This window comes from Nitrincola alkalisediminis (assembly GCF_009821115.1).
Lineage (GTDB): Bacteria > Pseudomonadota > Gammaproteobacteria > Pseudomonadales > Balneatricaceae > Nitrincola > Nitrincola alkalisediminis.
In genome coordinates, this window is record NZ_VYTY01000018.1 from 1 (window position 1) to 50088 (window position 50088).

The 50088-nt window shown below is 46.2% G+C and carries 42 protein-coding genes, 2 tRNA genes and 1 rRNA gene; 25 read left to right on the forward strand and 20 right to left on the reverse strand.

Going from position 1 to position 50088, the window contains the following annotated elements; all coding sequences use genetic code 11:
• The 4 genes from rrf to greA all read left to right on the forward strand — a co-directional run.
• Positions 1-71 (forward strand): 5S ribosomal RNA (gene rrf / locus F5971_RS18860); the annotation flags it as partial.
• A gap of 284 nt (positions 72-355) precedes the next feature.
• Entirely contained in the window at positions 356-1495 is a 1140-nt protein-coding gene (gene carA, locus F5971_RS17790; protein ID WP_193496455.1) for a glutamine-hydrolyzing carbamoyl-phosphate synthase small subunit, read from the forward strand.
• A gap of 29 nt (positions 1496-1524) precedes the next feature.
• Complete coding sequence (gene carB, locus F5971_RS17795) at positions 1525-4746, forward strand: carbamoyl-phosphate synthase large subunit (protein WP_193496457.1); 3222 nt, start codon at positions 1525-1527, stop codon at positions 4744-4746.
• The gene (gene greA / locus F5971_RS17800; protein ID WP_193496459.1) at positions 4743-5222 is read left to right on the forward strand and encodes a transcription elongation factor GreA; all 480 of its coding nucleotides are present in this window, start codon (positions 4743-4745) and stop codon (positions 5220-5222) included. The genes carB and greA overlap by 4 nt, the downstream gene beginning before the upstream one ends.
• Before the next feature lie 60 nt (positions 5223-5282).
• On the opposite strand, the gene F5971_RS17805 is transcribed toward greA, so the two are convergent.
• Positions 5283-5591, reverse strand: coding sequence for a YhbY family RNA-binding protein (locus tag F5971_RS17805; protein ID WP_193496494.1), 309 nt, complete (start codon positions 5589-5591; stop codon positions 5283-5285).
• 572 nt (positions 5592-6163) lie between these two features.
• Here F5971_RS17805 and ftsH point away from each other — a divergent pair.
• The 14 genes from ftsH (at position 6164) to pnp (ending at position 20912) form a co-directional block, all read left to right on the forward strand.
• Positions 6164-8191, forward strand: a complete 2028-nt coding sequence (ftsH, locus tag F5971_RS17810) for an ATP-dependent zinc metalloprotease FtsH (RefSeq protein ID WP_193496461.1) — start codon at positions 6164-6166, stop codon at positions 8189-8191.
• A 106-nt stretch (positions 8192-8297) separates the two neighbouring features.
• The gene (gene folP / locus F5971_RS17815) at positions 8298-9155 is read left to right on the forward strand and encodes a dihydropteroate synthase (protein WP_036514231.1); all 858 of its coding nucleotides are present in this window, start codon (positions 8298-8300) and stop codon (positions 9153-9155) included.
• Between the two features lies 1 nt (position 9156).
• A complete protein-coding gene (glmM, locus tag F5971_RS17820) occupies positions 9157-10506 on the forward strand; it encodes a phosphoglucosamine mutase (RefSeq protein WP_036514234.1) in 1350 nt (449 codons plus the stop codon).
• A gap of 47 nt (positions 10507-10553) precedes the next feature.
• The gene (tpiA, locus tag F5971_RS17825) at positions 10554-11336 is read left to right on the forward strand and encodes a triose-phosphate isomerase (RefSeq protein ID WP_036514237.1); all 783 of its coding nucleotides are present in this window, start codon (positions 10554-10556) and stop codon (positions 11334-11336) included.
• Positions 11337-11340: 4 nt separating this feature from the next.
• On the forward strand, positions 11341-11706 hold the full coding sequence (gene secG / locus F5971_RS17830; protein ID WP_223116361.1) for a preprotein translocase subunit SecG: 366 nt from the start codon (positions 11341-11343) through the stop codon (positions 11704-11706).
• A 13-nt stretch (positions 11707-11719) separates the two neighbouring features.
• Positions 11720-11805: transfer RNA gene (locus F5971_RS17835), tRNA-Leu, on the forward strand.
• A gap of 15 nt (positions 11806-11820) precedes the next feature.
• A tRNA-Met gene (locus tag F5971_RS17840) sits at positions 11821-11897 on the forward strand.
• 339 nt (positions 11898-12236) lie between these two features.
• A complete protein-coding gene (rimP, locus tag F5971_RS17845; protein WP_036514242.1) occupies positions 12237-12692 on the forward strand; it encodes a ribosome maturation factor RimP in 456 nt (151 codons plus the stop codon).
• Between the two features lie 38 nt (positions 12693-12730).
• Positions 12731-14221: a transcription termination factor NusA gene (gene nusA, locus F5971_RS17850; protein ID WP_036514245.1), complete on the forward strand. Its 1491-nt coding sequence runs from the start codon at positions 12731-12733 to the stop codon at positions 14219-14221.
• 27 nt (positions 14222-14248) lie between these two features.
• Positions 14249-16846: a translation initiation factor IF-2 gene (gene infB, locus F5971_RS17855; RefSeq protein ID WP_036514247.1), complete on the forward strand. Its 2598-nt coding sequence runs from the start codon at positions 14249-14251 to the stop codon at positions 16844-16846.
• A gap of 9 nt (positions 16847-16855) precedes the next feature.
• Positions 16856-17269, forward strand: a complete 414-nt coding sequence (rbfA, locus tag F5971_RS17860; protein WP_193496463.1) for a 30S ribosome-binding factor RbfA — start codon at positions 16856-16858, stop codon at positions 17267-17269.
• 3 nt (positions 17270-17272) lie between these two features.
• A complete protein-coding gene (gene truB / locus F5971_RS17865) occupies positions 17273-18229 on the forward strand; it encodes a tRNA pseudouridine(55) synthase TruB (protein WP_036514250.1) in 957 nt (318 codons plus the stop codon).
• A 119-nt stretch (positions 18230-18348) separates the two neighbouring features.
• Complete coding sequence (gene rpsO / locus F5971_RS17870; protein ID WP_036514252.1) at positions 18349-18618, forward strand: 30S ribosomal protein S15; 270 nt, start codon at positions 18349-18351, stop codon at positions 18616-18618.
• 185 nt (positions 18619-18803) lie between these two features.
• Positions 18804-20912 carry a polyribonucleotide nucleotidyltransferase gene (gene pnp, locus F5971_RS17875; RefSeq protein ID WP_193496465.1) on the forward strand — a complete coding sequence of 703 codons (2109 nt, stop codon included), beginning with the start codon at positions 18804-18806 and terminating at the stop codon, positions 20910-20912.
• A 74-nt stretch (positions 20913-20986) separates the two neighbouring features.
• Here the strand turns inward: pnp and F5971_RS17880 are convergent, their stop codons facing one another.
• The 3 genes from F5971_RS17880 to rsuA are packed head-to-tail and all read right to left on the reverse strand — an operon-like array spanning position 20987 to position 23428.
• Entirely contained in the window at positions 20987-21643 is a 657-nt protein-coding gene (locus F5971_RS17880; RefSeq protein WP_193496467.1) for a YciC family protein, read from the reverse strand.
• Positions 21640-22716: a class I SAM-dependent methyltransferase gene (locus tag F5971_RS17885; protein WP_193496470.1), complete on the reverse strand. Its 1077-nt coding sequence runs from the start codon at positions 22714-22716 to the stop codon at positions 21640-21642. Before F5971_RS17885 ends, F5971_RS17880 begins: the two co-directional genes overlap by 4 nt.
• Positions 22703-23428, reverse strand: coding sequence for a 16S rRNA pseudouridine(516) synthase RsuA (gene rsuA, locus F5971_RS17890; RefSeq protein WP_036514261.1), 726 nt, complete (start codon positions 23426-23428; stop codon positions 22703-22705). The genes F5971_RS17885 and rsuA overlap by 14 nt, the downstream gene beginning before the upstream one ends.
• Before the next feature lie 135 nt (positions 23429-23563).
• Between rsuA and F5971_RS17895 the strand changes: the two genes are divergently transcribed.
• Complete coding sequence (locus tag F5971_RS17895; protein WP_193496472.1) at positions 23564-24403, forward strand: 6-carboxytetrahydropterin synthase; 840 nt, start codon at positions 23564-23566, stop codon at positions 24401-24403.
• Positions 24404-24464: 61 nt separating this feature from the next.
• On the opposite strand, the gene F5971_RS17900 is transcribed toward F5971_RS17895, so the two are convergent.
• The 10 genes from F5971_RS17900 to dksA form a co-directional block, all read right to left on the reverse strand.
• On the reverse strand, positions 24465-25646 hold the full coding sequence (locus tag F5971_RS17900) for an acetyl-CoA C-acetyltransferase (RefSeq protein ID WP_036514266.1): 1182 nt from the start codon (positions 25644-25646) through the stop codon (positions 24465-24467).
• A gap of 223 nt (positions 25647-25869) precedes the next feature.
• Positions 25870-26718 carry a pantoate--beta-alanine ligase gene (gene panC / locus F5971_RS17905; RefSeq protein ID WP_036514267.1) on the reverse strand — a complete coding sequence of 283 codons (849 nt, stop codon included), beginning with the start codon at positions 26716-26718 and terminating at the stop codon, positions 25870-25872.
• Between the two features lie 3 nt (positions 26719-26721).
• Positions 26722-27513 carry a 3-methyl-2-oxobutanoate hydroxymethyltransferase gene (gene panB / locus F5971_RS17910; RefSeq protein WP_193496474.1) on the reverse strand — a complete coding sequence of 264 codons (792 nt, stop codon included), beginning with the start codon at positions 27511-27513 and terminating at the stop codon, positions 26722-26724.
• A gap of 42 nt (positions 27514-27555) precedes the next feature.
• Positions 27556-28050 (reverse strand): 2-amino-4-hydroxy-6-hydroxymethyldihydropteridine diphosphokinase, encoded by a 495-nt coding sequence (folK, locus tag F5971_RS17915; RefSeq protein ID WP_193496476.1) that lies wholly within the window; start codon positions 28048-28050, stop codon positions 27556-27558.
• Entirely contained in the window at positions 28047-29504 is a 1458-nt protein-coding gene (pcnB, locus tag F5971_RS17920) for a polynucleotide adenylyltransferase PcnB (protein WP_246187843.1), read from the reverse strand. Before pcnB ends, folK begins: the two co-directional genes overlap by 4 nt.
• Before the next feature lie 501 nt (positions 29505-30005).
• Positions 30006-31361 (reverse strand): sigma-54-dependent transcriptional regulator, encoded by a 1356-nt coding sequence (locus F5971_RS17925; RefSeq protein WP_193496479.1) that lies wholly within the window; start codon positions 31359-31361, stop codon positions 30006-30008.
• A 14-nt stretch (positions 31362-31375) separates the two neighbouring features.
• Positions 31376-34300 (reverse strand): ATP-binding protein, encoded by a 2925-nt coding sequence (locus tag F5971_RS17930; protein ID WP_193496481.1) that lies wholly within the window; start codon positions 34298-34300, stop codon positions 31376-31378.
• A gap of 4 nt (positions 34301-34304) precedes the next feature.
• Entirely contained in the window at positions 34305-34472 is a 168-nt protein-coding gene (locus F5971_RS17935) for a hypothetical protein (RefSeq protein WP_157682421.1), read from the reverse strand.
• Positions 34473-35357: a tRNA glutamyl-Q(34) synthetase GluQRS gene (gene gluQRS / locus F5971_RS17940; protein ID WP_193496483.1), complete on the reverse strand. Its 885-nt coding sequence runs from the start codon at positions 35355-35357 to the stop codon at positions 34473-34475.
• Positions 35358-35415: 58 nt separating this feature from the next.
• Positions 35416-35847 carry an RNA polymerase-binding protein DksA gene (dksA, locus tag F5971_RS17945; protein WP_036514275.1) on the reverse strand — a complete coding sequence of 144 codons (432 nt, stop codon included), beginning with the start codon at positions 35845-35847 and terminating at the stop codon, positions 35416-35418.
• A 252-nt stretch (positions 35848-36099) separates the two neighbouring features.
• Here dksA and F5971_RS17950 point away from each other — a divergent pair, with 252 nt between their 5' ends.
• The gene (locus tag F5971_RS17950) at positions 36100-37272 is read left to right on the forward strand and encodes a pyridoxal phosphate-dependent aminotransferase (protein WP_193496486.1); all 1173 of its coding nucleotides are present in this window, start codon (positions 36100-36102) and stop codon (positions 37270-37272) included.
• Here the strand turns inward: F5971_RS17950 and F5971_RS17955 are convergent.
• Positions 37267-37587: a Rieske (2Fe-2S) protein gene (locus F5971_RS17955; RefSeq protein ID WP_193496488.1), complete on the reverse strand. Its 321-nt coding sequence runs from the start codon at positions 37585-37587 to the stop codon at positions 37267-37269. The two genes, F5971_RS17950 and F5971_RS17955, sit on opposite strands and share 6 nt — an antisense overlap.
• Before the next feature lie 2 nt (positions 37588-37589).
• Positions 37590-39131, reverse strand: a complete 1542-nt coding sequence (locus F5971_RS17960; RefSeq protein WP_036514283.1) for a bifunctional aminoglycoside phosphotransferase/ATP-binding protein — start codon at positions 39129-39131, stop codon at positions 37590-37592.
• 45 nt (positions 39132-39176) lie between these two features.
• Between F5971_RS17960 and mrcB the strand changes: the two genes are divergently transcribed.
• Together mrcB and F5971_RS17970 are read left to right on the forward strand one after the other, a co-directional pair.
• On the forward strand, positions 39177-41537 hold the full coding sequence (gene mrcB, locus F5971_RS17965; RefSeq protein WP_193496490.1) for a penicillin-binding protein 1B: 2361 nt from the start codon (positions 39177-39179) through the stop codon (positions 41535-41537).
• Positions 41538-41547: 10 nt separating this feature from the next.
• A complete protein-coding gene (locus F5971_RS17970; RefSeq protein WP_036514288.1) occupies positions 41548-42192 on the forward strand; it encodes a tetratricopeptide repeat protein in 645 nt (214 codons plus the stop codon).
• On the opposite strand, the gene F5971_RS17975 is transcribed toward F5971_RS17970, so the two are convergent.
• Together F5971_RS17975 and hemL are read right to left on the reverse strand one after the other, a co-directional pair.
• Positions 42182-42787 carry a hypothetical protein gene (locus tag F5971_RS17975; RefSeq protein WP_193496492.1) on the reverse strand — a complete coding sequence of 202 codons (606 nt, stop codon included), beginning with the start codon at positions 42785-42787 and terminating at the stop codon, positions 42182-42184. The genes F5971_RS17970 and F5971_RS17975 overlap by 11 nt on opposite strands.
• Before the next feature lie 14 nt (positions 42788-42801).
• Entirely contained in the window at positions 42802-44097 is a 1296-nt protein-coding gene (hemL, locus tag F5971_RS17980) for a glutamate-1-semialdehyde 2,1-aminomutase (protein WP_036514291.1), read from the reverse strand.
• A gap of 168 nt (positions 44098-44265) precedes the next feature.
• On the opposite strand from hemL, the gene argC reads away from it, so the two are divergent.
• Entirely contained in the window at positions 44266-45300 is a 1035-nt protein-coding gene (argC, locus tag F5971_RS17985) for an N-acetyl-gamma-glutamyl-phosphate reductase (RefSeq protein ID WP_036514294.1), read from the forward strand.
• 64 nt (positions 45301-45364) lie between these two features.
• Positions 45365-45712, forward strand: coding sequence for an iron-sulfur cluster insertion protein ErpA (gene erpA / locus F5971_RS17990; protein ID WP_036514297.1), 348 nt, complete (start codon positions 45365-45367; stop codon positions 45710-45712).
• A 94-nt stretch (positions 45713-45806) separates the two neighbouring features.
• Here erpA and F5971_RS17995 read toward each other — a convergent pair whose 3' ends face one another.
• Together F5971_RS17995 and F5971_RS18000 are read right to left on the reverse strand one after the other, a co-directional pair.
• Positions 45807-46910, reverse strand: coding sequence for an anhydro-N-acetylmuramic acid kinase (locus F5971_RS17995; RefSeq protein ID WP_036514300.1), 1104 nt, complete (start codon positions 46908-46910; stop codon positions 45807-45809).
• Complete coding sequence (locus F5971_RS18000) at positions 46907-48223, reverse strand: M23 family metallopeptidase (protein WP_051514652.1); 1317 nt, start codon at positions 48221-48223, stop codon at positions 46907-46909. The genes F5971_RS17995 and F5971_RS18000 overlap by 4 nt, the downstream gene beginning before the upstream one ends.
• Positions 48224-48383: 160 nt before the next feature.
• Between F5971_RS18000 and tyrS the strand changes: the two genes are divergently transcribed.
• Positions 48384-49676 (forward strand): tyrosine--tRNA ligase, encoded by a 1293-nt coding sequence (gene tyrS / locus F5971_RS18005; protein ID WP_036514303.1) that lies wholly within the window; start codon positions 48384-48386, stop codon positions 49674-49676.
• Positions 49677-50088: the final 412 nt, after the last annotated feature.

Below are 50088 nucleotides of genomic sequence, written 5' to 3' on the forward strand. Positions count from 1 at the left end.
TCAGAAGTGAAACGCGTCATCGCCGATGGTAGTGTGGGGTTTCCCCATGTGAGAGTAGGTCATCGCCAGGCATTTATTTAGAGAAGCCCCTGATTCCATGAGTCAGGGGCTTTTTGCTTTTTTAAAACACTTAAATAAATGAATTTTAATGGTGATTTCAACCTGCTGAAAGCAATAGCTAAAAGAGCGTTGGACTATTTTAGCTATCTCGACTAGAATACAGCCGGTTTGCCAACAGGTTTTGGCAAAATACAAAATTCTAAATAGCGAGGCGGGCCTCTGGTTTTGTCTCGCTTTTTTACAGCTATACTTCACACTTTGATTATTTTTTCAGCGCACATGCGGGGAGGTTCCATTGACGCGACCAGCCATTCTTGCTCTTGAGGACGGAAGTATTTTCAGGGGGATCGCGATTGGCGCCAACGGGGAGACGACCGGGGAGGTTGTGTTTAATACCTCGATGACGGGTTATCAAGAAATATTGACTGACCCTTCATATTGCCGTCAAATTGTGACGCTCACCTATCCTCATATTGGTAATACGGGTATCAACTCTGAAGATCGGGAGTCCAATCATATTTGGGCATCAGGTCTTGTCATCCGGGACTTGCCTTTAATGGCAAGTAACTTTCGCAGTGAAATGGCGTTGGATACGTACCTTTCTGAAAAAGGTGTTATCGCTATTGCCGATATCGATACACGTCGTTTGACTCGCTTACTACGTGAAAAAGGCTCATTAAATGGCTGTATTATGGCTGGAGACATTGTCGACGAGTCCATAGCTGTCGAAAAAGCTAAGGCATTTCCGGGTTTAAAGGGAATGGACTTGGCAAAAGAAGTGACAGTGGATCATTCCTATGAATGGACCTCTGGTGAGTGGAAGCTTGGTGTTGGTCATGTATCGCATGATGATCGAGAGCATGAGTTTCATGTAGTTGCCTACGACTACGGCGTTAAGCATAATATTTTAAGAATGTTGGCGAGCCGCGGGTGTAAATTGACGGTTGTTCCTGCCCAAACGCCTGCAAAAGATGTTTTGGCCCTTAATCCTGACGGTGTATTTCTGTCAAATGGTCCTGGTGATCCAGCACCCTGTACCTATGCAATTGAAGCCATAGCTCAAATTCTTGAAACAAAACGCCCTGTATTTGGCATATGCTTAGGTCATCAGCTTTTAGCGTTGGCGTCAGGCGCAAAAACAGAGAAAATGAAGTTTGGCCACCATGGTGCAAATCATCCTGTTCAAGATATGTCGACGAACAAAGTCATGATCACCAGTCAAAACCATGGCTTTGCTGTGTCAGAAAGCGATCTGCCGAGCACACTTGTAGCAACACACAAGTCGCTTTTCGATGGCTCATTGCAAGGTATTGCCCGTACCGACTGTCCAGCTTTCAGTTTTCAAGGGCACCCAGAGGCGAGCCCAGGGCCACGCGATGTTGCACCCTTATTTGATCATTTTATTGATCTTATGCGTGCGCATAAACAAGCCTAAACAGAATCTAAGACAACTGGTTACTACAGATGCCAAAACGTACAGATATACAGAGTATTCTTATCCTTGGAGCAGGCCCTATTGTTATAGGTCAGGCATGTGAGTTTGACTATTCCGGTGCCCAGGCTTGTAAAGCGCTGAGAGAAGAGGGTTATCGCGTTATTCTTGTGAACTCTAACCCTGCAACCATCATGACTGATCCGGCAATGGCTGATGCGACATACATCGAGCCCATCAATTGGAAAACAGTTGCTAAGATCATAGAGAAAGAACGTCCTGATGCCTTGCTTCCGACAATGGGCGGGCAAACAGCCCTTAACTGCGCGCTTGATTTAGATCGTGAAGGGGTTTTGGCTCAGTACGGCGTCGAAATGATTGGTGCTACGCAGGACGCTATAGATAAAGCCGAAGATCGGGAGCGTTTTGATAAAGCCATGCGCAGTATTGGTTTGGAGTGTCCTCGCTCGGCCATCGCACATAGTATGGAAGAAGCACTGCAAGTTCTTGATTCTATCGGTTTTCCAGCCATTATTCGTCCTTCATTCACAATGGGTGGATCAGGTGGTGGTATCGCCTATAATCGTGAAGAATTTATCGAGATCTGTGAGCGTGGCCTTGATTTGTCGCCGACCTCAGAGTTGCTAATCGATGAGTCATTGATTGGTTGGAAAGAGTATGAAATGGAAGTCGTTCGTGACAAGAATGACAACTGTATTATTATCTGTTCAATTGAAAACTTTGACGCTATGGGTGTTCACACAGGTGATAGTATCACCGTTGCACCGGCTCAAACATTGACTGACAAAGAGTATCAATTGATGCGTGATGCATCGGTTGCCGTTTTACGTGAAATTGGCGTCGAAACGGGTGGTTCTAACGTTCAGTTTGGTATTTGTCCAACCACTGGTCGGATGGTGATCATCGAGATGAACCCTAGGGTTTCTCGTTCTTCAGCGCTGGCCTCAAAAGCAACGGGCTTCCCGATTGCCAAGGTTGCGGCAAAACTAGCTGTAGGCTATACGCTGGATGAGTTGCAAAATGAAATCACGGGTGGACGTACCCCAGCTTCATTCGAGCCCTCAATTGACTATGTGGTTACTAAGATACCGCGTTTTACGTTTGAAAAGTTCCCACAAGCCAATGACCGCTTAACCACGCAAATGAAATCTGTTGGCGAAGTAATGGCGATAGGTCGAAACCAGCAAGAGTCTCTGCAAAAAGCGCTGCGTGGGTTGGAAGTAGGCGCAACAGGTTTTGATCCTATTATTGATTTGAATGCAGAGGATGCTAAAAGCGATCTTGTTAGAGAGTTGCAGCAGCCCGGCAGTGAGCGAATTTGGTATATAGGTGATGCGTTCCGTTTAGGCATGAGTGTTGATGAAATCTATAAGCTCTCAGGTGTGGATCCTTGGTTCTTGGTTCAAATTGAGGATCTCATTAAGGATGAAGCAAAGGTCGCTCAAAGCACCTTAACAGACCTAAGCAAAGATGATATTTATCGACTTAAACGTAAAGGTTTTTCAGATGCGCGTTTAGCGAAGCTCTTAGGGGTTACTGAAAAGCAATTTAGAAAACAGCGTCATTCGTTCAATATCCGTCCAGTCTTTAAGCGAGTGGATACCTGTGCAGCTGAGTTTGCAACCGATACGGCCTACATGTATTCAACCTATGATGAAGAGTGCGAAGCCGCTCCTTCTGATCGTGAAAAAATTATGGTCATTGGTGGTGGTCCTAACCGTATAGGTCAAGGTATTGAGTTTGATTATTGCTGTGTTCATGCTGCATTAGCTGCGCGTGAAGACGGTTATGAAACAATTATGGTCAACTGTAATCCAGAGACGGTTTCAACGGATTACGATACATCTGATCGTTTGTACTTCGAGCCAATTACATTAGAAGATGTACTTGAAATTGTTGCAGTTGAAAAACCGAAAGGCGTTATCGTTCAGTACGGTGGTCAAACACCTTTGAAGCTGGCAGTTGCCCTCGAACAGGCGGGAGTGCCCATTATTGGAACACCGCCAGAGGCAATTGATCGCGCAGAAGATCGTGAACTGTTCCAGCAAATGCTAAAGCGTTTGGGCTTAAAACAGCCTGAAAATGCGACCGTACGCAGTTTAGAACAGGCCGTGATCGAGGCTGAGAAAATAGGGTATCCGTTAGTTGTTCGTCCATCGTATGTGCTAGGTGGTAGAGCAATGGAAATTGTCTATAAAGAGTCTGAGCTGCGCCAGTATATGCAAAATGCAGTTAAAGTCTCAAACGATGCGCCTGTGCTGCTTGATCACTTCTTAAATGCAGCGGTTGAAGTTGACATAGATGCCGTTTGTGATGGTAGTACCGTCGTTATTGGTGCGATTATGCAGCATATCGAGCAAGCAGGTGTTCACTCAGGTGATTCTGCTTGCTCATTGCCGCCGTACAGCTTAGCAGCAGGTGTGCAGGATGCCATGAGAGATATGGTCCGTAAAATGGCCTTAGAACTCGGTGTTATTGGCTTAATGAACGTGCAGTTGGCTTATCAAAATGGTGAAATTTACGTCATTGAGGTGAACCCACGTGCATCAAGAACAGTTCCTTTTGTGTCCAAGTGTATAGGTGTTTCACTTGCGAAAGTGGCGGCATTGGTAATGACGGGTAAAACCTTACCTGAGCTTGGTTTTACTGAGGAAATTGTTCCTAAATTCTTCAGTGTTAAAGAAGCTGTTTTCCCGTTCAACAAATTTCCAGGCGTTGACCCTATCTTAGGCCCGGAGATGAAGTCCACGGGTGAAGTTATGGGGGTGGGTGCTAGCTTCGGTGAAGCCTTCATGAAGGCTCAAATAGGTGCAGGTGAGAAAATGCCTGTTAAGGGCAAAGCCTTTATCTCCGTTCGTGATGTAGATAAAGAAGCTGTTGTTCCTGTAGCACAAGATCTGGTTGGATTAGGTTTCAAGTTGATCGCGACGTCGGGGACTGCCACTTTGCTTGAAAAGGCAGGTTTACAGGTTGAGCGTGTTAACAAAGTCATGGAAGGTCGTCCAAATATCGTTGATTTAATGAAAAATGGTGATATCGCCTATGTCATTAATACAACAGAAGGTCGTAAGGCAATCGCGGATTCAGCGGCTATCCGTCGTGCAGCGATTCAGCACAAAGTGCCTTATACAACGACTCTTGCGGGAGCGGCTGCTGTAACTGAAGGCTTGAAGTTTGGTGAGGAAAAGGTTGTTCGTCGCTTACAAGATTTGCATGCAGGAGTGTTTTCATGAGTCGTGTTCCGATGACGGTGGCCGGAGAGGCTGCATTGAGAGCAGAGCTTGAGCAGCTTAAAACCAAAGATCGTCCAAAAGTAATTGCGGATATTGCTGAAGCGCGTGCACATGGTGACCTGAAGGAAAATGCTGAGTATCATGCCGCTCGTGAGCAGCAAGGTTTCATCGAAGGGCGTATAAGGGAGTTAGAATATAAGCTCTCTTTGGCGCAGGTTATTGATGTTTCTAAAATACCTCACACTGGAAAAGTGATCTTTGGTGTAACAGTGAGCCTTGTTAACCTCGATACTGATGAAGAAGTGTCTTATCAGATTGTTGGAGATGATGAAGCGGATATTAAGAAACAGAAAATATCCGTGAACTCACCCATTGCAAGAGCCTTAATTGGGAAAGAGGAAGGCGATGTGACAGCTGTCAACACCCCAGCGGGAATGACAGAGTATGAAATTACCCATGTGACACACGCAGTCTAAATCGTTTATTGCCACCCCGCGTTTATTTGGGGGTGGCTCTGATTTATCAGTACTGCAAACTTATACAGAGCGCATTAAATTCGACAGTTTAGGATTAGGTGCGCTTGATTTTCTGTACAACAAGGCTAAGTTGCCAATCTCTTGCACTAATGTCGCTTCGACAATCTCGCAAAGCTCTTGAATAAGCTGCTTTTTAAGTTGGCGATCTCCAACTGAGAAGCGCACTTTAATGAGTTCGTGATCCTCTAAAGCTCGATCAACTTCTAATTGGATGTTTTCGGACAAGCCATTGCCCGCGACCATGACAATCGGATTAAGTTGATGTCCAATCGTGCGAAAATGTTTTTTTTGCTCAGGCGTTAAGCTCATACTAAAATGTTTATCTCGTGATTCGGGTTGAGGCATTCTATGCCTAATAATAGCCAAGATAGCATTCTACAATACTCACTGATGAGTGAGTAGTCGTGAAGCTTTAAAGTTAGCCCTTTCCGCGCCATAGGTTCTGCAGATTTGACCTGTAGGGCTGGAACATTTGTGGGGTATGAGTATCTAAGTACTGATTGTAAACGTATTCAATCAGCGTATCCCGAGTATAGATGACTTTGCTGAGTCCTTTTGTAAGGGGGGGTTGTAATTCAAAATTAATCCCTCATATAGTTAGGCTGGCAGGTGTGCGTTGGTAGTGGATGCGTGGCAGCGTGTGTGGGGTAAGAGGTATCCTGCTTGTGTTGCTCTGATCCTACTCTGTACTATTTTCGTAAAGGAATCTGTTAATAGCGATAATGTACAAGAGTTAAGGCAGGCGCAGCGCTCAATTAGATTAATTTATCAACTCGATTGATCAATTAGTCATAGGAAAATATCAGGTAGATCGAATGACCTGTGTTATGATGACTTTATGGTCATTAAAAAGATAAACTGAGGGTGGACCTTTGAACGATATGGCAAAAAACTTAGTGCTGTGGCTCGTCATAGCAGCGGTTCTTCTGACCGTCTTTAATAATTTCAGTACAGAGCCTGATGCCCGGACGCTGAGTTACTCAGAGTTTGTAACTGAGGTTCAGTCAGGAAGAGTCTCTAAAGTCGTGATTGATGGTTTTACAATCACTGGGCAAAGGCCAACGGGTGAAAGCTTTGTCACCATTAGACCAGCCGTGCAGGATCCAAAGCTTATTGACGACCTGTTAGCCAATAATGTTGCTATTGAAGGTAAACAGCCTGAGGGTCAAAGTATTTGGTCTCAGCTCTTGGTAGCGGCCTTCCCGATCCTGATTATTATTGCAATTTTTATGTTCTTCATGCGTCAAATGCAAGGCGGCGGCGGTGGCCGAGGCGGTCCAATGTCGTTCGGCAAATCCAAAGCTAGAATGATGAGTGAAGACCAAATTAAAACAACCTTTGATGATGTCGCAGGTGTTGAAGAGGCAAAAGAAGAAGTTGCTGAACTTGTTGACTATCTTCGAGATCCTGGGAAGTTTCAGCGTTTAGGTGGACATATTCCACGAGGTGTTTTGATGTCCGGTTCTCCTGGTACCGGTAAAACCTTGTTGGCAAAAGCGATAGCTGGAGAAGCAAAGGTTCCTTTCTTCAGTATCTCAGGCTCTGACTTTGTTGAAATGTTTGTCGGTGTCGGTGCATCTCGCGTTCGTGATATGTTCGATCAAGCAAAGAAACATGCACCTTGTATCATCTTTATCGATGAGATTGATGCCGTTGGTCGTAGTCGCGGCGTAGGTTTAGGTGGTGGTAACGATGAGCGTGAACAAACGCTAAACCAATTATTGGTTGAAATGGATGGATTCGAAGGAACAGAAGGAATAATTGTTATTGCTGCAACGAACCGCCCTGATGTACTGGATCCAGCGTTATTGCGTCCAGGTCGCTTTGACCGTCAAGTGCACGTCGGCCTGCCTGATATTCGTGGTCGTGATCAGATTCTCAAAGTTCATATGCGCAAAGTACCTCTGGGTGATGATGTACGCTCGGATTTGATTGCACGTGGTACACCAGGCTTCTCGGGTGCAGACTTAGCTAACCTTGTTAACGAAGCGGCACTGTTTGCTGCAAGAGAAGGCAAGCGTATTGTCGGAATGGAGCAGTTTGAGAAAGCCAAAGACAAAATCATGATGGGCGCTGAGCGTAAATCCATGGTGATGTCATACAAAGAACGGTTGAATACGGCTTATCATGAATCAGGTCATGCTATTGTGGGCCGCTTGATGCCTGAACATGATCCTGTATATAAAGTGTCAATTATTCCGCGTGGTCGAGCATTGGGTGTGACGATGTTTCTTCCTGCAGAAGACCGTTACAGCTTTAGTCGACAAGGCATTATTTCTCAAATATGCTCACTCTATGGTGGCCGTATAGCAGAGGAAATGACTCTAGGAAAAGAAGGTGTTACGACGGGGGCTTCGAATGACATTCAGCGTGCAACAACCTTGGCTCGTAACATGGTGACGAAATGGGGCTTAAGTGAGGAGCTCGGTCCTTTGCTGTATGCTGAAGAGGATGATGATCCTTTTGGTCGTGGCATGGGTGGTGGAGCCAAGGCTAAGTCAGAAGAAACTCAGCGTAGAATTGACGCCGAAGTTAAAAAGATTATTGACACTTGTTATGCAAAAGCCTATCAAATCCTCACAGATAACCGTGACATTCTTGAGACGATGACGCAAGCGCTCATCAAATATGAAACGATAGGCTCGAAGCAGTTAGATGAGTTGATGGCAAGAGAGCCAGTCACCGCTCCGGAGGGTTGGGATGAGGCAACTGAACGATCCAACTCAGAGCCATCTAAGCCTTCTGCAGTTGAACCTGACTCTACTGTACAAGCAGAGGAAAAAGAGTCTGATTCTGATGATCATGACTTGACTGAGTCTTCTGATTCCAATGAAGATCAAGAGTCTCAGGGGGCGGGTGAATCAGCAGGGCCTGTAGATCCTTGGACAGGAAAGCCTGGTTCAAAATAGAAATTGGCTTCTAAACAAATAAAAAGCTGGCTTAGGCCAGCTTTTTATTTATAAATTAGTTTTGTGTATTGCCAATACGTTGTGAGTGAGTGGCTAAGGCATCAAGATGAAATCAATCCAATGTGGAACTAAGAGGCTTGCTCTAGACGAGCCTAAGGTGATGGGAATATTGAATGTTACTCCCGACTCCTTCTCTGATGGTGGTCGTTACTATCGGGATGACTGTCTTTCTTTGGATGCAGTGCTAAGGCAGGCCAGAGAAATGGTGATGAATGGTGCTCAGATACTCGATGTGGGTGGTGAATCGACTCGACCGGGTGCTGCCGAGGTGAGCGTCCAGCAGGAGTTGGATAGAATTGCTCCAGTTGTTGAGCGTTTAGTGTCTGAGTTTGATGTGGTCGTTTCTGTTGATACCAGTCAGCCAGTGGTGATGTCGGTCGCTGCTTCGCTTGGCGCAGGTTTGATTAATGATGTGAGAGCGTTGCGTGTAGAGGGGGCGCTTGAGGCTGTTGTTAAAGCTAAGCTACCTGTTTGTCTGATGCATATGCAAGGTGCGCCGGCTACGATGCAAGAAAAACCTGAGTATCAGAATGTTATGGATGATGTTTCGCATTCTTTGCTTAAATATGCCCGCCGTTGTGAAGAGGCCGGGGTGGCGAAAGATCAGATTATTCTCGATCCGGGTTTTGGTTTTGGGAAAAGTTTGGCGCATAACTTACAGCTCTTAAATCGTTTAGATGAGATTTGTGAGCTGGGTTATCCTGTGTTGAGTGGTACTTCAAGAAAATCAATGGTGGGTGCGATAACCGGAAAAGAACCTCAGCAGCGATTAGGGGGGAGTCTTTGCTCCGCTATTCTTGCTGTTCAAAAAGGTGCTTGTATTGTGCGTGTTCATGATGTAGCCGAAACTGTTGATGCTCTAAAATTAATGAAAGCGGTTAGACGTGAAGCCTGGGAGGTGTAGTTTGGTACGTAAATATTTCGGAACGGATGGAATCCGGGGGGCTGTTGGTACCTTTCCTATTACACCCGATTTTGTTTTGAAGTTAGGTTGGGCGGCAGGTTGTGTGTTTGCGCGTGAAGGTCGTAGCAAAATTGTTATCGGCAAGGATACGCGAATATCGGGCTATATGTTTGAGTCTGCATTGGAGGCGGGTTTATCAGCGGCAGGTGTCGATGTTTTGTTGACAGGGCCTATGCCCACTCCGGCTATTGCGTATCTCGCTAAAACATTCCGAGCGGATGCTGGAATTGTCATTAGTGCATCTCACAATGCTTATCAAGATAATGGAATTAAGTTTTTTTCCTCTAAGGGGACTAAGCTTCCTGATTCAGTAGAGTTGGCAATTGAAGCGCAAATGGATTTAGCAATGACGACGGTGTCTTCAGATATGCTGGGTAAAGCAAAGCGTATAGATGATGCGGCAGGTCGTTATATAGAGTATTGCAAAGGGACGATTAATGGTGCTCTGAGCTTAAAAGGGATGAAGATCGTCTTAGATTGTGCGAATGGTGCAACCTACCATGTCGCCCCCTCTGTTTTTAGTGAGCTGGGTGCTCAGGTGATTGAAATAGCATCTTCACCGGATGGATTGAACATCAATAAAGAGTGCGGTGCTACAGATGTGGCTCGTCTGCGTAAAGCGGTTGTGAGTGAGTCAGCCGATATTGGTGTTGCTCTGGATGGAGATGGCGATAGGCTGATTCTTGTTGATCACACGGGTGCTGTAGTTGATGGTGATGAAATACTGTTTATCATTGCCATGATGATGCATCGGAATGGTGAACTGGCGGGTGGAGTTGTCGGGACGCTGATGTCAAATTTTGGTTTGCAAAAAGCATTTTCCGACTTGGACATTCCGTTTTTACGTGCAAATGTAGGTGATCGGTATGTGCTGGAGCTGTTGTCACAAAAAGGTTGGCTTCTTGGGGGGGAGGGCTCGGGTCATATAGTATGCCGTCATTTAAGTACAACGGGAGATGGAATTGTTGCAGCCCTCCAGGTTTTAAAGGCCATGAATGAGATGGGTAAAACATTATCTGACTTGAAGTCTCAAATGACTAAGCTTCCTCAAGTGATGATAAATGTTCCACTGCCTAAAGGTATTAATCCTCTAGAAATGCCAGCTATTCGTCATGAGGTGGAGAAAGCAGAACAAATCCTTAACAATGCTGGGCGTGTTTTACTGAGACCGTCTGGTACTGAGCCGCTTCTTCGAGTCATGGTAGAGGGTGTTGATTTTGATCAGGTGACACGTATAGCGACAGAGTTGGCCGAAAGTGTTGAAACTTATACGCGTAGGCTTGAAATCTAACAGAAACTCCGTTAATATTTGCGCCTCATTTGAAAAGGGAGCAACTCATGCGTAAAGCAATAGTGGCTGGTAACTGGAAAATGAATGGTTCTTTGGTGTCAAACGAATTGCTAATTAACGCAATTCTGAAAGGTGCTGATAAGCTATTGACAGATTCCGTTGATGTTGTATTATGCCCGCCCAATGTTTACCTGAGTCAGGTTGGTGAGTTGCTCAAGAATAGCTCTGTTATGTTTGGTGCGCAAAATATATCGTTGCATCAAGGTGATGGTGCTCATACGGGTGAAGTTAATGCTCGTATGGTTAAAGAGTTTGGTGCGCAGTTTGTTATTGTTGGTCACTCTGAACGTAGAGCAAATCAATATGAAACTGATGCAAATGTGCTTGATAAAATTAAGCATGCTCTTCACTATGGTGTAACTCCTCTTTTCTGTGTTGGTGAGACATTAGATCAGCGCGAAAGTGGTAAGGTTGAATGTGTTATATCCGATCAAGTGCTGTCAGTGCTTGAGGGTCTGACTGAGCAAGACGCAAGTAAACTTGTTGTAGCGTATGAGCCAGTCTGGGCTATTGGAACTGGGTTAACGGCGACGCCTGAACAAGCTCAAGAAGTGCATAGCTACATACGTAGTCTGTTTTCTTCTAAATATGGTCAGGGTATAGCTGAAAAAGTCCGTATACTCTACGGTGGAAGTGTAAATGCTACCAATGCATCAGATCTTTTTAAAATGAAAGATATAGATGGTGGATTGGTTGGTGGTGCATCTCTAAAAGCTGATGAATTCTTAGAGATATGTAGATCTTCTGCAGATCTCGTGGTGAGTGATTAAAATGATTGAAACACTGGTTCTTATCGTGCATGTACTGCTGGCTGCAGCGATTATCGCTTTAGTTCTGCTTCAGCAGGGCAAAGGCGCTGAAGCAGGTGCATCATTTGGTGGTGGTGCATCTCAAACTGTGTTTGGGAGCACAGGTTCCGGTAGTTTTATGGTAAAAATTACGGCACTAGCGGCAGCAATCTTGTTTTCCACAAGCTTTGCGTTAGCGTATTTCGCAAAGGAGCGGGCTGCGAACGTGACTGAGGTGGGTATTCCTTCAGCAAGCGTGATTGAATCTGCTGCTGAACGAAATCAGTTGCCTGTGTTAGAGGTACCAAGGTCTGCTGATTTGCCCTCAAGCGATATGCCGCAAGCAGATTGATAGTAACGTTTTAGCCGACGTGGTGAAATTGGTAGACACGCCATCTTGAGGGGGTGGTGAGCCTAGCTCGTGCCGGTTCGAGTCCGGCCGTCGGCACCATTTTTAAAGTTTTGATGCGGGGTGGAGCAGTCTGGTAGCTCGTCGGGCTCATAACCCGAAGGTCATAGGTTCAAATCCTGTCCCCGCTACCAATTTTAGCGTAAAGCTAATCGTTTATGAGTAAAGTAGATTTAACTGTACTGGTATAAACCAGTGTTTAATTTTATATACTTGCTCGCTTAGTGTGCAATTGCTATACTATTTGCACTGTGTTAGCTGCTTTCCATTTCATAATATTTAGAGACTATAAACGCTGCATCTTGTTTTTTAAGTTTGCGTGTTTTTTGTCTTAAGTATTATGGCAGTATGAAACGTAAAAGCCCCCAACGTGGGGCTTTTTAGTAGGCAAATTTAGGCTAAATGCCTGTCAGAAATGGGTCCGCGCGTGACCCATTTTTTGTTTCAGGGCAAAGGTCATAATGAGGTAGTGTGTGTCGGCAAAACTGAAACAACTGGAAACTCTAATTGGTCCAGCCGTAAGTTCGTTAGGTTTCGAACTTTGGGGTATTGAGTATCAATCCGCAGGTAAAAACAGCACTTTGCGAATATTTATAGACAGTCCTGATGGGATATCTGTTGATGATTGTGCAAAAGTGAGTCATCAAGTGAGTGGCGTCTTAGATGTTGAAGATCCAATCAAAGAGCAGTATCTCTTAGAAGTATCCTCGCCTGGTATGGATCGACCTCTTTATAGATTAGAGCACTATCAACTTTATGTTGGACATACTGTTCAAATTCGACTCCGTGTTCCTTTTGAAGGGCGACGCAAGTTCAAAGGTATACTAAATGGTACTGAGGGTGAAGACGTGTTGCTGGTTGTCGATGATGAGGAATACATACTTCCTTTAGATATCATTGATAAAGCAAACGTAGTGCCACAATTTTGACGTATTTATGATTTTGCAGATTCAAGTGAGACACAATAATGAATAAAGAAATTTTGCTGGTTGCAGAAGCGGTATCGAATGAAAAAGATGTGCCGAAAGGTGTTATTTTTGAAGCGATTGAAGTCGCACTAGCAACAGCAACCAAAAAACGTTACGACGAAGATGCTGACATTCGAGTCGTCATTGACCGCCAAACTGGGGACTATGAAACATTTCGTCGTTGGTTGGTCGTTGATAACTCTGCTGTACCAGCCTTGGGTACGGAGCTTACGTTGCAAGAGGCGGAAGAAATCAATGCGAATCTTCAGCCAGGTGATATTCATGAGGAGCAAGTGGATTCGGTTGCCTTTGGACGTATTGCCGCTCAAACCGCTAAGCAGGTAATTGTTCAAAAAGTGCGTGAAGCGGAAAGAGCGAAAGTTGTAGATCAGTACCGTGATCGTCAAGGGGAATTAATTGCAGGCACGGTTAAAAAGGTAACCCGTGACAATGTGATTATTGATCTAGGCAATAATGCCGAAGCCTTGCTTCCGCGCGAAAATCTTTTGCCAAGAGAAAGTTTTAGAATGGGTGATCGGGTTAGAGCTGTTTTGGCTGAGGTGCGTGCTGAAGGTCGTGGACCGCAGCTAATATTGAGCCGGACGAGCCCAGAGATGCTGATTCAGCTTTTCAGCATTGAGGTACCAGAAGTTGCCGAAGATGTTATTGAAATTCGTGCGGCCGCAAGAGATCCTGGTTCTAGAGCCAAGATTGCTGTTAAAACAAACGATGGGCGCATTGATCCTGTTGGTGCGTGTGTCGGCATGAGAGGCGCACGTGTTCAAGCCGTTTCCAATGAATTGGGTGGCGAGCGTGTCGATATCGTGCTTTGGGATGATAATCCCGCTCAATTAGTTATAAACGCCATGGCACCTGCTGAAGTTGCATCGATCATCATTGATGAAGACAGTCATTCGATGGACGTAGCCGTTGCAGAAGATGCCTTGGCGATGGCGATTGGTCGAAGTGGTCAAAACGTTCGTTTGGCAAGTGAGCTGACGAAATGGAAGCTTAATGTCATGAGCGAAGCGGAAGCTCAAGCAAAGCATCAGTCAGAAGTTGGCAATGTGATTCAGACCTTTATTCAGCACTTAGATGCCGATGAAGAGCTTGCGCAAATTCTGGTCGATGAAGGCTTTACCTCATTAGAAGAGGTTGCTTATGTGCCTGTCGACGAGATGCTACAAATTGTAGGCTTTGATGAAGACTTAGTTGAAACCTTAAGAGCGCGTGCTAAAGATGCGCTGCTTAATTTAGCTATTGCTTCTGAAGAGCAGTTGGGTGATGCAGAACCTGCTGAAGATCTTCTTAATATGGAGGGGATGGAACGCACACTTGCCTATCAAATGGCATCTGTGGGAATCATCACGATGGAAGATCTTGCAGAGCAATCAATTGACGATCTACTTGAGATCGAAGGCATCACAGAAGAGCAGGCCGCACAGTTAATCATGACTGCTCGTGCGCCTTGGTTTTCCGAAAGTCAGTAAATATCAACGGAGAAGAGGAACCCATTTATGGCAGAAGTAACCGTTAAACAACTTGCCGATGTGGTTGGTGTATCCGTTGAGCGATTGCTCAAGCAGATGCAAGATGCCGGTATCAAAGGTAAGAATGAAACATCTAATGTGACTGATGCTGAGCGCCAGTCACTGTTAAACTTTTTGAAAAAGTCTCATGGTGAGCAATCAACCGGAAATGAGCCGATCAAAATTACACTTAAGCGTAAAACAACATCGCAGCTGAAAGTTTCAGGTGCGTCAGGAAAGCGTAAAACGGTCAATGTCGAAGTGCGTAAAAAACGCACATATGTGAAGCGCGATGAGCTTGAAAATCAAGCGGCTCAAGATGCCCAGCCAACGGCTCCTGAAGTCGAATTGCCCATTGAAGCTGCAGTGACAGAGATCGCCGTTAACGCTGCTGTTTCCAATACTGTTGCCCCTGTAATAGAAGAGCAAGTTGCCATCACTGAGTCTGTTGAGCCAGTAATGTCAGACGTAGTTGAGCCCGTGTCCGAAGAAAAATCCGCAGGAGTGGAATCAGCTCGCAACGAAGTGGCTTCTAATACAGATGATGCAGTTCCTGTTAAAAAGCAGCGTGCGGCTGATGATGCATCATCTGATAAAGAGAAAAAAGCACCTTCTAAAACGAAAGATGCGCGTGGTAACAAGGAACGAGGCCGCAATAAAGATGCGGATGAAATCCCTAGGCGTGGTAAGCCCATTGCGGCAAGAGCGCCTTCGGTTGGCGAGGAGGAGATGCCTAGAGGTACTCGTCGTCCAGGTAAAAGTCCAAAACGTGCAAATGCACGTGGACGAGTTCAGAACCAGCATGGCTTTGAAAAACCGACAGGTCCTGTCGTACATGAAGTGACCTTGCCAGAAAGCATTACAGTTGCCGAGTTGGCAAAGAAAATGTCTGTTAAGGCGGCAGAAGTTATCAAAGTTATGTTCAAAATGGGGGCTATGGCCACCATTAACCAAATTCTTGACCAAGATACAGCTATTTTAGTTGTTGAAGAAATGGGTCACAAAGCAACGGCGATGCAAGAAAATGCAGTTGAGGATGCGTTGCTTGAAAGCATGCAGGCTCACGAAGGCGAAGAAATGCACCGTGCACCGGTTGTGACAGTGATGGGTCACGTCGACCACGGTAAGACCTCTTTGCTTGACTATATACGTAAAGCTAAAGTCGCCGCAGGTGAATCAGGTGGTATTACTCAGCACATAGGTGCGTATCATGTTGAAACTGAGAATGGCATGGTGACCTTCTTGGATACACCTGGACATGCTGCGTTTACTGCGATGCGTGCGCGTGGTGCCAAGCTTACGGACATCGTAATCTTAGTCGTTGCGGCTGATGATGGTGTAATGCCACAAACAGAAGAGGCCATTCAGCACGCGAAAGCGGGCAATGTGCCGATTGTTGTTGCGGTGAATAAGATTGATAAGCCAGATGCGGATTTAGACCGCGTGCGCAGTGAATTGGCTCAGCGTGATGTTATTTCAGAAGAATGGGGCGGTGATGTGCAGTTTGTGCATGTTTCGGCAAAAACCGGTGAAGGTATTGATGCGCTGTTAGATGCAGTCCTTCTTCAGGCGGAAGTATTGGAACTAAAAGCCATACCTACCATTCCTGCTACCGGGGTTGTCGTTGAGTCTCGTTTAGATAAAGGTCGTGGATCTGTTTCCACCTTATTGGTACAAAACGGTACCCTTCGCAAGGGTGATATCGTTTTGGCGGGCCTCTATTACGGCCGTGTGCGTGCCATGTTGGATGAGAATGGTCGCTCAGTAGACACAGCAGGGCCTGCTATCCCCGTCGAAATTCTCGGCTTGGATGGAACGCCAGATGCTGGTGATGAGTTTGCCGTTGTGTCTTCTGAGAAGAAGGCGCGTGAAGTGGCGTTGTTCCGTCAGGGCAAATTCCGTGAAGTTAAACTGGCTCGTCAACAAAAAGCGAAGTTGGAGAACTTGTTTGCAAATATGCAAGCAGGTGATGTTAAGTCACTGAATATTGTTCTTAAAGCCGATGTTAGAGGTTCTTTGGAGGCCTTAACACAGTCTTTAGAAGATCTGTCGACAGACGAAGTGAAAGTTAATATCGTGTCCAGTGGTATTGGTGGTTTTGGTGAAACCGATGCGAACCTGGCGTTAGCTTCATCAGCAATTTTAATTGGTTTTAACGTCCGTGCGGATAACCAAGCCAAAGCGATTGTTGAACGTGAAGAGCTTGAACTTCGTTATTACAGTGTTATTTATGACATCATTAACGATGTGAAACAAGCAATGGCCGGTCTGCTCTCACCTGAATATCGTGAAGATATCGTAGGTATTGCTGAAGTGCGTGATGTATTCCGTTCGCCGAAGCTGGGTCAGATTGCTGGCTGTATGGTTATCGAAGGAACGGTGTACCGTAACAAGCGCATCCGGGTTCTACGTGACAACATTGTTATTTATGAAGGTGAATTAGAGTCTTTACGTCGCTTTAAAGATGTTGTTTCCGAAGTCAGAAATGGCATGGAGTGTGGTATCGGCGTTAAGAACTACAATGATGTTCGTGTGGGTGACCAGATCGAAGTCTTTGATACCATCGAAGTGAAACGTACTTTATAACGGAGAACTATGGCTCGCGAATTTAAACGTACCGATCGAGTGTCCGACCAGATCCAGCGGGATCTGGCGATGCTGATTCAGCGCGAAATTAAAGACCCACGCTTAGGCATGGTGACGATCAGTTATGTCAAAGTCAGTAAAGACCTTGGTTATTCTGATGTTTATATAACCGTTATGCCGTTAGGTGATCAGACGCAGGAGCTTGCTTTAGAGCAATCTCTTGCGGTTCTAAATCATGCCGCTGGTTTTTTGCGCAAAGAATTATCGAAAGGCATTAAACTAAGAGTGATGCCGCAATTGCGGTTTCACTTTGACGCCAGTGTTGACCGAGGCCGTCGTTTGCACAGTTTGATAGAGCAAGCCTATCAGCAAGAGCAAAAACGGGTGGTGCCTGACACGGATTCAGACAAGCCCGAGGAGTAAGCTTTGGCTCGTAAACCAAAAGGCCGTCGTATTGACGGCATTTTTTTATTAAATAAGTCGGCGGGCATGAGCTCTAATAAAGCGCTGCAGCAGATCAAGCATCTTTATGGGGCTGAAAAAGCGGGGCATACCGGTGCGCTTGATCCTTTAGCAACAGGTATGTTGCCTATCTGCTTGGGTGAAGCGACTAAGTTTTCTCAGTACCTGCTCGACTCTGATAAATCCTATGTTACGACCGCTAAATTAGGTGCTCGAACAACGACCAGTGATGCCGAGGGTGAGGTGATTGAAACTCGTCCAGTGCCAGATAACTTAACAGCAGGCATTGTTGAGGCCTTACTTGTTGAGCATTTTACCGGTGAGATAGAGCAAGTCCCGTCTATGTATTCGGCCTTAAAATTGAACGGTCAGCCCCTATATAAACTGGCTCGTCAGGGCATTGAAGTTGAAGTTAAATCGCGTAGGGTGACCATTCATAGCATACGCTTGCTGGATCTGAGAGAGGATGAGCTTGATCTTGAAGTAAGTTGCTCTAAAGGAACCTATATACGCAGTATTGTTGAAGATTTAGGACAGTTGTTAGGCTGTGGAGCTCATGTCAAAGCTTTGCATCGCTTATCGACTGGGCATTTCACCGTTGATATGATGCGTACTCAAGCTGAATTGCAAGCTTATATTGATGAGCAAATGTCCGAAAATCCAGAGCAAAGTTACATACAAAATGCTTTGGATACGTTATTATTACCGGCTTGGAGTGCGATTGCTGACATCCCTGAACTCACCCTAAGTGCTGATCAAACAGAAGAGATTCTGTATGGTCGTCGAGTTCGTCTTGATGTAGCTGTGTCTTCAGAGTTTCGGTTGTTTGATAGGCCCACAGGCCGTTTTTTAGGCTTGGGTGAAACAGACGAAACGGGACTTTTAAAAGGCAAACGCCTCATCCGCAGTGATGACCTATAAAATATGCTGTGATTGCCGCGGCCGTCACAGCTTTGACGCAGTTCTGGAAATATGCCTGGTTCTGCGCGTCTATTAACCAGCAACCCTTGGGTTGTGAGCATATTGTTAAGGAGATTCAAATGGCGTTAAGCGTTGAAAAGAAAGCAGAAATCGTTGCAAGTTATGCGCGTGCAGAAGGTGATACAGGTTCTCCTGAAGTACAAGTCGCTTTGTTAACTGCAAATATTGAAGGTCTGCAAGGTCACTTCAAAACCAACAAGCAAGACCACCACTCACGTCGTGGTTTGATTCGTATGGTAAACCAACGTCGTAAGTTGTTGGACTATTTGAAGAGAAAAGATGTTGACCGTTACCTTAAGCTGATTGGCCGTTTAGGTCTGCGTCGCTAAGATACCGTGTTACCTCGGGGCCATACAGTGTATGGCCCTATTTTTATGGTCAGTCCTGAATGTATATGAATCATCCGGCCTGTACTCAGATAATGACTGGACAGTCTTTATCTGAGTACTGGTCAAAAGAAGGGTATGATTGAATCGCTCAGCACTGATCTCAGTTTTGTTAAGGAGAATTTATCGTGCAAGCGATTACGAAAACATTCCAGTTTGGTCAGCAAAGCGTTACGTTAGAAACGGGCAAGGTTGCACGTCAAGCAACTGGCGCTGTGATGGTCACTATTGATGAAAAAATTCAGGTTCTTTGTACCGTTGTCGGTGTAAAAGAGGCTAAGCCAGGACAGGATTTTTTCCCGCTGTCTGTTCATTATCAAGAGCGTTACTACGCCGTCGGCCGTATTCCAGGTGGCTTCTTTAAGCGCGAAGCACGTCCTACGGAAAAAGAAACCCTCACTTCACGTTTGATCGACCGTCCAATTCGTCCTTTATTCCCTAAAGGCTTCATGAATGAAGTTCAAGTTGTCTGCCAGGTGATGTCCGCTGATGTTGGTACGGACTCGGATATTGCGGCCATGATTGGTACCTCTGCTGCTCTAGCGATCTCTGGTATTCCATTCGAAGGTCCAATTGGTGCCGCTCGCGTTGGTTTCACAGAAGAGCGCGGTTATATCTTAAATCCAACCTATGCAGAGTTAGCGGATTCTGAACTTGACATGGTTGTAGCGGGAACCTCTGATGCAATCTTAATGGTTGAATCAGAGGCAAAAGAATTAACGGAAGACGAAATGCTGGGTGGCGTATTGTTTGCGCACCAAGAGTTCCAAGTGGTGATCAATGCGATCAACGAGTTAGCAGCTATTGCGGCTAAACCCACTTGGGATTGGACACCCGTTGAGAAAGACTTGAGCTTGACTCAGCAGGTCAAAGATCTTTTGGGCGCGCGCTTGAATGATGCGTACCAAGTAGCAGATAAAGTGCTGCGCCAAGATACAGTACGTGCTTTGCGTGATGAAGTCGTTGCGACTTTGGCTACGGATGCAGAAACAGCGCCATCGGCTGATGCGGTCAAGAAAGTCTTCTCTTCTGTTGAGAAAGAGACCGTACGTGATCGTATCTTAGAAGGTCAACCTCGTATTGATGGACGTGATACCAAAACGGTTCGTCCAATCAGTGTTGAAATTGACACGCTCAAAAGCGTTCATGGTTCATCTTTGTTTACACGTGGCGAAACTCAGGCAATCGTGACCTGTACCCTGGGTACAAACCGTGACATGCAGATCATCGATGCGATCGAAGGTGAGCGTAAAGACGGTTTCATGCTGCAGTATAACTTCCCATCCTACTCCGTAGGTGAGGCTGGCCGTATGGCAGGTCCTGGTCGTCGTGAAATTGGACATGGGCGTTTGGCGCGTCGTGGTATTCAAGCGGTATTGCCGTCGAATGATGATTTCCCGTATGCCATCCGTGTTGTATCTGAAATCACTGAATCCAATGGTTCCAGCTCAATGGCATCTGTTTGCGGTGCATCACTTGCATTGATGGATGCGGGTGTTCCGTTGAAAGCGCCTGTTGCGGGTATCGCCATGGGCTTAGTAAAAGAGGGTGAGCGCTTTGCAGTGTTGACCGATATCCTCGGTGATGAAGATCACTTAGGTGACATGGACTTTAAAGTTGCAGGTACTGATAACGGTATCACGGCTCTGCAGATGGATATCAAAATCACAGGTATCACTGAGCAAATCATGGAGATTGCGCTGGAGCAGGCTTTAGACGCTCGTAAGCATATTCTGCGTGAGATGGCGAAGGTCATTGGTTATAGCCGTCCTGAGTTACCAGAGAATGCGCCTGCCATGACTCAGATTAAAGTAAATCCAGAAAAAATCCGTGACTTGATCGGTAAAGGCGGTGCGACTATCCGTGCTTTAACTGAAGAGACCGGTGCGGCGATTGATATTGAAGACGATGGTACAGTTCGTATTTATGCGGCTAGCCGTCCTGCTGCAAAAGCCGCTCTTGAGCGTGTATTGGCAATCACGGCGGAAGCTGAAGTTGGCAAAATCTATGAAGGTACCGTTGTTCGTATTGAAGAATTCGGTGCGTTTGTGAACATTCTCCCTGGAAAAGATGGCTTAGTTCATATCTCTCAGATTGCTAACGAGCGTGTGAAGGCCGTAACGGATTACATCAACATGGGTGATGTTGTTAAAGTCAAAGTGTTGGATGTCGATGTTCGCGGACGTATCAAGCTTTCTATGAAAGATACGCTTGAAGATGAGTCTGTCGCTGGTTAATTCAGTAGCCTCTCGCGTCTAAATAAAAAACCTCACTCCTTGGAGTGAGGTTTTTTTATGAAAAAAACGCTGTTTTACGAATTGTCTTGAGATAGTGTGTAGAGTCTAAAGCCAAAAATAGTGATGAGAATTGAACAAAAATCAATCACAAGTGATAGCAGGATACTAATGCCTGATGAGCCAACGGCTTTTTCTATTAGCATTTGCAGTAGAAAGAGGGAGACAAAAATAAATAAATAGCCTTGCAGCAATATCCAGAAAAACTCTTTAGACTGCCCCCAGCTTTGCTTAAGGGATGTACTTGCCCCTTTGCCCTCTAGCACGCAGATATAGTCTGCAAACGAAAGTCGCACGCCGATAAATACGCCGGGAATGATGAGCATGATCAACCCCGCCATCACCGCCAACCCATTCAGAAGGTAGGTGATCAGTAAGCGCCCCCAGCTACTAATTCCAAGACTAATGGCCTGTAAGGTGGGTAGAGGGTTGCCATCAAGAACCGATTTCATGTAAAAAATGGTTGCCCCCCAGTACAGAGGTAAAAGCGCCAGTTCTAACAGACCGATGAAGACAAAGCTGGATGGGAGTGCCTCCATTTCATCACTGATTTGCCCCGTCATACTGAATTTTAGAAGCGCTAGAATAAGTAGAAACGGGAGTTGAATCGCAGCTAATGCCACTAAATGTGATTTGAAAAAGAATAATGCCTGACGCAAATATTCAAGGGTCATATTGAATCCTTCTGTTTTTTTGGGGCTTGCAGGGTTAAAAGTTTAAAGTGGCCGTTGTCAGCAAAGAGTTTAACATCTCTAAAATACGACACGGCGAGTTTTTCTAAAGCGATGTGTTGGTTCACAACAAAACATGCAATCCCGTTGGGTTTTAACAAGCGCGCCGTTTGGTTTAAAAAACGTTGCGTTAATTCAGATGATGTTGAAAAGCCTGAATGGAAGGGCGGATTGCAGACCACAAGATCAAAAGCGTTGCTTGGCAGTTGAGCGCCGGCATCGGAAGGCACAACCTGTCCTTTATTGCCCAGAGCGATCAGGTTTTCACTGCATGCCAGCAATGCGGCGGCATTATTATCTGTACTGGTTAATTGAATTGGGTAGTGGGCCAGCTCAATGCTTAGATATCCAAAACCACAGCCCAAATCGAGTACTGAACCCTGTATTAATGAGATATCACCTACCATATCAGGCAATTGATCGATGAGGAAGGCGCTGCCTTTGTCGATTTTTTGCCAGCCAAAGATGCCGGGCTTGGTATAGTAGGTTTTACCATTGTCGAAGGATTGAGCGCGCAGTTCTGCGTAGTTTTGATCGTCAAGCCAGTCGGTATCTGATGTCTGATGGCTTTTGATATGCTCAGACACCCACACACTGCCATTCACTTTACGTTCGACTAAGGGCGTTTGGAAAAGACTGGCCGTTTTACGGCTGAATGTTTTGATGCCTTCTGACTTGTCACCAATTAGAATCAAACACCCATTTTTCTTTAGCAAGCGAAAGGCATGATTGATGAGATGGTGAACTAGAGGCTTCTCTTTTGAAATGCGATAGACGATGCGATCAAATGAAGCATCCGAATGTGTATACAGTGTAAAGTCACCAAATGTGCAAGACCAGCCAGCGCGTTGCAAACTGAGAAATAGGTCGTATCGATTACAGACGACGTCGACGTTTGGGGGGCTAAGGGGCACATTGGAAGGCGTATTTTCGTCGGCGAGCCATAGTGTGCGCCCCTGCGATTGAGTGTTCAGGTATTGCATCACCTGTTGAAATGCAAAATCAACGCGCTGCATTGTCTGTCTCAGTTCTCTCTAGGTTAACGTCACGAACTTCCTCCGGTGTAAGCTCTCGATACTCACCGGGCAAAAGGGTTTCATCCAGCTCGATGCGGCCAATTCGTTGGCGGTGTAGTGCCGTCACACGGTTTCCTAACGCTGCAAACATACGCTTGACTTGATGGTAACGCCCTTCTGTGAGGGTCACCCAGCAGTGAGTTGCATCAATGCGTTCAAGGTGAGCAGGCTTTGTGCGCTGTTTTTCCCCCTTGAGGAGAAGGCCTTTTTCAAAGTGCACTTCAGCCTTTGCATCCAGCGGATCGGCAAGGCTAACATGGTAGAGCTTATCTGTTTTGTGTTTCGGAGAGGTAACCTGATGCGACCATTTTCCGTCGTCGGTGAGCAGCACTAAACCTGTAGCATCTATGTCTAAACGTCCAGCAATGTGCAGTGCATTTGCTCTTGGAGAGTCAATAAGCGTAAGTACAGTTGGGTGGGTTGGATCGTCCGTCGCGCAGACATAATCGGCAGGCTTATGTAGCATGATATAGAGCGGGCGAGGCTGAGAGAGTAATGTACCCTCCACCTCGACTTCATCGGTCTCTAAAATATGCCGCCCCGAGTCGCGCTCAGGTTCACCATTAACAGATACCAACCACGCATGAATCAGTCGTTTAACATCTTTGCGAGATTGTCCGGTGGCTTGAGCTAAATATTTGTCTAAACGCATAAGGCCTGCTAATTTTTCGAAAAAAGAGAGTATACCTTATCTTAGAATACAGCCAATATCCCTAAAGTTTGTCCCATGAAAGTCATGACCGTTTAGGCTAAAATAGCAGTTCTTAACCGATAGATTGAGGTGGCTGTGAAACTCTTTGTTGATAACCTAACCCATGTTGACTTTTCATACATTCACCCCCAGCGTGGTTTGGTGGGAGAGTCTTGGGAAGCACAGCTCATCTTAAAAGGTAAGCTCGATGATCAAGGCATGATATGTGATTTTGGTACGGTAAAAAAGCGTATTAAGGCTTGGCTGGATAGCCATATTGACCATATGTTAGTGGTCGCACGTGATATGGCGTCACTGAAGGTGTCTCAAGATGAGCTGGACACAGAAGTTGAATGGTTGTACCCAGACGGGGAGCGTTTCTTTTGTAAGGCTCCACATCAAGCGATTGCACTGCTGCCTGTTGCAGACATTACACAAAAAACGGTGGCAGGTTGGGCTCAAGAACAGTTGTTGGCCTTGTTTCCTGAACAAGTTGAAAATGTTGAAATCCACTTCGTTGCAGAAAAAATAGAAGGGGCTTTTTATCACTATAGCCATGGACTGCAGCAGCATAAAGGAAATTGTCAGCGTATTGCGCATGGTCACCGTTCTCGTATGGAGGTTAAGCTCGATGGTAAGCGTCGACAAGACATTGAGCTTTATTGGTCTCAGCAGTTTGCGGATATTTATATTGGCACGTTGGCGCACCGAGTAGAGTCCATTGAAGGCGTCAATCGATATGAGTATGTAGCACCTCAAGGGGCTTTTCAGTTGGAGTTACCGGCTCGCTATTGCTATGACTTGACAACTGAGACAACCGTAGAGCAAATAGCGCAACATCTGGCTGAACAGATAAAGGATGAGTATTCAGAGTATGAGGTGGAGGTTCGTGCATTTGAGGGTGTTGGAAAAGGCGCGATCGTTGTAATCGACTAAAGAGGTTTTATGCTTGGTGTCGGTCAGCCATCACGTTTTCGATGGCTGACCAGAGAGGCTGTTAGTCGCGCTCTACTGCAAGCGCTGTTCCCATGCCGCCACCAATACAAAGCGTAGCAAGGCCTTTTTTCGCATCTCTACGTGCCATTTCGTGCAGTAATGAAACGAAAATACGGCATCCTGATGCACCGATTGGATGCCCTAAAGCAATGGCGCCGCCGTTGACATTGACTTTGCTTGTATCCCAGCCTAAGTCTTTGTTTACAGACATGGCTTGCGCAGCAAAGGCTTCATTAGCTTCAACTAGGTCTAAGTCATCGACTGTCCAGCCTGCTTTTTCAAGTGCTTTTTGGGTTGCACAGATAGGGCCAGTACCCATGATAGCAGGGTCAACGCCGGAAGAGGCGTATGCAGCAATGCGTGCAATTGGCGTTAAGCCTAAGGCTTGTGCTTTTTCAGCCGAGCACACGATAACAGCGGCTGCGCCATCATTGATTGTGGAACTGTTACCCGCGGTGACCGTGCCATCTTTCTTAAAGGCAGGGCGTAACTTTTCCAGCATATCAATTGTGCAACCAAAGCGGGGTTGTTCATCTGTGTCAAACACAACGGGATCACCTTTGCGTTGAGGAATCAGCACTGGAATGATCTCGTCTTTGAAACGTCCAGCCGTTACTGCCGCTTCTGCTTTATTTTGGGATGCGAGTGCAAATGCATCTTGTTCTTCACGCGTAAACCCGTACTTCTCAACGATGTTTTCTGTCGTAATGCCCATGTGATAGTTGTTAAAGGCGTCCCATAAACCGTCTTGGATCATGGAGTCGACCATCTTCCAATCCCCCATGCGGGCACCATTACGAGAGTTAGGCAGTATATGTGGAGATTGGGACATGCTTTCTTGACCGCCAGCGATGATCATTTCGGCATCGCCGCAACGAATTGCTTGAACCGCCATTTGAATGGCTTTTAGGCCAGAGCCGCAGACTTTATTGATGGTAATTGCAGGAACTTCTTGTGGAATGCCGGCATGAATAAGTGCCTGACGAGCTGGGTTTTGCCCACAGCCAGCGGTTAACACCTGACCAAAAATGACTTCATCTACTTCCGCAGGGTTAATCGCATGCTTGTCGAGTAATCCTTTAATTACCGTGGCGCCGAGTGTGGCAGCAGGCAAGGAAGCAAGAGAACCATTGAATGCGCCTACAGCCGTTCGGCCAGCAGCAACAATTACAACTTCGCGCATGGGTATTCCTCATGAATTGGTAAAAATATCCTACACCGATTCATGCTCGCGTATGATGTTAAGAAAGTAAATCAAACGCCGAGCATTTCGCAGCGATAAACTATGATGTCTAACCGCTATGTGGGTATCTCGGCAGACCCTTTGAGTCTGCGCGAAATACAGCCGTTCTGTCAAGGTGGATGCTGATTAGAAATAGATCCGAAAGATATTTTAAGTGGGCTTTTTAAAGATCAATCTCGACGTTATCGATCAAGCGGGTATGCCCCATGTACGCGGCAGCCAAAATAACCAGTTTAGTATCATCGGCCTGCGCAGCAAGTAAATCTTCCTGTCGGACTATTCGAAGATAGTCGCGCTTGAATCCTGCCTTTTCGAGAAGGGTGAGGGCAGAGTCTTCCAACTCTCTATATGAGCGCTCGCCTTGATGTATCTTATCAGAACATGCCAATAAAACTTGATGCATTTGACTGGCGGCGGTTAATTCTTCGGCAGATAGATATCCATTACGAGAACTTAATGCTAAACCGGAGTCTGCACGGACAATTGGAATGCCCACGATTTCAATTGGGATGCATAAATCCGCAACCATTTTTCGGATAACGCGTAACTGCTGAAAGTCTTTTTTGCCAAAAAAAGCAATGTCTGGTTGTACAATGTTAAACAATTTACAAACAACGGTTGCAACCCCGACAAAATGCCCGGGTCGGCTATGTCCACAATAGAGTTCGGAGAGTCCAGGGACTTCGACAAGTGTTTGTGTGTTGCGGCCTTCGGGATAAATTTCCTGATCGGAAGGGGTGAATAAAAACGAACAACCTGCTGACTCAAGTTTGAGTTTGTCTGCATCGAGTGTACGCGGGTATTTATCTAAATCCTCATTTGCACCAAATTGCAGAGGGTTTACAAAAATACTGGCGACAACTATGTCTGCTTTTTTGACGGCTTCCTCAACTAAACGTATATGACCCGCATGAAGGTTACCCATCGTGGGCACCAGTGCAATGCGCAGACCTTGACGACGTAAGGGCGTTAAAACAGAGCGTAGCTCGTCGATTGTTATAATAGTTTGCATGGCTTAGAAACTCTGTGCTTCGCTCGGAAAGGTGCCATTCTTGACCTCATCGATGTAGCGCAAAATAGCGCCTTCAATGCTACTGCACCCTTCCATGAAGTTTTTAGTAAATTTAGGTCTACGTCCAGGTGTGATGCCTAACATGTCATGTAAAACAAGTACTTGAGCGTCAGTCGCAGGGCCTGCACCAATGCCGATAACAGGGATGCTTGCATTGCGGGTGATTTCTTCAGCCAAGAGTGATGGAACGCACTCAAGCAATAGAAGGCTAGCGCCAGCTTCCTCTAAGCGTCGAGCATCCTCAATCATTTCAAGTGCCGAGGATTTATCTTTCCCTTGAACTTTGTAGCCACCTAGTTTGTTCACCGCTTGAGGGGTTAAGCCTAAGTGAGCACAGACAGGGATTCCACGAGTAGCAAGCATTTCGATGCTCTCTGCGAGCCATGCCCCCCCTTCGATTTTGACCAGATGAGCACCTGCTTGCATGAGCTGAGCTGCGCTAGACATGCACTGTTCAGTCGTGGCATAGGTCATAAAAGGAAGATCCGCCATAATCATCGCGCCCTGATTGCCTTGGGCAACGCAGCGAGTATGGTAGGCCATTTCTTCAAGCGTGACGGGTAGCGTGCTGCTGTTACCTTGTAGAACCATCCCTAACGAGTCACCGACCAGAATCATTTCGATACCAGCAGTACTCATTAAATGAGCAAAGGTCGCATCATATGCAGTCAGAACTGTAAATTTTTTGCCCGCTTCTTTGAGGCTCGTCAGTGTATGCAGTGTGATGTTACTCATAAATCATCCAGACAAGAAATTGTGCAATGCATTAAAACGACATTATATCTGTATTTGCTTGAGTTTGCCCATTGGACAATTCGCTAGATAGTCTGAAAGCGGGGTTTTATCCGGAAAAATAAAATCAGGAGCTATTTCTGCTAGCGGATACACCACAAAATTGCGTTCAGTCATAAAGGGATGAGGGACCTGTAAGCGCTCTGTTTGAATCGACTCGTTACCGTAAATCAGCAGGTCTAGATCCAGTGTACGCGGCCCCCAATGTTGAACCCTGACTCGCCGATGGCCCTGTTCTAGGGCTTGCAGCTCATCTAGCAGCGCGTGGGCTTCTAGGTGGGTGTTTATTTCAGCCACTGCATTGACAAAGTCGGGCTGGTCTTGAGGGCCTACTGGTGCAGATAAATACAGAGATGAATGTTGAATCAGTGTCGATTCAGGCAGTTCTCTCAATTCTAATAATGCTTGTTTCACCTGCTCAAGCGGGACGTCTAAGTTGCTGCCAATGCCGATATAGCAGCGAATCGTAGCGGAACTCATAGACTGGGTTTCCGAGTAATGGGTTTGCGGCGACGTTTTTTTCTAGGGCGTTCATCTGTCGACTTGGCAATGCTCATAAGGCGGCGCTGTTCGGCGTTTGCGGATTGATAATCTGTCCACCATTTGCCCAAACCTTGTAAGTCTTCACCTGCGCTTTCGCGTAGTACGATTAAATCATAGGCGGCTCTAAATCGAGGATGCGTGATTAAGGTTTCAGCTTTTTTTCCATGATAGCGTGGAAGTCTTAGTTGCAGTTCCCAAATTTCGCGCATCGGTGTCGAAAAACGTCTGGGAATGGCGGTTGATTTTACCTGCATAGCTAATATCTGGTTGGCCGCTTCGTGCAGTGCAGGCAAGGGTGGTAATTCATCTAAGAGCTCTAAATAACGCTGCTGTAAGGGGTACCAGAGTAACGCGGCAAACATAAATGCCGGTGTTACGCTTTTGCCTTGATCCAAACGACGATCGGTATTGCGAAGAATCTGTGAGATTAGCTCGGCAGTTGGGTAATCTGGATTTTCAAGAATTGCATGCGTGGATGGAAACAGGTATCTGAATAAACCAAAGCGCTGTAATTGACGATATGAGGCGCTGCCATGGCCTGTTTGCAAAAGCTTGAGGGCTTCATCGAATAAACGGGCTGGAGCAATTCGGCTAAGTAAATTGTTCAGTCGATAAATGGGCTCGGCTGTTGCGTCTTCGACTTCAAATCCGAGTTTGGCTGCGAATCTTGCGGCTCGAAGCATGCGGACGGGGTCTTCGCGGTAGCGTTGTTCAGGGTCGCCAATCATGCGAATAATCCGGTTTTGCAAATCAGGATAGCCATTTGCAAAGTCGTGTATGCTGTAGTCGCGAACACAGTAGTACAGGGCATTAATCGTAAAGTCACGACGAAGGGCGTCTTCTTCAATACTGCCATAGACATTATCGCGCAGAATTAATCCCGTGTCTGATTGGCGACCATGTTCACCCGTTTCATTGTCATCTGAATCATGTGCTGCTCGAAAAGTGGCAACTTCAATGATTTCTCTACCGAAACGAACATGAAGCAATTTGAAACGGCGGCCGATCAGTCGTCCTCTATGAAATAGTTCGACGGCTTCTTCTGGGTGAGCTGACGTGGCTACATCAAAATCTTTTGGACGTTTTCCCAAGAGTAGGTCGCGAATACAGCCGCCTACTAAGTAGCTTTCATGGCCTGCATCATGAAGTCTGAAAACAACCTTCATGGCGTTGTCATCTAAAAGATGTCGTGGAATTTGATGAATGTGCTCTGGGATGACACGTTTTTCGCCTAAGTGAAGGTCTTGCATCAGCTGTTCTTTCAGCTCAGGCTCTGGAATCACTTTGTTTGGTATCGGTTTTGGCATGCGCTTCACTAGCAAAACGCCAGAGATAACGACACACAGAATGATCGCTAAAAAAATAAAATAGTCTAAACCCGTATTAAGCATCTGTTATTTTTGTTCCATTGAGGAGTGAAGTGTCAAGATTGTGCTATCTGCACATAATAACAGTTAAAATTTCGTAAGGGGATAGTCATGGTAAGGTCAGATGGGTGTGAAGGGATCATGGTGTGGAAGCTGAAGACAGACTAGGCAACAAAGTCTGTTGTTGTTTTTCGAGCACTGTGAAAAGTGTTTGTCGGTACTCTGTCTTCAGCTAAGCCTCATTGTTATTTTTATTTGAGGCGCTACATCATAAGTGTTTCAGCGTTTTTATTTTTATTGATGCTGATGTGTCTGTTTTTATTCTTATTACCCTATATATAGCAGGTATTGTGCCAACTTATTTAAGTTATTGTTTTATATTTGTTATTTTTGTTTTGGTTAAAAAAGCTGGTTTTTTTTCTAGCATTTGTTACGTGTTCTTCAAGGATAAGTGTTACCTGTGTGTAGTATGGTAACACTTTTCATGAAGTGTAACCGATTTGTAACCCCTCCGTTACAGCTCTGTTAACTTAGGCTTTCTTTTTTCGGTTTGCGAGGAATGCCTAACTTTTGGCGACGCTCCCAAAGGCATTTACGGCTGATGCCTAAGTTTTTAGCTAAGTCCGTTTCATTCATGCTGTCTTGATTCTCTAAGACGTAGCGCTGAAAGTAGTCATCTAGGGATAGGTCGGGTTTTGGTTCGTGCAGGCTTTTTTGCGTTTGGATGGGGTCTGCGGGTGGAGTTGTGTGCGCCGCTGAGATTTTTAATCCTAAAATATCCGGTGTGATGAGTGGGCCTTCCGCCAGAATAACAGCGCGTTCAATCGCATTTTGCAGCTCCCGAACATTGCCTGGCCATAAGTGCGCTTTAATCGCTTGCAAGCTTGCAGCGCTAAATTCTAGTTTTGCATTGTGCTTACGATTTTGTTCACTTAAGAAGATTCGTGCCAGCTCGACGATATCATCGCCTCGCTCACGTAGTGCTGGCATGTTGAGCTCCATGACGTAGAGTCTGTAGTACAAATCCTCCCTAAAGCGACCTTCGCTGGCCATGGCTTTGAGGTCTCGATGTGTGGCGGCAATTAATCGGACGTTTACTTTTCGTGCATGGACTGCGCCTACACGTCGAATTTCGCCTTCTTGAAGGAAACGTAAGAGTCGTGCTTGAGCTTCTAGAGGAAGCTCACCAATTTCATCAAGGAAGAGAGTGCCTTTATCGGCCGCTTCAATTAAGCCGCTTCGGCAGGTGTCAGCACCTGTAAAGGCCCCCTTTTCATGTCCAAACAGTTCAGACTCAATTAAGCTGTCGGGTATTGCCGCACAGTTGACGCTAATCATCGGAGCACTCGATCGCTGACTTTTTTGGTGGATACTCCGTGCAGCCAGTTCTTTTCCTGTTCCTGATTCACCCAGAATTAAGACGGTTGCATCTGTCTGTGCGACTTTATTAATGCGTTTTCGTAACTCAACCACGGCATCACATTCGCCTGTGATGAGGTCAGATTCGACAGCGAGCGTATCGTCTAGTACCGGCTCGGTACGGATCAGTTTGCTGATCGTATTTAACATCTCGTCATGATCGAAAGGTTTGGCGACATAATCAACAGCACCAAGTTTCATTGCATCAATCGCGGAACGCATACTGGCATAACTGGTCATGATTAACACCGGTATGTTAGCAAAGTTGCCAATCAGATCTGTACCTGCTCGACCGGGTAAGCGTAAATCACTAATAATAAGATCGTAGGCGTGAGCATGCATCAGGGTTTCAGCATCATTGACATTACTCGCGCAATCGGTGCTGTACTGATGTTTAACGAGTAGGCGTTTGAGCGCTTCTCGTATTACTTGCTCATCCTCAACAATCAGAATTCGGCTCATACTACGGGGACCTATTAATTCAAATAGCCTACGGAAGAGCAAATAGCACTTTGCCGTAAGGGAAGCTGAATGATTACCTGAGTGCCTTTGTTCTGTTTTTTGTTGGCAGGACTAATTATTTCAATAGTACCATAATGTTCAGTAATAATATTGTAGACTAACGAAAGTCCTAAACCAGTCCCTTTGCCAGGATCTTTTGTGGTGAAGAAGGGTTCGAACAAGCGAGGGAAGTGTTCTTGGGTGATACCTGACCCCTCATCTGTGACTCTGATCTTAAGGCGGTCATGATGAATACTGGCGTCGATTACAATCTTTGCGCGTTCAGTTGAGGCATCACACGCGTTATTAATCAGGTTAACAAAGACTTGCAGTAATAGCTGTTCATCACCATCACAATATAGCCTTTCGTCTACTTGGTTTGTAATTAGCATATCTTTACCGCGCTCATCTAGACGGACAAGGTCAATCGCTTCTTGAATGCATTGGCATAAATGGACGGGTGCAAACTCTGAGTGTCCGTCATTACTCCCTGTATGTGCAAAGCGTATCAATGACTGAACAATACGAGTGATGCGTGATGTTTGATGTAAAATTTGACTGCCTGTGCGCAGGACTTCGGGATCCTCTGTCTCTAATTTTAGATTTTGTGCTAAGCAGGCAATTCCCGTGACGGGGTTGCCTATTTCGTGGGCGACTCCAGCGGCAAAGCGACCCACTGAGGCTAAACGTTCTGTATGAGCCAAGCGGTTGGCCAGTGCTTTATGCTCAGTCTCATCTTCCACTAATAGAATCAACCCTTTCTCAGGTTGATCGTCTAAATGCGTTTTATGCAAGCTGAACCAATGGGTGATGCCGCCTATATCAATCGTGGTGGCGGGTTGGTAAGTGTCATTGGTGCGAGTGAAGTGGCCTAAAAACTCTGACCAAGGATACGGAAGTGCGGCAATGTTAACACCTAGTGTGGCTTCAGCTGAAAGGCCTGTGTAGTTTTCAAGCGCTTCATTCCAAAACAGTACGTATGCATGTTCATCTAAGGTACAAACCCCAATTGGCAGTCTTTGTAGCGTAAATCGATGGTGTCGTCTCATTCTATCGAGTTCGGCTGCAAGTCCTGAGAGGCGTTCATGGTAGTTTTCCAGTTGATTTTCAAGCAAATGGATTTCACGGCTTTTATACCGACCCTTGGAGTTTATTTCGTTGGGTCGTAGCACTGCTGTTGCTTCAGCTGGCCCGAGAAGACCGGATAGATTGTTTTCAAGTATGTTGCGCAGTCTTAATAGATCTAAGGGTTTCAGCTTGTTGCTCATCGGAAGCTTTAAAAGAGCCAAGGCCGCTTCAATCTCCCTCTGGGCAGATGCTTTCCCAAGTCGTGAGCTTAGACGCTGGGCGATGTCTTCAAGGGTTTCATGGTCTGAGCTAAAACTGGATGGTCGAGGCAGAGCGTTCAGTACACAGGATAACGCCGTATCTTGCTCTTCGGCGTCAGCGGGGACAACAAAAGACACTAAGATCATGGTTAAGGTATTGATCAGTAAAGATAGTAATGCAAAAAGATACCATTTATCCAACAAGTCTCGGGTAATCAGTGATGCATCGGGGAGTAGCACAGGTAAGAGAATTGTGAAAAACCAAAAGGCGGCGCCAGCGATAAGACCTGATAGAAATCCTATGCGGCTTGCTCTTTGCCAATATAGCGTGGCCAACACGCCGGGTAAAAATTGGACAAAGCCAATAAATGTAATGAGGCCTAGGTATGAAAGTTCATAATGATGATCGAGGTAAACATAGGCGGTGTAGCTGCCGAGCATGACAAACAGAATCAGGCTGCGACGAATCCACAAAAGCCATTTATACATACGAATGGAGTCGGGTAATCGAATAATGGGCAGTAAAAGGTGGTTTTGCATCATGGAGGCGAGTGCAACCGTGGCAACAATGGTGATCCCGCTGGCAGCTGAGAGTCCTCCAATAAAGGTAATGGCACCAAACCACTGTTGGTTGAGCTGATTACCTATGCCAAGCAGAATAAAGTCTGGATGACCCAGCGTGCCGAGTCGTTGACTTGCCCAGAGTAAAATTGGCACACAGAGTGCCATAATCAATAAAAACACGGGCATGATGATCATGGATAGGGTTAAGCTTTTTTCCGTTGCATTTTCACCAAACAATAAATGAAACATGTGTGGAGTGATAAAGGCGGCTGCGAAAAAGACGATGAATAGGGTTCTCCAGCTACCGGATTCAGGTGGCTGTTTCATATTTTGTAGAGCTTCTGGGTGTTGGCTTAACCACTCAGATAAGCCTGAAAACCCGCCGTGTATCCAAATGAAGGCAAAAAGAGTCAGCGTCAGAATGGCGGTTAGTTTAACAATAGACTCAAGGGCGATGGCGACGACAAGTCCGTCATGCCGGCTTCTTAAAGAGGCGTGTCGAGCACCGTATAAAATTGAGAAAAGCGCGATAATTAGACAAAATGCGGCTGCTATTTTGTGGCGGGGAACGCTTGAGTCAATCACATGAACCGATTCGACGAAGGCTTGGATTTGTATCGCCAGTAACGGCATGCTTGCGATTAGAATAAACAGAGTGATTAGGCTGCCAATAAAGGCGCTACGAAAGCGAAATGCAAACAAGTCGGCAACAGAGCTTAATTGGTAGCTGCGCGTGATCCTGAGCAACGGAATTAGAATTAACGGCGCAAGGATAAAGGTTGCGGTGGCACCAAGATAAGAGACTAGATAGGAAAACCCTGTCTCGGCCGCCATGCCAAATGCACCGTAAAATGTCCACGCGCTTGCGTAAACACCCAGAGAAAGAGAGTGAATGATAGGATTCTGAACAAGACGCTGAGGCAGAATGCCTCTCTCGGAGGCGTAGGCGGCTAAGAACAGTAAAAGTAGATAGGTGATGCTCAGCGTTGCAAGTAGATAAATGCTCATGGTTTCATCGCAGTTTGAGCCAAGCAATAAAGCTTGAGATAACAATAATGATCAGCCAAATAAAAAATGGCCATAGCCATCCAGTCCCTCCAAATAGCCATATATCCATCAGAGATGGCAAAATAAAAAAGCCGCTGAGCGTCAATAAAAACAGTAAGCGATGTTGATACATTCACGTCTCTTGCTGATTGGGTAAAACACAGGTGGCTGGAATCTGTTCAATGTGCCAGTTTTTGACTGCCCAGTCGATGATCTCATGTCGATTCGCTTGATGCATGTTTTCTGGTGGATTTTGGCCCAAGCATTTGAGTGCACAGCATAAGTTTTCCACCACCTTGTTATTTGAGATCGCTGGGGCTAGATTTTGCTTGCTGAGTTTCTGACCGTTTGCATAGGTGGCCAGTGGAATGTGAGCATACTCTAGTTTTTGGAAGTTGAAGTGCGATTGTAAGTCGCGTTGTCTAAAGGTCTCCTGCAGCAAATCAGCACCACGAACAATGTGAGTAATCTGTTGCTCATGGTCATCAATGACGACGGCCAGTTGGTAAGCGAAATACCCATCTCGACGTTTTAAAACAAAATCGTCGGGTCTTGGATGAAGCAAAACCTGCTTGCCTTGTATTCGATCTGTGAATTCAGATCCGATCGTGTCTGAGCGCAGTCGAAGTGCAACGCGTGCGTCAGCGTTTGGGGGTGTTTCCCTGCATTTGCCATCGTAAAGGTGGCGTGCATTTCGAGCGTCCAACTCGCTTCGTGCGCAGCCGCAAGGATAGGCCCTTTGCTGGTCTATGAGTTGGTTTAGGTGGGCTTCGTAGAGGTCAAGGCGTTGGCTTTGATAGACAATCGCATCATCCCATTCTAAGCCGTGTGCATCTAAGGTCTGTAGAATCCAATCGTTGGCGTCTTTGACAACACGGGGTGTGTCTATATCTTCAATACGAATTAACCATTTTCCTGCGTGATGGCGCGCATCAAGGAAGCTGGCAAGCGCTGCTAACAATGATCCAAAGTGAAGTGGCCCTGTAGGAGACGGCGCAAAACGACCCGTATATATCATGCGTTGTTTTGTCTATACAAGTACGGGTCAGAAATGCGATCACTGACCCGTCTAAGGTTTAACCTCCAAGCTGCTTTTCTTTAATCTCAGCTAAGGTTTTACAGTCAATACAAAGTGTTGCCGTCGGACGCGCCTCCAGACGACGTATACCGATATCAACACCACAGGCTTCACAGTAGCCATAGTCATCATCTTCGAGGCGCTCTAGCGCTTCATCGATTTTTCGAATTAATTTACGCTCACGATCCCGTGTTCGTAGCTCAAGGCTGAACTCTTCTTCTTGGCTTGCACGGTCAGTTGGATCAGCGAAATTAGTCGCTTCCTCTTTAAGATGAGTGATGGTGCTGTCAACTTCTTCCATCAACTCTTGTTTCCAGGCCTGCAGAATTTCGCGAAAATGCTGTTTCTGCGCATCATTCATGTATTCTTCACCCTCTTGCGCCTGATACGGTGCAGGGTGATGTATTTGAGAGTCGTTGTTGGTTGGCATAGTACAGCCTCACATCGCTTGCAATAATGAAAGGCATTACCAAAGATGAAATGGCCTTTCCGTTATTAGCTTAATACTAATCTACTTAAGATCTGTATTTTAGCATTAAGCCCTAAAAGGCGGTGAAATTACCAGAACCGACATCATTTAACCAGACCTAGAGCAATGAAAAATTGATATTCTCTGATATGCACTATGCTGGTGCGGTACGTTGAGGTTAGTATTCCCGTTTTTAGATGTGCAGGTAGAGTTATGCAAAATCAATGGAGCCTCCGCTCAAAAGAAATCGAGTCCTTTAAAGTGATGGACTTATTAAAGCGGGCCCGAGAGTTAGAAGCCTTGGGGCATGATGTTATTCATCTTGAGGTGGGCGAACCCGATTTTCCGACAGCGGGCCCTATTGTCCAAGCCGCTGCTGCCGCGTTAAATGCAGGTAAAACGCAATACACACCTGCAGCAGGTATTCCTGAGTTACGAGAAAAAATTGCGCAGTTTTATGCAGAGCGCTACAAGGTATGCATCACACCTGAGCAAGTGTTGGTGACACCAGGTGCGTCCGGTGCCCTATTGTTGGCGTTCTCTTTGATTGCCGATGTTGGGAAAACGATCATGATGAGTGATCCGAGCTACCCATGTAATCGTCAGTTTTTACGTCTGCTAGACGCTCGGGGGCAATTGGTGCCCACTGGGCCTGAACAGCGTTTTCAGTTGACGCCGGATTTGATCGCCCAGCATTGGCAGTCGTCTACGGCTGGGGTTTTGTTGGCTTCTCCCTCTAATCCAACTGGAACACTGGTTGATAAAGCGTCCTTGCATGCTATTGCAAATCAAGTCCATGAACTGGGCGGGCAACTGATCGTGGATGAGCTGTATCATGGTTTAACCTACGATACAGATGCTGATACGGTTTTGTCGGTCGATCCGAGTGCTATCGTGATTAACAGTTTTTCAAAGTATTTTGGAATGACGGGGTGGCGGCTCGGGTGGCTTGTTGCGTCAGAAGAGGCGGTTAAAGAGATGGAGAAAATGGCACAAAATCTGTTTATCTCGCCACCGACCTTGTCTCAATATGCGGCTCTCGCAGCTTTTAGTGAAGAGGCAATAAGCGTATTTGAACAGAGGCGTCAGGCATTTGCCCGTCGTCGAAATCTGCTGGTAGAGGGGTTGAAGCGTTTGGGGTTTGGGGTGCCTGTCGTACCTGATGGTGCATTTTATGTGTATGCCGATGCATCTCATCTCACCTCAAACAGTTTTGACTTTTGTTGGCAGTTGCTTGAAGACGATTTTATTGCTGTTACACCGGGTGCTGATTTCGGTCACTATCAAGCAGAGCGTTATATACGCTTTTCGTATACAACGAGCTTTGAACGTATTGAGGCTGCCTTGGAGAGATTGGCTGTTCGCTGCGCGTCCTCTAAATCATGATATGAGAATGTAAACTTGATGATCCTGGATAGAGGTTTGGCAAGCGCGTAGCGATTGGTGGCGGCACGGACCTGCTATGCAGACACCGGTTTCCGGTTTGAATAATGCGCCGTGAGTGGCGCATTGGATGAACTGCTTTTCAATGTCCATCAGTTGATTGGTTTGCCATTCCAACCGAATACCTCTATGCGGACAGTGGTTTTCGTATACGTAAACCGCATCTTTGCGTCGCATCACAATGAAGGCTTGTTCGTCGTAATCCAGGTTCACGGCTTGGTTGTCTGGAAAGTCCTCTAGCTGGCCGATATTAAGCATGCTTATCGACCTCCTTGAGGGAGTAGCAAGTTTTGTGCGCGCAGCTGTGATAGCAGCTGTTCTATTGCCTCATCATCCTCAGTGTCCACAGGGAGAGTGATGCGTTTTTCGTCTTCTGTTAGCGGTTGTTGAGTAGTAACTTGTTGATGCATGATGTGAATGTCAGCATCGGACGGGTCTTTACCCTCCTCATTGCGACGAACAAGTCGAGCTTCAACCAAATGAGGTTTGCAGGTGCAGCTAATAATGCGTACTGGCAGTTTCAGTCGTTGAGCAAGTTCGATGTAGCTTTTGCGGGTAATGCGTCGAATAAATGTGGCATCGACGACAACCGTTTGCCCTGAACGTAACAGCTGTTCAGCTAGATCGCGTAAGCGGTGGAAGGTGCGTGTGTTCATGTCGGCGCTATAAAGCTCGATTTCTTCACCTTGCAAACTTAATTGATGATGCAATCGTTTGCGTTCTACATCAGATCGAATACGGATGGCGCCAATCTCTTCAACCAGTTGTTTGCTTAAGTAACTTTTACCACTGCCGGAAACACCATGCATCAAGTAAAGTGCTGGAGGTGGCGGAGTGCAGTAGCGTTCAGTTAGGTGCAGGTAATGTCGGAAGCTGGCGGTATCGGGGTGCTCGCCCAGTAATGCAACTTTAGCACGGACCATAGAGCGGTATGCTTTGTAGAGATTCAGTAATCTGATGCCGCCATAATCCCCATTTTTTTCTAAATACAGATTTAGGCATCGATTTGCCCAGCGAGGCTGGTGATTAGCCTCTAGATCCATCAATAGAAACGCAAGATCAGAGAGTGTATCGATCCAACGAAACTGTAGGTTAAATTCGATGCAATCGAAAAGTCGCAATTGATCATGAAATAAGGTGATGTTTGCTAGATGCAAGTCGCCATGGCATTCTCGAACATGTCCTTGCTTTTTCCGCTCAATCAGCAAAGGAGCGAGCTCTTTAAAGTCTTGTGCGGTTTGGGTATGAAGGCGTAAGAGCAAAACGGAGTCCTCAAGCGCTTGAGGGTTTTGATTACAATGTTCATAATTGTCTGAAATCAGTTGCCAAAGGGTTTCGGGCTCACCCCAAGGGCTGTCTTGTGCCACAATGGGGATTCGCTGGTGAAAATCGGCAATCTGCAATGCCAGTGTGTCAATCCAGCGCGCTTCAAAGAGCTGTTTAGCGAGTTGGCGATCCAAGCGGTGTTCTGGATCAAATTGCGCCATTTTAACAGCGTATTCGATGGGATTTGAGGCGTCACCGATTTTAGGGTCACTATGAGTACCGCTAATCGCAATGACGTCTTGATAAATATCGGGTGCTAATCGCTGATTTAAGCGCAATTCTTCTTCACAACACACACGGCGCTGTTCTAATGATGTAAAATCCAGAAATCCAAAGTTAACCGGCTTTTTAATTTTATAGGCGAACGTGCCGGTCAGCAGAAGCCACGAGATATGAGTTTCAATCACCTCAATGTGGCTACAAGGATGTGGGAAACGATCTGGATTCATTAATGAATGTATCAGTGTTTTTAACATTTTGCTCTGCTGCTGCCTCTTGTTATCAGAGATTATACAAGTCTAATGTCAAAAAAGAGAGTTAAAACCACACGTAGACGTGGTCAGAATCAAAAGAAGTCTACGGGCAGAGCCATATTTAAATGGATGTTTGCTGCATTTTTAAAATTATCCATCTTGGGTGCTGTTTTTTTTGCGGTGGTTTTGATCTATGTCGATGGTCAGGTTCGCGAAAAATTTGAAGGAAAGCGATGGGCGTTACCTGCAAAGGTGTATGCTCGTCCCTTAGAGCTCTATCCCGGGCAGTCTATTAGCATTCAGGACCTTCGCGAGGAGTTGACGGGGCTTGGTTATCGCTTTGTAAATGCGGCACAAGGGCCGGGTAATGTTGAAGTGGCGAACAATCGAGTACGTGTTCTTACACGAGGATTCGATTTTCCGGATGGTGCAGAGCCTCAGCGTCGTTTGATGCTCGAATTTTCGGGTGAGCGTTTGCAACGGGTGCATGATGAAGCTCGTAATGAAAACCTGCCTTTGGTGCGCATGGAGCCTATTCAAATTGGCGGTATATACCCGCATAGTAATGAAGATCGTGATTTAATTCGGATTGAAGAAGCGCCTCCTTTTCTAAAGGAAGCGTTGTTAGTCGTGGAAGACCGAGACTATTACTCGCATCATGGTGTCTCTATCAAGGGCATCAGTCGTGCACTGTGGGTGAATATTCAAGCGGGCCGCTTTGTGCAGGGTGGAAGTACACTGACGCAGCAGCTGATCAAAAATTTTTATTTAACATCTGAACGAACCCTTTCGCGTAAACTGCTTGAGTTGCCCATGGCATTGGTCATGGACTTCCGTTATGAAAAAGACGAAATCCTAGAGGCCTATTTAAATGAAGTCTATTTAGGCCAGTCGGGGACTCGTGCGGTACATGGCTTTGGTTTAGCATCTCAATTTTATTTTTCACGCCCGGTGACTGAATTGGAATTGCATCAGGTTGCTCTGTTGGTTGCGATGGTGAAAGGGCCGTCTTTCTATGATCCGCGCCGCAATCCTGAAAGAGCCATGCAGCGTCGAAACCTGGTTTTGAGTATGCTTAGGGATCACGGCTATATTAGTGATAGCCAATTCCAAGAGGTGGCGGCTCTGCCTTTGGGGATCGCGCAAGCGCGTAGTCTTCATAAAGGGGCCTATCCTGCGTACCTTGATTTAGTCAGAAGGCAGTTACGTAAAGATTATCGTGATGAAGACTTGTCTTCAGAAGGATTGCTGATTTTCACGGCCTTAGATCCGTTGGTTCAGTCACGAGCCGATCAGTCGATGGTGACGGTTCTGAATGATCTTGAAAAACGGCATGGCGCAAGAGGGAAGGACCTTCAAGGAGCAATGGTTGTCACAGACCCTCAAACAGGAGAGGTGCTTGCTGTTGTCGGAGGTAAAGATACGCGTTATGAAGGCTTTAATCGTGGCTTGGATGCCGTTCGTCCAATTGGATCCTTAGGTAAGCCTGCTGTTTTCCTTGCCGCATTAGAGCAGGGATACACTCTGGCTAGCGTATTGCAAGACACACCGATTAATATGCGTTTGCCAAATGGGGATGTGTGGTCACCACAAAACTTTGATCGGCAAACCTATGGCAATGTACTGATGCATAGAGCGTTGGCGCGTTCATTAAACTTATCCACCGTTAACTTAGGCATGGCGATTGGTCTGCCAAAAGTTGTGGATGTTCTAAAGCGATTAGGGGTTGAGCGAGATATTCAGTTGTTTCCATCAATGTTGCTTGGGGCACAAGGGATGGCGCCAATTGAGGTCGCTGAAATGTATCAAACCTTTGCTTCAAATGGTTTTAGAATGCCTTTGCGATCCATTCGAATGGTGACAACGGCTGATGGCGAAGAGTTGTCGAGATACCCTTTCCAACTACGTCAGCAAGTGGATGCTGCATATGTTCATCTGATTCAGTATGCGATGCAGGAAGTGGCTCGTGAAGGAACGGCTCGAAGTATTTATCAACGTTTACCGACGTCTTTAAATGTCGCAGGTAAAACGGGAACCAGTAGCGATCAGCGTGATAGCTGGTTTGCAGGCTATACGGGTAATCGGCTAGCCGTCGTATGGGTGGGTCGTGATGATAATAGTCAGCTACCGTTTACGTCGACAGGTGGTGCCTTGCCCGTATGGATTGAGTTTATGGCACGTGACAAGCCTGAACCTCTAGTGGCTGCACGTCCGTCTGGTATAGAGTATGTTTGGATAGATGAAGAAACGGGGTTGAGGTCGGACCCTTTATGTCAAGGCTCAAGACAATTACCCTTTATCACGGGTTCTGCACCACAGGTTAGTGTAGACTGTGGTCAGCATCCGTCAGTGAATACACCAACGCCGGTGGAGCCTTCGAGTGGATGGTTGAGAAATTGGTTGCGATGAGGAAAGATAAATGAAACACACTAAATGGATTCTGATTTCTGGGAGCCTGTTATTGGCAGGTTGTGCAACCTCCAATCCGTTCACGAATATTCCGGTTGAAGATAGGACAGGGCGTCCTGTGCAATCAACGCCCCCCGCGCCAGTCGCGACACCGCCAAGTGGTGTGATAGTTACGCCTGTGGACCCAGGTTTGGGTGTTACGCTTCCAGGTGAAATTCCGGTGGTTAGAATGCAAAGAGATTTGCCGCCTGCCGATGAAGTTTGGCAGCCCGTAACTCCGCAACAGAGCGCACCTGCGCCATCAGTACCTTCAAGTTCCGCACCGTCGGTGCCTGAAAATACAGCCGTAGTTGCTTTGCTTGAAGCCGCTCGATCTGACACCAATAGTGGTGACCTAAGAGGTGCTCAGTCGCGTCTGGAGCGTGCGCTTCGCATCTCTCCAAGAGAGCCTGATGTGTATTACGAGTTGGCCGAAGTAAAGCGTCAGTTCGGGCAGTTCTTGGATGCTGAACAGGTCGCCTTGCGGGGGGTAGGGGTTGCTGAAGGGCAGCCAGCTCAGCTTCGAAAACTGTGGATTTTGATTAGCCAAATCAGAACGGAGGCCGGTGATTTGGCGGGTGCAGAAGAGGCAAGGGAGCGTGCCTCTAAGTTTTAGAAAACTCATCTAGCAGTGCGCTAGCGGCTAAAGGGATGAAGGCGGCTAGTGCAAAGTTAAAGAAAATTGGGTTCCCTGCTGTTCCTATCAAAGGAATGAAAGAAAAGAACACAAGTCCTATACTCGCAACGAACGCGCTGCTTAAGCCTTTAATCTTTGCCGTTGCCTTTTTGAACAACAGACTTCCTGCAAATAAAGCCAGCAGAATCGCAATTGAGAGTGTATGTGCGTACAGCACGGCATACCCCATCGCGCGTGATAGTTCAAAAAATGCAATGAGGCCTAAAAGCCAGCGTCCCCATCCTGCCATCGACCAATGCCACTGCTGTCCCGTTGCGAGAAAGACCGTGGCTATAAACGGCAGAGCGACGTACATACTCAGGTTTTCGGTCATTTGTAGAAGTGTCGTTTGTTGCGGACCTTGTGTGAGTACGAGATGTGAGAGTGCATAGGCTGTCACAAACAGTGAGCTGAGGGCAAAAACCCTCACTTTGTAGTGAGTCTCAGGCTCTGCTGACCTCAGCCGCTTGAGCAGCCAAACGGCTGCTAAGCTGCTGCTCATCAATAGAATCACATGGGAAACAGATTCAATCATTGAGGCCTCATGAGTTAAACATCGTTGCGCGTTAAGTCTGCAAACACGCGGTCTGCGGCTTGTAAGGTGGCATCTAGATCGGCTTCAGTATGCGCGTTTGAGATAAAACCAGCTTCAAATGCAGAAGGGGCGAGATAAACACCTTGCTTTAACATGCCGTGGAAAAACCGCGAAAAAAGCTGGGTGTTGCAGCTCGTGGCATCAGAAAAGCCTTTGATTTCCGTTGCTTCAGTGAAGAAAAGCCCAAACATGCCGCCTACACAGGTTGTTGTAAATGGAATGTGGTGCTTTGCCGCAAGAACTTTTAGCCCTTCAGTCAAGTACTCGGCTTTAGCGGCCAATTGCTCATGCACACCCTCTTCGCAGAGTGCATTTAGCATGGCTAAACCTGCAGCCATCGCTAGGGGGTTGCCAGATAGGGTTCCTGCTTGGTAGACAGGTCCAAGCGGTGCAATATGAGACATGACCTCTTTTCGACCCCCGAACGCACCAACAGGTAAACCTCCGCCAATGACTTTGCCCAGCGTTGTTAAGTCAGGCTTTACACCGTAGAAGGCTTGTGCGCCACCCAAAGCCACTCTGAATCCGGTCATCACTTCATCAAATATCAGGAGGCTTTGATACTGATCGCACACTTCACGGAGTCCTTCAAGGAAGCCTGGAACCGGTGGAATGCAGTTCATGTTGCCAGCAACAGGTTCTACAATGATGCACGCAATTTGATCGCCCACGTCAGCAAAGGCTTGGCGAACAGAGTCAATATCATTAAATGTCAGAGTGATGGTGTGCTCAGCCAGTGCTGCAGGTACGCCGGGCGAATTGGGTTCTCCAAGAGTGAGCGCTCCTGAGCCTGCTTTAACCAGCAGTGAGTCAGAGTGGCCATGGTAACAGCCCTCAAATTTAACGATTTTGTCACGCCCAGTAAAACCACGAGCCAAGCGAATAGCACTCATGGTTGCCTCGGTTCCTGAGCTGACCATCCGTATCATTTCCATCGAAGGAACCAGCTCACATACCTTGTCGGCCATGCTGGTTTCAATGGCGGTGGGTGCGCCAAAGCCAAGCCCATTGTCTAGAGCTTCACGAACAGCATTAATCACAGGAGGGTAAGCATGACCAAGAATCATGGGACCCCAAGAGCCTATGTAGTCGATGTAGCGCTGATCATCTTCGTCATAGATATAGGCGCCTTTTCCACGCTTGAAGAAGATCGGTGTGCCACCAACCCCCTTAAATGCGCGTACCGGGGAGTTTACGCCCCCTGGAATATGAACTTGAGCGGCTTGAAAGAGATCATCGGATCTTGACATGAATAAACTATCCTTTAATAAGTATTCTGAACACCATTAGTCTGTCTATAATAGTGATTATTGAATCAGATTTGTATGATATGGGTTTAAAAGCTGTCATAACCTATGTGTATCATACAGAGTTAAGAGCATTACGCTGCACAACTGACATTAGATTGAGAGGTTAGGGTGATTAAAGTAGGTATAGTAGGTGGCACGGGGTATACCGGGGTTGAGTTACTCAGGGTTCTGGCAAATCATCCTTTTGCAAAGGTCGAAGTGATTACGTCACGCTCCGAAGAAGGTGTTTTAGTGGCCGATATGTATCCTAACCTCCGAGGTCATTTGGATATTGGATTTACCGTTCCGGATATTGAAACGCTGGCGGCCTGTGATGTTGTTTTTTTCGCTACCCCTCACGGTGTAGCCATGAGCATGGCGCCAGAGCTCATTGATAGAGGTGTGCGGGTCATCGATCTGGGCGCAGACTTCAGGATTAAAGACATTCCTTTATGGGAAAAGTGGTATAACCACACGCACACTTGCCCTGAGTTGGTTGAAAAGGCGGTATATGGTTTACCAGAGGTCAACAGGGAAGCGATTCGCACCGCTCAATTAATTGGTTGTGCTGGTTGCTATCCTACCGCTGTTCAGCTCGGTTATTTACCCTTGTTAGAGAAGGGTTGGGTTGATCACAGACGTTTGATTGCTGATTGTAAATCGGGCGTGAGCGGAGCAGGTCGTGGTGCAAGTGTTGGGGCATTATTGTGTGAGACCAGCGAGAGCATGAAAGCCTACGGCGTACCTGGACATCGCCATTTACCCGAAATTCGTCAAGGCTTGGCGAGAGCGGCCAATAAGCCAGTCGGGCTGACCTTTGTGCCTCACTTAACACCAATGATACGTGGTATTCATGCAACGCTTTATTCGGTACTGAAAGACCCTGTTGATTCAGGACTGCAAGAGTTGTTTGAAGCGCGCTATGCTAATGAGCCCTTCGTAGATGTCATGCCAGCCGGTAGTCATCCAGAAACTCGCAGCGTAAAAGGGTCGAATGTCTGTAGAATTAGTGTGCACCGGCCGCAAAATGATGACACAGTTGTTGTGTTGTCTGTGATTGATAATCTTGTTAAAGGTGCATCAGGTCAGGCGGTTCAAATCATGAATATCATGTTTGATCGACCTGAAAATGAAGGCTTGACCCAAGTTGCGTTGATGCCTTAGGTAATACTTGACTGCTTTGCTTGGTTTTGTAAGAATGCTCTGTCCGCAATGAGGTTATCGAGCAATGACAGAATCGACTGAAGAAACAACTCTTTATTTTACGCAATCAGCCGCTGCAAAAGTCAGGGCATTGATTGAAGAAGAGGAAAATGAGAGTCTAAAGTTGCGTGTGTTTATTACGGGCGGCGGTTGTGCTGGGTTTTCGTATGGCTTTACGTTTGACGAAGAGGTTGCCGAGGATGATACGGCAATCACGACGGATGGCGTGACTTTGTTGGTGGATCCTATGAGCTTTCAATACTTGATTGGCGCTCAAGTGGATTACCAAGAAGGGTTGCACGGTTCGCAGTTTATGATCAAAAACCCGAATGCGGCAACGACTTGTGGCTGTGGATCCTCATTTTCTATCTGATCGTCTTTGATAGCCCATTTTCCTTGTTGGAGGATGGGCTAGTATTCTTGCTCTAACTCTTTTACGTTAACTCTTTTTACCTATTTAATGTCCTCTACGGATAGTAGATCCCTCCGAGTATGCGCTTCCCTTTTGCGCCCGTTACATCAGGTAAGTTGCCTGTTTTGTGGTGCAGTGTACGCCATGCGAGCCAAGCAAACGCGCAGGCCTCGACCCAGTCTGCATCCAAGCCTAGTGAGTCGGTTTTTAGGGTTGGTCTCCCTAAGTGCTGTTCTATGCGTGATTTTAAGAAAGCGTTGTGTGCCCCGCCGCCGCATAGAAAGATATCGGCCTTGTCATCTTTTTCTAATCGTTTTATTTCATCGCAAATACTTGAAGCAGTGAGTTCAGTGAGCGTTGCTTGCACATCTTCGGGCAGGATAGGTGTTGCGATAGTGCTGATGACGTTTTCTAGCCAGTCAAGATGAAAAGCCTCTCGCCCTGTGCTTTTAGGCGGTGTTAGTTTGAAGTAATCATGGCTTTGCAGAGTTTGTAACAGCTCTGTATGAATGTGGCCAGAGTTGGCCCAGTCTCCATGTTCATCAAAATGCCGTTGCTTATGCTGATGTATCCACGCATCCAGTAGCACGTTGCCGGGCCCTGAGTCATAGCCTAAGACTTGAGCACTTGGATCGGCGGGTAGAAAGGTTAGGTTGGCCATTCCTCCAATATTAACAATAATCCGATTCTGTTGATCTGAGCGAAACAAGTGATCATGAAACGCAGGTACTAAGGGGGCGCCTTGCCCACCTGATGCTAAGTCTCGCCGTCTAAAATCGGCAATGGTTAAGATGCCTGTTCGCTCACATATAATGTTCGGATCACCCGCTTGTAAGCTAAAGCCCTGCTCTGGATAGTGGCGCAGTGTTTGTCCATGGCAGCCAATGGCAATGATATCCTTCTCTGCTACAGCATATTTCTCCAGTAAGGCGCGTGCATTACTAGCAAATATCTCTCCTAATAATGGATCTAAATGAGCGAGTGCTTCTATTTCGGATTGGCCTGGTTGGGTGAGCCTTAATATTTTCTCTTTTAAATCAGATGGGATGGCTTCACGGTAGGTTCCATGCAGTTTGAATGTTGTATCAAAACTGACTAAAACACTATCGATACTGTCTAGGCTGGTGCCTGACATGATTCCGATAAAGTAATGACTCATGGGTATTGAGGCTCGTTGTAAGGTTTATAGGAAGCAAGCAAAGGTTCGGAAGATGGCTCTAGAAGCTGGGTGAGTTTCACAACATTTTGTTCAAATAACGCTCGCTCTGCTTGAGGGATCGTGACTAGATCTTTGCTTTTTGCGGTTAAAGGGTTTTGGTGTTCACCATGGATTCGGAACTCATAATGAAGGTGGGGGCCTGTGGCTAAGCCAGACATGCCAACATAGCCAATGAGTTGGCCTTTTGTAACAGGGGTGCCCACTTGTGTGTTTTTAGCGAAGCCATTCATGTGAGCGTATAAAGTTGAAATTCCTTTGGGATGCTCAATGATGATGGTATTGCCAAATCCACCATCGGGCCCTCGAAACGTAATTTTTCCATGGCCAGTTGCATAAATGGGGGTGTTCATAGGTGCTGCGTAATCAACGCCTCGGTGAGGGCGAGCGTAACCAAGTAAGGGGTGTAGACGGTTGCGTTGGAAAGGTGAGCTAATTCGAGCATGTTCTAAGGGTGCCGATAAGAATGTATGCGCTAAGCCTGTGCCATCCGCTTTAAAAAAGCCAGTTACGCTGTGCTTTGATGTGTGGTGGTAGAGTTGTAAAAATGCAGTCTCTGATTTGAACTCAAAAGCTAATAGTTGTAGGGGTTCGGTGGGCGCTAGGTGTCGTGGTTGTTCTGATATCAGTAAATTAAGAGCGTAAGGTGACTGATTGAGTAGATCAAGGTCAATGTAGTTATCGAGGGCATCCAGCAATTGACGGTAAATTTTCCTATCTAGACCCATGCTACGTAATGCAGGATAAAGACGTCCATTGATCTCAAGGTTGAGGCGGCGAAGTTGCGGAGAAGCCGGGGCGTTATTCACTTGAACGTGCCACTCATCTGATGTGCGAATAAACTCCCACTCAGTATCCTTAGAGAAAAACTTCAGTGTTAAAAGGGTAGAGGCATCAAAAACAAGCGACATACGCTCAATGAATGAATGTTGGCGTTTGATATCTTCGAAGCTTTGTTCTTTAAGTAAGGACGCAATATCAGATGCGCTGATACCTGCTTTACTGAGTGCTTCATGAAGATCAGTGTTCTCATCCAGTGGGTAGCTGACCCAAGCGGAATTCGGATGAGTATGTGCGGATGTTTGTGAGAGAGGTAAAACTGAAAAAGTGGTGACGTGTTTTTCTTCAATGAGTATTTCGGTTTCAACTGAGCTTGAGTTATCTGTAGGTTCAAAATTTATGTTTTGAAAAAATAGGATCACTGCTAGCAAACACAAAATGAAAGGAACTAAATAGGTGCGTAGCTGAGATGTCATGAGGTTTAAGTGATTCTCGAATGCTAAAAGAGGATGCTGGTGGCTAAAAAATAATCAAAAAATACAATTTATACTCTCAAAGGGATAGGTTGTTTGTCAATCGGGTCCGCGACCCTGTAAAATCGTGGGTTAACCTTAACTCAATTGGATAGATAGGAAGATGAGTAAACCAACTTTGATCGAAGATTTAAAATCGCGTGGGCTAATCGCTCAGACCACCGACGAGCAAGCATTGAAAGAGCACCTTGAGAAGGATGTGGTAACTTTGTATTGTGGCTTCGATCCGACGGCAGATAGTCTTCATTTAGGTCATTTGGTTCCTTTGCTGATGTTGAAGCGCTTCCAGGATTATGGACATCGTCCTATTGCGTTGGTGGGCGGGGCTACAGGCTTGATTGGTGACCCGAGCTTCAAGGCGCAAGAGCGTCAATTGAACTCTGCGGACGTGGTGGCCAATTGGAGTAATCGTCTTAAGCAGCAAATCAGTCAGTTTATCCGTTTTGATGATAAAGACGGTGCCATCATGGCGAATAATTATGATTGGACGGCAAGTGTTGATGTGCTGACCTTCTTGCGTGATATCGGCAAGCACTTTACGGTTAACAAAATGATCGCGAAGGAGTCGGTTAAGCAGCGTATAGAGCGTGAAGATTCCGGTATTTCCTTTACTGAGTTTACTTATCAGATTCTGCAGTCGTACGATTACCAAGTATTGAATCAGCAGCATGGCTGCTCGCTGCAGATTGGCGGTTCTGATCAATGGGGTAATATTACTGGTGGCATTGATCTTGTTCGTCGCATGAATGGAAAGTCAGTTCATGGTCTGACGTTGCCATTGATTACAAAATCGGATGGTACCAAGTTTGGTAAAACAGAGGGTGGCGCTGTATGGTTGGCGCCGGAAAAAACCTCTCCTTATGCGTTCTACCAATTCTGGTTGCAAACACCTGATGCGGATGTGTACCGCTTTCTGAAGTTTTTTACCTTCTTAAGTGTAGAAGAGATTGAAGTTCTTGAGGCAGATGATAAGGCGTCAGAGGGTAAGCCTAAAGCGCAAGGTGTTCTCGCTAATGAAGTTACACGCTTAGTGCACGGTGATTCAGCTCTGCAGGCAGCTCAGCGCATTACTCAGGCTTTATTTTCAGGCGAGATGGATAGCTTGAACGAAAGTGATTATGAGCAATTGAAGCAAGACGGGTTGCCTGCTTCAGCGTTGCCTGCGAACTTGAGTGAGTTGTCTTTGACAGGCTTGCTGGTGGATGCGGAGGTTGCAACCAATGGTAAGCAAGTTAAAGATGCATTGCAGCGTAACTCGGTGATGGTGAATGATTTGGCATGTGGTGTGGAGCAAAACATGCAAGCATCCCAAGTATTCTCAGAGTCGAATGCCCGCTTTGGCCGTTACTATCTGGTCAAGTTGGGTAAGAAGAAACATCACTTGTTTTACCGATAGAGTCTTATTGATTTAAAGAAGTTACTCTTTTTTTTAAAAAGTAGTTGACCTCTCCTAAAAACCTCTTTAATATTCGCGCCTCGCTTGAGAGACAAGCCCTTCCGGGGGAAAGTCACTGAAGCGGGGCTTCTTTTTAAGTGTTTGATTCAAATGCAGATTAAGAAGCAGTTGGTGGTTTTTCAGGTGAATGTTTCGAGAAAATGATTTAAAAATTCTTGAAAATAAAGCTTGACACTGACGAGGGGTTCGGTAGAATACGCACCTCGCTTGAGACGACTCAAAACACCGAGTTGACCAAGACGCTCTTTAAAAAATTAATCAGGTAATGCGTGTGGGCGCTTGTTCAGGTTAGGCATTAAAGCTTAATCAAAAACAAGCAACCTATATGTGAATTCATTTAGATGTACGTTTT

What these genes read in the sequence shown, in the direction of transcription:
- tpiA (WP_036514237.1), top strand. Translation starts at nt 10,554, where the DNA reads ATGCGTAAAGCAATAGTGGCTGGTAACTGGAAAATGAATGGTTCTTTG.
- rsuA (WP_036514261.1), bottom strand. Translation starts at nt 23,428, where the DNA reads ATGCGTTTAGACAAATATTTAGCTCAAGCCACCGGACAATCTCGCAAA.
- F5971_RS17925 (WP_193496479.1), bottom strand. Translation starts at nt 31,361, where the DNA reads ATGAGCCGAATTCTGATTGTTGAGGATGAGCAAGTAATACGAGAAGCG.
- F5971_RS17885 (WP_193496470.1), bottom strand. Translation starts at nt 22,716, where the DNA reads ATGCAGCGCGTTGATTTTGCATTTCAACAGGTGATGCAATACCTGAAC.
- pcnB (WP_246187843.1), bottom strand. Translation starts at nt 29,504, where the DNA reads ATGCTTAATACGGGTTTAGACTATTTTATTTTTTTAGCGATCATTCTG.
- folK (WP_193496476.1), bottom strand. Translation starts at nt 28,050, where the DNA reads ATGAGTTCCGCTACGATTCGCTGCTATATCGGCATTGGCAGCAACTTA.
- F5971_RS17955 (WP_193496488.1), bottom strand. Translation starts at nt 37,587, where the DNA reads ATGCTTAATATCGGCCAGCTAGAGGACTTTCCAGACAACCAAGCCGTG.
- mrcB (WP_193496490.1), top strand. Translation starts at nt 39,177, where the DNA reads ATGTCAAAAAAGAGAGTTAAAACCACACGTAGACGTGGTCAGAATCAA.
- panC (WP_036514267.1), bottom strand. Translation starts at nt 26,718, where the DNA reads ATGCAAACTATTATAACAATCGACGAGCTACGCTCTGTTTTAACGCCC.
- rbfA (WP_193496463.1), top strand. Translation starts at nt 16,856, where the DNA reads ATGGCTCGCGAATTTAAACGTACCGATCGAGTGTCCGACCAGATCCAG.
- greA (WP_193496459.1), top strand. Translation starts at nt 4,743, where the DNA reads ATGAGTCGTGTTCCGATGACGGTGGCCGGAGAGGCTGCATTGAGAGCA.
- F5971_RS17970 (WP_036514288.1), top strand. Translation starts at nt 41,548, where the DNA reads ATGAAACACACTAAATGGATTCTGATTTCTGGGAGCCTGTTATTGGCA.
- F5971_RS17960 (WP_036514283.1), bottom strand. Translation starts at nt 39,131, where the DNA reads ATGTTAAAAACACTGATACATTCATTAATGAATCCAGATCGTTTCCCA.
- hemL (WP_036514291.1), bottom strand. Translation starts at nt 44,097, where the DNA reads ATGTCAAGATCCGATGATCTCTTTCAAGCCGCTCAAGTTCATATTCCA.
- rpsO (WP_036514252.1), top strand. Translation starts at nt 18,349, where the DNA reads ATGGCGTTAAGCGTTGAAAAGAAAGCAGAAATCGTTGCAAGTTATGCG.
- ftsH (WP_193496461.1), top strand. Translation starts at nt 6,164, where the DNA reads ATGGCAAAAAACTTAGTGCTGTGGCTCGTCATAGCAGCGGTTCTTCTG.
- F5971_RS17935 (WP_157682421.1), bottom strand. Translation starts at nt 34,472, where the DNA reads ATGTATCAACATCGCTTACTGTTTTTATTGACGCTCAGCGGCTTTTTT.
- folP (WP_036514231.1), top strand. Translation starts at nt 8,298, where the DNA reads ATGAAATCAATCCAATGTGGAACTAAGAGGCTTGCTCTAGACGAGCCT.
- F5971_RS17995 (WP_036514300.1), bottom strand. Translation starts at nt 46,910, where the DNA reads ATGAGTCATTACTTTATCGGAATCATGTCAGGCACCAGCCTAGACAGT.
- F5971_RS17880 (WP_193496467.1), bottom strand. Translation starts at nt 21,643, where the DNA reads ATGACCCTTGAATATTTGCGTCAGGCATTATTCTTTTTCAAATCACAT.
- F5971_RS17930 (WP_193496481.1), bottom strand. Translation starts at nt 34,300, where the DNA reads ATGAGCATTTATCTACTTGCAACGCTGAGCATCACCTATCTACTTTTA.
- F5971_RS17975 (WP_193496492.1), bottom strand. Translation starts at nt 42,787, where the DNA reads ATGATTGAATCTGTTTCCCATGTGATTCTATTGATGAGCAGCAGCTTA.
- gluQRS (WP_193496483.1), bottom strand. Translation starts at nt 35,357, where the DNA reads ATGATATATACGGGTCGTTTTGCGCCGTCTCCTACAGGGCCACTTCAC.
- tyrS (WP_036514303.1), top strand. Translation starts at nt 48,384, where the DNA reads ATGAGTAAACCAACTTTGATCGAAGATTTAAAATCGCGTGGGCTAATC.
- infB (WP_036514247.1), top strand. Translation starts at nt 14,249, where the DNA reads ATGGCAGAAGTAACCGTTAAACAACTTGCCGATGTGGTTGGTGTATCC.
- dksA (WP_036514275.1), bottom strand. Translation starts at nt 35,847, where the DNA reads ATGCCAACCAACAACGACTCTCAAATACATCACCCTGCACCGTATCAG.
- F5971_RS17950 (WP_193496486.1), top strand. Translation starts at nt 36,100, where the DNA reads ATGCAAAATCAATGGAGCCTCCGCTCAAAAGAAATCGAGTCCTTTAAA.
- nusA (WP_036514245.1), top strand. Translation starts at nt 12,731, where the DNA reads ATGAATAAAGAAATTTTGCTGGTTGCAGAAGCGGTATCGAATGAAAAA.
- carB (WP_193496457.1), top strand. Translation starts at nt 1,525, where the DNA reads ATGCCAAAACGTACAGATATACAGAGTATTCTTATCCTTGGAGCAGGC.
- F5971_RS17900 (WP_036514266.1), bottom strand. Translation starts at nt 25,646, where the DNA reads ATGCGCGAAGTTGTAATTGTTGCTGCTGGCCGAACGGCTGTAGGCGCA.
- panB (WP_193496474.1), bottom strand. Translation starts at nt 27,513, where the DNA reads ATGAGTAACATCACACTGCATACACTGACGAGCCTCAAAGAAGCGGGC.
- F5971_RS18000 (WP_051514652.1), bottom strand. Translation starts at nt 48,223, where the DNA reads ATGACATCTCAGCTACGCACCTATTTAGTTCCTTTCATTTTGTGTTTG.
- F5971_RS17805 (WP_193496494.1), bottom strand. Translation starts at nt 5,591, where the DNA reads ATGAGCTTAACGCCTGAGCAAAAAAAACATTTTCGCACGATTGGACAT.
- erpA (WP_036514297.1), top strand. Translation starts at nt 45,365, where the DNA reads ATGACAGAATCGACTGAAGAAACAACTCTTTATTTTACGCAATCAGCC.